The following is a 57,671-nucleotide window of genomic DNA, read 5'->3' as shown; positions in this document are numbered from 1 at the left end:
TGATACCGGCAGCAGCACCATTTCATTACTGAAAAACAAAGCGTTGCCGGTAGGTACGTTGTTGCTCGAACTGATTTACGTGGTTGAAGCACAAGCACCGAAGCAGTTGCAGCTTAACCGTTTCCTGCCCGCCACGCCGGTACGTCTGATGCTGGACAAAAACGGCACTAACCTGGCGGCTCAGGTTGAGTTCGAAAGCTTTAACCGTCAGCTGAGCGCAGTCAACCGTCATACCGGCAGCAAGCTGGTGAACGCGGTACAGCAGGAAGTCCACGCCATTTTGCAGCAGGGTGAAGCGCAGATCGAGAAAGCCGCCCGCGCGCTTATCGATGCCGCGCGTACCGAAGCAGACGAAAAACTGTCCGCTGAGCTGTCTCGTCTGGAAGCGTTGAAAGCGGTTAACCCGAACATTCGCGACGATGAGCTGGCAGCGATTGAAAGCAACCGTCAACAGGTGCTGGAAAGCCTGGATCAGGCGGGCTGGCGACTGGATGCACTGCGTCTGATCGTTGTGACGCATCAGTAAACGGAGCGCGATATGATCATGGAGACCTACAATCCGCCAACAGAACCCTGGCTGGTCATTCTGTATCAGGATGAGCACATCATGGTGGTCAACAAGCCGAGCGGCTTGTTGTCGGTCCCTGGACGCTTGGAAGAGCACAAAGACAGCGTGATGACGCGCGTTCAGCGCGATTATCCCTTAGCCGAATCCGTGCATCGTCTGGATATGGCCACCAGCGGCGTGATTGTAGTGGCTCTGAATAAAGCGGCCGAGCGTGAGTTAAAAAGGCAGTTCCGCGAGCGCGAGCCGAAAAAACAGTATATCGCGCGTATTTGGGGACACCCGGAGAAAGCAGAAGGTCTGGTTGATTTACCGCTGATATGCGACTGGCCGAATCGACCAAAGCAAAAGGTGTGTTTCGAAACCGGAAAAGCCGCACAAACCGAGTATGAAGTGCTGGATTACGCACCGGATAACACCGCGCGCATTCTGCTTAAACCAATCACCGGGCGTTCGCATCAGCTGCGGGTCCATATGCTGGCAATGGGCCATCCGATTTTGGGGGATCGCTTTTACGCGACGCCAGAGGCGCTGGCGATGGCACCGCGTCTCCAGCTTCATGCTGAAATGCTGACCATTACCCATCCGGCTTATGGTAACGCGATGACGTTTAACGTTCCCGCAGACTTTTAATATCCGCCCGGCATTGCCGGGCAGATACCTCACTACTTGAAGCCTTTCTGTTCTTTAATCAGTTCGTACGCTTTCTGGATGTCCTGCGCTTTCTGCTTCGCCATCTCCATCATTTCTGGTGGTAAACCTTTCGCCACCAGCTTATCCGGGTGATGCTCGCTCATCTGCTTACGGTAAGCACGTTTGATGGTGGTCGCATCGTCGGTCGGCTTCACGCCGAGGACGTTACAGGCATCTTCAAGCGTTGGTCCACGCTGCGTCTGTTGCCATCCACCGCCCGCCGACTGCTGCTGATAACCGCCGCCAAACTGCGCCCCGCCCTGCATCATGCGCAGGAACTGGTCAAACTGCATCCGTGAAATACCCAGCTCTTCTGCAATCACATAGAGTACGTCACGTTCATTGGGATGCAGCGAACCATCGGCAAATGCAGCCTGGATTTGGATTTCCAGAAACATCTTAATTAAATCAAACCGTCCGAAACAAATGCTGCGGAACTGACGCATTTTTTCTCGCAGCGGATAGTTATCTGCCTTACCGATACGAAATGCATTTTGCGCCGCGACGCGAGAATCGCCGTGCAGGTTCATCCGATCCATAAAAACGCTGGCTATCTGAATGTCTGCTTCGGTAACCCGTCCCTTCGATTTGGTTAAATGCCCCATCACTTCAAAAGTGGTCGAGAAGAAAAGCGCCTGACGCTCACGCTGGTTGGCAAACCAGGCCATTTTGCGGCTGCGAGCTTTATCAAACATATGGCCGATAATGAGGCCCAATACGATGCCCCAAAATCCTGCGCCCATCACTAAAGCGAATGCGACGCCAATTATTTTACCCCAATACTGCATATACTCCCCGGATGGTCATGTTCCTGGTCCGACGCAACTCCATCATCTCAGTGGTCTAGCCACGGTCAATTGAAGGACATCGCCTATAATTTGCATTATCATACTCGTCATTCGATCGCGAGCCTAACACTCTGGCTCGCAAACGGGCAGGATTAACGCTGGCACTGCGCTGATGAGTAAGATAGTCTCTGACCGTTTGCCAGCGTAACGCCACTGATGATGGAACAATAAATACAACGTATGAAAAAACGTATCCCCACCCTCCTGGCCACAATGATTGGTGCAGCCCTGTATAGTCAACCAGGGCTGGCGGCCGATCTCGCCTCGCAATGTATGCTTGGCATCCCAAGTTTTGATCGCCCGTTGGTGCAGGGTGATACGAACAGCTTGCCTGTCACTATTACTGCCGACAATGCAAAGGGTAATTACCCTGATAATGCCACCTTTACGGGCAACGTCGACATTAACCAGGGCAATAGCCGCCTCCAGGCAGATGAAGTTCAACTTCACCAAAAGCAGCCCGACGGCGAAGCGGTGCCGGTTCGAACGGTGGATGCGCTTGGGAATGTGCACTATGACGACAATCAGGTCATCCTGAAAGGTCCGAAAGCCTGGTCAAACCTGAATACAAAAGATACCAACGTCTGGGAAGGTGATTACCAGATGGTGGGTCGTCAGGGTCGCGGTAAAGCGGATCTGATGAAACAGCGCGGTGAAAACCGTTATACCATTCTGGAAAACGGTACCTTTACGTCCTGCCTGCCGGGTTCAAATACCTGGAGCGTGGTGGGGAGTGAAGTCATCCATGACCGCGAAGAGCAGGTTGCGGAGATCTGGAATGCGCGCTTTAAACTTGGCCCGGTGCCGGTTTTCTATAGCCCTTATTTGCAGTTGCCGGTTGGCGATAAACGTCGTTCGGGCTTCCTGATCCCGAATGCCAAATACAGCACCACGAACTATTTTGAGTTCTACCTGCCGTATTACTGGAACATCGCGCCCAACATGGACGCCACGATTACGCCGCACTATATCCATAAGCGCGGCAATGTCATGTGGGAAAACGAATTCCGTTACCTGACTCAGGCGGGTACGGGCCTGATGGAACTGGATTATTTGCCGTCGGACAAAGTCTATCAGGACGAGCATCCCACCGAAGGCGATCGCCACCGCTGGTTGTTCTTCTGGCAACATGCCGGGGTGATGGATCAGGTATGGCGTTTTAACGTCAACTATACCAAGGTCAGCGATCCCAACTATTTCAATGACTTTGACTCCAAGTACGGTTCAAGTACCGACGGTTATGCCACGCAAATTTTCAGCGCCGGCTACGCGGTTGAAAACTTCAACGCGACGGTGTCTACCAAGCAATTCCAGGTCTTTAACACCCAAACGAACAGCACTTACGGCGCTGAACCACAGTTGGATGTTAACTGGTATCAGAATGACGTTGGCCCGTTTGACACCCGTGTATACGGCCAGGCCGTGCATTTTGTGAATACCAATTCCAATATGCCAGAAGCCACGCGTCTTCACCTTGAGCCTACGATCAATTTACCGTGGTCCAACAACTGGGCAAGCCTGGATACAGAAGCCAAGATGATGGCCACGCATTACCAGCAGAAAAATGTGGACTGGTATAACAACCGCTATGGCACCGATCTTGAAGACTCGGTCAACCGCGTTCTTCCGCAATTCAAGATGGACGGTAAGCTGGTCTTCGAACGTGAGATGAATTGGGCGGAAGGTTATACTCAGACGCTGGAGCCACGTATGCAGTATCTTTACGTGCCTTATCGCGATCAGAGTAAAATCCAGAACTACGACTCTTCGCTTCTGCAGTCAGACTATACCGGCCTGTTCCGCGATCGCACCTATGGCGGTCTCGACCGTATTGCTTCAGCAAACCAGGTGACCACTGGCGTGACAACGCGCGTTTATGATGATGCTGCCGTTGAACGTTTTAACGTTTCTGTTGGTCAAATCTATTACTTCACTGAATCTCGTACCGGTGATGACAATATTAACTGGGAGAAAGACAACAATACCGGGTCACTGGTATGGGCCGGTGATACTTACTGGCGCATGACCGATCGTTGGGGCCTGCGTGGTGGGCTGCAATACGATACGCGTCTGAATAACATTGCTACGAGCAGCACCTCTGTGGAATATCGTCGCGATGAAGACCGCCTGGTTCAGCTAACCTACCGCTATGCCAGCCCGGAATACATCCAGGCGACACTGCCCAACTATGCGACGGCCGAACAGTACAAAGATGGCATTTCACAAGTGGGCGGCGCTGCAAGCTGGCCTATTGCCGATCGTTGGTCGGTGGTCGGTGCGTATTACTTTGATACCAACACCAGTAAACCCGCAGACCAGATGGTTGGCTTGCAATATAACTCCTGCTGTTACGCGATTCGCGTTGGCTATGAGCGCAAGCTTAACGGTTGGGATACGGCAAACAGTCAAAGTAAATACGATAAGGTCATTGGCTTTAATATCGAATTACGCGGCCTGAGTTCCAACTACGGTCTGGGCACTCAACAGATGCTGCGTTCGAACATTCTGCCGTACCGTAGCTCCTTGTAATGTGCTTGATTTACCACGTAATCCGCTTTGCGGTTAATTGAAATGGAAAAAGTATGAAGAACTGGAAAACGCTGCTGCTCGGTTTCGCCATGGTTGCGAATACCAGCTTCGCCGCGCCACAGGTTGTTGATAAAGTCGCCGCCGTTGTGAACAACGGCGTAGTTCTTGAAAGCGACGTTGATGGTTTGATGCAGTCTGTGAAGCTCAACTCGGGCCAGGCAGGTCAGCAACTTCCGGATGACGCGACGTTGCGCCATCAGATCCTGGAGCGTCTGATCATGGATCAGATAGTCCTGCAAATGGGTCAGAAATTGGGTGTGAAGGTCACTGACGAGCAGCTCGATCAGGCGATCGCTAACATTGCAAAACAGAACAACATGACCGCCGATCAGATGCGCAGTCGTCTGGCCTACGATGGCATCAGCTACGCGACATACCGTAATCAGATTCGCAAAGAGATGCTGATTTCAGAAGTCCGAAACAATGAAGTCCGTCGTCGTGTCACGATCCTGCCACAGGAAGTGGATCAGTTAGCGAAGCAGGTTGGCAATCAGAACGATGCCAGCACCGAGCTGAACCTAAGCCACATCCTGGTTCCGCTGCCGGAAAACCCAACCTCCGATCAGGCTGCCGAAGCAGAAAGCCAGGCACGTTCTATCGTTGAGCAGGCGCGTAACGGCGGAGACTTTGGCAAACTGGCTATTACCTACTCTGCTGACCAGCAGGCCCTGAAAGGCGGCCAAATGGGTTGGGGTCGTATTCAGGAGCTGCCGTCCATCTTTGGTCAGGCACTGAGCACGGCGAAGAAAGGCGATATCGTCGGTCCTATCCGTTCAGGCGTGGGCTTCCACATTCTGAAAGTGAACGATTTGCGTGGGCAGAGCCAGAGTATCTCCGTTACGGAAGTACACGCTCGCCACATCCTGTTGAAACCGTCGCCAATTATGAGTGACGATCAGGCTCGCGTTAAGCTGGAGCAGATCGCTGCGGATATTAAGAGTGGTAAAATCTCGTTTGCAAACGCTGCGAAAGAGTACTCTCAGGATCCAGGCTCTGCAAACCAGGGTGGCGATCTCGGCTGGGCGGCTGCGGATATTTACGATCCTGCCTTCCGCGATGCATTGATGAAGCTGAATAAAGGCCAAACGAGCGCACCGGTGCACTCGACCTTTGGCTGGCACCTGATTGAACTGCTGGATACCCGCAACGTCGATAAAACCGACGCCGCGCAGAAAGACAAAGCTTACCGTATGCTGTTTAATCGTAAGTTCTCTGAAGAAGCGGCGACCTGGATGCAGGAACAACGCGCCAGCGCCTACGTGAAAGTTCTGAGCAACTAATGAAACAACATCGTGTTGTTATCACTCCCGGCGAACCCGCCGGGATTGGTCCAGACCTCGTCGTCCAACTCGCCCAGCGTGATTGGCCGGTGGAACTGGTTATCTGTGCTGATGCAACACTGTTACAAGACCGAGCGAAATTGCTCGGTCTTCCGTTAACGCTCCTGCCCTATCAGCCCGACCATCAACCCGTTCCGCAGCGAGAAGGGACGTTAACGCTTCTCCCTGTTTCGCTTCGTGCTCCGGTTATGCCAGGACAGCTATGTACTGAAAACGGACACTACGTGGTCGACACGCTGGCTCGCGCCTGCGATGGCTGTCTGAGCGGCGAATTCGCCGCGCTGATTACCGGTCCGGTGCACAAAGGTGTTATCAACGAGGCGGGCATTCCCTTTACCGGGCATACCGAGTTTTTCGAAGCTCGTTCTCACAGCGATAAAGTCGTGATGATGCTGGCAACGGAAGAGCTACGCGTCGCACTGGTCACTACCCATCTGCCGATCAAAGCGATCTCAGAAGCCATCACGCCGGAATTGCTGCGTGAAATCATCACCATTTTGCATCACGATCTACGCACAAAATTCGGCATTCCGTCGCCGCATGTCCTGGTGTGTGGTTTGAATCCGCACGCTGGTGAAGGCGGCCATATGGGCACCGAAGAGATCGACACCATTATCCCGGTGTTGAATGAAATGCGCGCCAAAGGGATGAACCTCAGCGGGCCGCTGCCTGCCGATACCCTTTTCCAGCCCAAATATCTTGAAAATGCAGACGCCGTGCTCGCGATGTACCACGATCAGGGTCTGCCCGTGCTAAAATACCAGGGCTTTGGCCGTGGCGTGAATATCACGCTGGGCTTACCTTTTATTCGAACGTCCGTTGACCATGGTACTGCACTTGATTTAGCAGGACAGGGTAAAGCGGATGTCGGCAGTTTTATTACGGCGCTTAATCTCGCCATCAAAATGATTGTTAATACTCAATGAATACTAGAGTCCATCAGGGCCACTTAGCCCGCAAACGCTTCGGGCAAAACTTCCTTAACGATCGATTCGTTATTGAAAGCATCGTTTCTGCCATCAACCCTCAGAAAGGCCAGGCGATGGTCGAAATCGGTCCCGGTCTTGCCGCGTTGACTGAGCCAGTAGGTGAACGTCTCGACGAAATGACCGTTATCGAACTGGACCGCGATCTTGCCGCGCGCCTGCAAACGCATCCGTTCCTCGGTCCTAAACTGACGATTTATCAGCAAGATGCCATGACCATGAATTTCGGCGAGCTGTCTGAAAAGCTCGGTCAACCGCTGCGCGTCTTTGGTAACCTGCCGTATAACATCTCCACGCCGCTGATGTTCCACCTGTTTAGCTATACTGATGCCATTGCGGACATGCACTTTATGCTGCAAAAAGAGGTGGTCAACCGTCTGGTTGCAGGGCCAAACAGTAAGGCGTATGGTCGACTAAGCGTGATGGCGCAATATTATTGCAACATCATTCCGGTGCTAGAAGTGCCGCCGACGGCCTTTACGCCAGCACCGAAAGTGGATTCTGCGGTTGTGCGTCTGGTTCCGCATGCCGTCATGCCGCATCCGGTCAAAGAGCTTAAAGTACTGAGCCGCATCACGACAGAAGCGTTTAATCAGCGTCGTAAAACGATTCGTAACAGCCTCGGTAATACCTTTACCGTCGACGTGTTAACGGAATTGGGCATCGACCCGGCCATGCGCGCAGAAAACATCTCTGTTGAGCAGTACTGTAAGTTAGCTAATTACATCAGCGATAATGCCCCGCCGAAGGAGAGCTAAGCCATGATTGATTCGCCCCGCGTATGTGTTCAGGTGCAAAGCGTCTATATCGAGTCTCAGTCCACACCGGACGAAGAACGTTTTGTTTTTGCTTACACCGTGATCGTTCGCAATCTGGGGCGGATGCCTGTGCAACTGCTTGGGCGTTATTGGCTTATCACTAACGGCAATGGCCGTGAAATCGAAGTTCAGGGTGAAGGTGTGGTGGGAGAACAACCCCACATCGATCCCGGCGAAGAGTTCCAGTACACCAGTGGTGCAGTTATCGAAACGCCGATGGGTACCATGCAGGGCCATTATGAAATGGTCGATGTAGACGGCAACACCTTCCGTGTTGCTATTCCTGTTTTCCGCCTGGCTGTTCCTACATTTATCCATTAAAACATGTCTACATATCTCATTGGCGATGTTCACGGTTGCTACGATGAACTGATCGCGCTGTTAAAGCAGGTGGATTTTACACCAGCACAAGACACCCTCTGGCTCACGGGCGATCTCGTCGCGCGTGGCCCTGGTTCACTGGAAGTCCTGCGCTTTGTAAAATCGATGGGCGACAGCGTACGCGTTGTGCTCGGTAATCACGATTTACATCTGTTGGCCGTTTTTGCCGGGATCAGTCGTAATAAACCGAAGGACCGTATCACCCCGCTGCTCGAAGCACCGGATGCCGACGAGCTTATCAATTGGCTGCGTCGACAACCGTTATTGCAAATCGACGAAGATAAAAAGCTGGTCATGGCGCACGCCGGGATCACGCCGCAGTGGGATCTGCAAACGGCAAAAGAGTGCGCCCGCGACGTAGAAGCGGTACTGGCAAGCGACTCCTATCCTTTCTTCCTCGATGCGATGTATGGCGATATGCCGAATAACTGGAGTCCAGAGCTCAGCGGTCTGGCGCGCCTACGATTCATCAGCAATGCCTTTACGCGGATGCGCTATTGCTTCCCGAATGGACAGCTCGATATGTATTGCAAGGACACACCGGAAAACGCCCCCTCGCCGCTGAAACCGTGGTTTGCCATTCCTGGTCCCGTCACGGATGAATACAGTGTGATATTTGGTCACTGGGCTTCGCTGGAGGGCAAAGGTACGCCTGAGAATATCTACGGACTGGACACAGGCTGCTGCTGGGGTGGTGATATGACCTGCCTGCGCTGGGAAGATAAAGCGTACTTTATTCAGCCTTCAAATCGGCAGCTGGATTTAGGGGAAGGTGAGGCGGTCGCCTCCTGACAGGTTTTTCCCTCTCCCGACCGGGAGAGGGAAGACAATCTTAACGGCGTTCTAAAACTTCGAAGCAGTAGCTGTGTGAGTTCTGCTCATCCGCGTCGTGGAATTCGCTGAACACAGATTCCCATTCGTCCGGATCGTAGTCCGGGAAATGCGTATCCCCTTCCACTTCCGCGTCAATGTGAGTCAAATACAGCTTCTGCGCTTTTGGCAGGAACTGCTCGTACACACGACCACCACCAATCACCATAATTTCTTCGGCGTCGCCGCAGGCTGCAATCGCGTCATCGACGGATTTTACCCACTCAACACGAGAGTCAGTACCAGGTTGGCTACTGATAACGATGTTCTTACGCCCAGGCAATGGACGACCAATTGACTCCCAGGTCAGGCGGCCCATTACGACTGGCTTGTTCAGCGTGGTTCGTTTAAACCACGCGAGATCGGCTGGCAGATTCCATGGCATGGCGTTTTCCATACCAATAACGCGATCTACCGCCAGCGCTGCAATCAGACTGATCATTGAATATTTCCCGGATGCAAAAAATTGCCGCCACTATACGTAAAGCTTAATCTTTCGTCGACTAGAGCCAGAGTAAAGAAACGGAAATTTTTCATTATTGCTGGCAACGCCACTTCACGAGATCGGTTTACTCTCCGGCTCATCCTGAGGATCGCCGGTATGCTTGCCCTCTTCCGTCCCCTGCCAGCCATGCCGCTGGGTCAACGTCAGATGATTACGGTCCTCGTTGATGATTTCCGTCAGCATCGCGCTGGTGCGCTTAACCACCGCCGCACGAGATGTCGCATCGTTTTCTGCCATCTCAACCATCTCTTCAACCATTTCCATATTAAAACGACGGAACAGATCGGCGCGCTCCCGCGCTTCATACGCACCCAGTCCTAAACCCTCTAGCGCCATGCGGCCTGTTTTGAGTGCACCTTCAAAGGTTTCACGTTCAGGGGCCTCAATGCCAACCTGACGCAGCTTGATGTAATGATCCACATCGCGCGCACGGGAGATAATTTTCAGGTTCGGGAAATGCGCTTTCGCCAGCTCCGCCAGTTGCAGACTCGTCAGCGGGTCATCGATGGCGTTAATTAACACTTCGGCTTTCGCTGCGCCCGCAGACTCCAGCAGATCGACGCGCGTGGCATCACCGTAAAAGACCTTCATACCAAATTTGCGAAGCGTTTCGATGTGGTCAGGATCGTGATCGAGAATCACCATCTTCACGCCGCTGGACAGCAGCAGACGCCCGGATATCTGACCAAAACGGCCAAACCCGGCGATGATGACACGCGGCTGCTCTTCGTCTATCTCATCGGCCTCCCGATCCTGTCCACTGTCCGATTGATCAAGACGCGTCAGCAGCACCAGTAAAATCGGCGTCGCCGCCATCGACAGCGCAACGGCAAGGGTCAGCGCTTTCGCCCATTCCGGATCGAGTACCTCTGCCATCTGCGCCGCACCAAATACCACAAACGCAAATTCACTGCCCTGCCCAAGTAGCACGGCAAACCAGCGGCGCTGTTTCTTCGGCACGTTCAATGGGCGAGCAATCAGCCACAGCATGCCCATTTTAATCACCAGGAAGCCAACCAGCAGAATAAGAATGCGCAGCGGATGCGTTACCAGTGTGCCAAAGTCGACGGACATCCCCACGCCGATGAAAAATAGCCCCAGCAGCAAGCCTTTGAACGGCTCAATATCGCTTTCGAGTGCGTGGCGGTATTCAGAGCTCGCCAGCAGAACGCCCGCCAGGAAGGCCCCCATCGCCATCGATAAACCGGCCTCCTCAAGCAGCAAGCCAAAGCCAAACACCAGGAATAGCGCCACGGCGCTGAACACCTCGCGCAGACCCGAACGGGCCACAAAGCGCAGCAGCGGACGCGTGACGTAACGGCCTAATAGAATCACCAGGGCCAGGGCGCCAGCCACTTTCAGCGCCGAGAGCGCAAACGCGCCCAGCGTTGTTGACGAACCGCTTGCCGCGAGCAGCGGGATCATTGCCACCAGCGGGATGGCCGCGATATCCTGGAATAACAGCACCGAAAAAGTGCTGCGCCCCATTTGGGAAACCGTCAGGTTACGCTCGTTCATCGCCTGCATCGCAATTGCCGTTGAAGAAAGCGCCAGCGTCATGCCAATCAGCTCCGCGACCTTCCAGTCCATGCCAAGCAATATGCAGAACCCACCCAGCAACGCGCCACAGGCGACCATCTGCAGCGCACCTCCGCCAAATACCGAAGCACGTAGTTTCCAGAGCCGCTGCGGATCGAGTTCCAGACCGATTACAAACAGCATCAGCACCACACCGATTTCAGCGAAATGCAGGATCGACTCGGCGTCGGTCACCAGACGCAGTCCCCACGGACCGATAATGCAGCCAGCGATTAAATAGCCGAGCACCGAGCCCAGCCCGAGACGCACGGCAACGGGCACGATCAACGCCGCCGCACCCAGATAAATCAGTGTCTGTATCAGCGTATGGCTATCCATGATGCATCTCCTGCCAGTCGAGTAAGCGTTGTTTATAGTGACGCGCCTGAGCCTGTAGCGTTTCGTCATCGCACACAAAGGTACAGTGAACAGCGAAAGGAGGGAGCCAATTTAAACCGCAATAGAGTGCGGTTGCCTGAAGCGGCTGAGCCAGCATGTCAAAACCTGGATGGGAGCCGATATCGAAATGACTTTCACCGCCACCGGTAGTGACGGCCCACAGCAGGCTTTTGCCCTTTAGCGCATGGCCGTTATGACCATACGCCCAACCGTGAGAGAAGACTTTATCGATCCACAGCTTGAGCAGCGGTGGCGTGCTGTACCACTGCATAGGATGTTGCCAGACAATCAGATCGGCACGCGATATCGCCTCCTGTTCGGCGGCGATATCAATATTGAAGTCTGGATAGAGTTCGTAAAGAGAGCGTATCTCTACACCGTCGAGTGTCCTTGCCTGATCAAGCATCCGCTTATTCGCGTGCGAATGACGCGGATAAGGGTGCGCATAAATTATCAGAATCATTGTCTAGCCTGCTTTAACGCTTGTTGTAATCAGCAAGAGTGTAGACAGTTAATATAACCACTTACAATGATATCTATTATTTATGCCTGACCGGGTTGCTCGCGGGCAGCCACATCTGGCGCATTGACCACAAGGTCGCATTTTTTCGGCAGCAGGAAGGTCATGGTACCGGCGATAATCAGCGAACCCGCCAGCGCACATACCGCAACGTTCTGACCATAAAGATAGATCATCACCCCCACCAGGTACGGGCCGCAAAAACCGCCAAGGTTTCCCAGACCGTTAATGACGCCACGCGCGCTACCGGCAACTTCCGGAGAAGCAATGCGGCCAGGCATTGACCAGAACGGGCTGGTTGCTGATTTAAGGAAGAATCCGCACACCACCAGTGCGATATACGCCGCCACAACATGCTCGCGAAGTATCACGGAAGCGACCAACGCGGCGGCAAAGCTGTAGAGCGAAAACCGAACCCACAGACGACGCTTACCGCTTCGGTCACTGAACAGTGAAATGACATAAATCCCCGCCAGCGTTGCCACGAAAGGCAGCACCGCCAGAAAACCAACGCTCACCATACTGCCGCCCGTCAGCCCCTTGAGGATCGTCGGTAGCCACAGGGTGTAGCCATAATCTCCGGTCTGGTAGAAAAAGTTGAGGATCACCAGTTTCATTAGCGCAGGGTTGCGGAAAACATCTTTTACTGGTGCCTTGCTAACCGGCGCTTCCGCCAGCTTTGCCGCCCGCTCTGCTGCCAGCGTCGTGACTAAATAGTCGCGTTCGCTGTCCGGCAACCAGCGCGCCTCCTCCGGACGGTCGCTTATCATGTACCACCACACGGCCAGCACCACCAGCGACAACAGCCCTTCGATGATAAACAGCCACCGCCAGTCAAAGGCAGAGATGATCGCGCCGGAAATCGGTGCGGTGAGCATTCCACCCAACGGCGCAAACATCATCACGAAGGCATTGGCTCGCCCCACTTCTTTCTCCGGGAACCAGTTGCTGACCATCGTCAACACAACCGGCAACATGCCGCCTTCCGAAACACCCAGGATAAAGCGCAGAACTAATAACTGATATTGATGCGTCACAAAACCCGTCGCAATAGACACTATCGCCCAGGCCACCAGCGACCAGGCAATAAAACGTTTACCACTGCCGTTAACGGCAATGCGACCGCCGGGTATTTGCAGAAATAAATAACCAATAAAAAAGATACCGCTCGCCACGCCAGCCATTTGGCTGGTAATACCTAAATCCGCTTCCATCCCACCGGGTAAGGCAAAGCTAATATTGACCCGATCCATAAACGAAATAATACAGGCAATTAATACTGGCGCGATAATACGCAGCCAGCGGGTAGCAGGAATGTTATCGTTCATATTTCTCACTCTCTATGCAGAGGTTATTGTTGTCATTGAATGAAAACAGGTACAGAAATAAGAGTCAGGAATTAATCAATCGCGTTTGGTAAACGTACCCCAGCAAAATAAGCCGCCACGTTGGCAAATACCACGTCGCTCATTTTTTGACGCGTCTCGTGAGTCGCGCTGGCGACGTGCGGTTGAAGAACCACATTATCGAGAGCGATGAGTTGTGCCGGAACATTTGGCTCATCGGCAAAAACGTCCAGACCCGCCCCAGCGATAACACCTTTTTGTAACGCGTCGATCAGCGCCTCTTCATCGACCAACGATCCACGGGCAATGTTAATCAGCCATGCATGCCCTGGCATTACGTTAAACACCGAGGCATCGATAATCCCGCGATTGGCTTCGCCACCAGACGCCGCAATCACCAGGAAATCGCTTTCGTGCGCCAGCGTATGCAGGTCTGCGCACCACTGATAATCCAGACCCGTCACTTTTTTACGATCCGTGTAGAGCACCTCCATATCAAAGCCACGCGCACGACGTGCAATAGCCTGGCCAATATTTCCCATTCCCAGCAGACCAATACGTTTACCGCTGACCTGCGTTGCCAGCGGCAGGCCACCCGTCAGCCATTGCCCCTCACGCACAAAACGATCGCCCAGACACAGCTTGCGGGCCCCAGCCAGCAGCAGGCCCATCGCCAGGTCGGCAACATCGTTGGTCAGTACGCCAGAGGTAATGGTGACGGCTATCTGTCGGGTACGAACGAAATCGAGATCCACCGCATCGGTGCCTACGCCAAAAATAGCGATCAGCCCAACGTGGGGCAGTAGCTCCAGCACGTTGTTCTCTATGCCAACGTCGCCGCGCGTAACCGCAGCGGCAATGTGCTCTCCATGCTCACGCAAAAAACCGATCGGATCTTCTTGCTCGTAAAGGCGGTATACCGGAAATGCATCGGACAGTTGCGCTTGTAGGCTCTCGACAACGGGTGCCACTAACAGCACGGCGCGGGTCATTGCAGTATTCATCAGATCACCTGTTTGAAGTTGGGTTAAAAACGGTTGTCACTATCAAACGGGTTTTTTGTAGGGCTTTTTGCGATCTGCATCACGCTGAATCGTGTTAAGAATGGCTGTTACACCGTCCGTGATCGGTAAGACAAATTAGAGGGTTTCCCCCATTGAGAGGCGATAATGAAGATCGACTTTTTCTATGGTTGGCAGCCCTTTGATTTTCTTAATCAGGATTTCTGTCGCCACTTTCCCCATTTCAAAGCGCGGAGTGAGCACGCTCGCCAGCCGAGGGGAAATAATCTGTCCTATCTCCAGTCCGTGAAAACCGGCGATGGCTAAGGTTTCGGGAACGCGAACGCCTGAAGCCAGACATTCCTGTAATACGCCCACCGCCAGGTCGTCGTTAGTACACAGAATCGCGTCCATGCTGGCATACATCTGGCGCGCCAGCGTCATCATCCCGGTTCCAATAGAGACCGACGAGACCTTATTGGGTGCGATTCGTCCGACCGCCAGGCCCGCGCGTTCCATCGCCTGACAATAACCGGCATAGCGCTGCTCGTCGCGAACGTCAGACATCGAACCGAAGTAAATAACATGCTGTTTTCCGCTCGCCAGCAGCATGTTGGTCATATCAAAACCGGCCTTAACGTTATCGAACCCCACATTGATCCGCCCTGGGTTTTCCGACAATCCCATCACTTCAGCAACCGGGATTTTGGCGGCATTAAGATATTTATCCGCCCGGAGCGTATGCACAGATTCCGTCAACAATAGACCTTTGACGTTAAATGCCAGCACCGCTGCAATCTGCTCTTCTTCGCGCTGTCGGTCATAGTCATAATTCACGACCAGCGTTTGATAGCCGTGTGCGGCCGTCACCGACTCGATTCCGGCCAGCAGATCGGCAAAGATTTGGTTATGAAAAGAAGGGATAAGCACGCCAATACGTGGAACCACCACGCTGCTCATCGCCGGATTATCCGGATCGGGCTCAAAACCCACTTCCGCAATGACACTGGCAATGCGTTCTGCCGTTTCGGGTTTCACTTTATCCGGGGTACGTAAATAACGGCTGACGGTCATTTTCGTTACGCCAGCGAGCTCAGCAATATCATTGAGCGTAATGCGTTGTGCTTTCATCTGTTGGCCCGTCAACTACATCCACTGCATCAGGCCATTATGCCTGCCGCCTGGTAAAAAGAGAATCGCTCCACCCCCGCGCTTCGCCGCTATTACACGGGAATTGCCACCCCCCGTCACGATTACCGTAACCCCTTTTTGTAACACGTTTTAGGGTGATCGCCATCACAGTTTGCCAGGACAAAAAACCGTGAGATAGAACACACGACGTTATTTATATTCAGCCGTTAATCAGGATATCAAGATGAAAGATCTTTTTAGCTTACAGGGCAAGCGCATTTTAATTACCGGTGCAGGGCAAGGAATAGGCTTTATTATGGCCAAGGGCCTGGCACAATATGGCGCAGAAATTATTATCAATGATATTTCTGACACTCGCGCTAATGATGCCGTCATGAAATTACGCGATGAAGGTGCCATTGCACATCCCGCGGTATTTAATGTGACCGATGCTGATTCTGTTGAAAATGCCATTGCCACCATTGAAAGCGAAATAGGCTCGATTGATGTGCTCTTTAATAATGCGGGCATCCAGCGCCGTCATCCTTTCACTGAATTTCCGGTTCAAGAGTGGAATGACGTTATTGCCGTTAACCAGACCGCGGTATTTCTTGTTTCTCAGGCCGTCGCTAAGCGAATGATGGCCCGCCAGCAGGGTAAAATCGTCAATATCTGTTCAATGCAAAGCGAACTGGGACGCGACACGATAACACCTTACGCCGCCGCTAAGGGGGCCGTGAAAATGCTCACCCGAGGCATGTGCGTTGAGCTGGCGCGTTACAATATTCAGATTAACGGCATTGCGCCTGGCTACTTCAAAACCGCCATGACCCAGACGCTGGTTGACGATCAAGCCTTCACCGACTGGCTGTGCAAACGTACGCCCGCCGCTCGCTGGGGAGACCCGCAGGAACTGGTCGGCGCGGCGGTGTTTCTGTCATCAAAAGCGTCCGATTTTGTTAACGGGCATTTGCTGTTCGTTGACGGCGGCATGCTGGTTGCGGTCTGAGTAAGGAGCTCGCTATGGCAGGGCAATGCATTATTTTGATGGGCGTCTCTGGCACCGGGAAAACCACCGTCGGGCAGGCGCTCGCTCAGGCGCTTGGTGCCAAATTTATTGACGGTGACGATCTTCATCCCAGGCAAAATATCGTCAAAATGGCGGCAAGCCAACCGCTGGAAGATCATGACCGCGCGCCGTGGCTGGAACGGCTCGCCGATGTCATATTTAGCCTGGAGCAAAAAAACGAGTCCGGCGTGCTGGTGTGCTCGGCGCTCAAAAAACGCTATCGCGACAGGCTACGCGAAGGCAGCAGCAGTCTGCGCTTTCTTTGGCTCACCGGTGATTACGCCTGCATTCTGGAACGGATGCAGCAGCGCAAGGGCCATTTTATGCCTGAATCCTTGCTGCGCAGCCAGTTTGCCGCGCTGGAAGCCCCCGATGAAAGTGAACCTGACATTCTCGCCGTCGACATCGCGCCAGACGTGCCGCATATCGTCGCGCAATCCCTAACCTTACTTAAAGACCAGCCCTCCAGGAGGATACCGGCATGATTATCGATACCTTAGCCGCTGCGGCCAACCATCCCTTTTACCCGCCCGTGATCCGCAAGGCGTTGCAGGCAGTTATCGCACAGGATCCGCACGTGCTTCCGGCGGGTAAATATACCGTCGAGGGTGACAATATTTTCTTCACGGTTGTTGAAGGCGAGACACGGCCTCTTGCCGAGCAGCGCCCGGAATACCATCGTCAGTATATTGATATTCATATCGTGCTTGCGGGGGAAGAGATGGTAGGTGCGGGAAACAAGGGACTTAACATTTCTGAGGATGGCCCGTTCAACGAGGCTCACGACATTGGTTTTTGCGAATACATCAGCAGCGAAACGCTGATTCATCTGCATCCGGAAGAGCTGACGGTACTTTTCCCCGGCGAATTGCATCGCCCGATGGGGTCACTCGGTGCCGGAGCACCTCTGCGTAAAATTATCGTCAAAATTGACCACGCGTTACTCTAACTTGCGCTTGCCGGCCCCACCCTCGGCGGGGCCACGCAACAGCTTATTAGTTGTCCAGTTCACCCATCGACTTCACCTGATCGCGATTGATCTGCTCAGTCTTACCGGTTTCGGCATTTTTATAGGAGACCAGGCCGGTATCGTCATCCACCTGCGGTTTACCATCGGTCACAATGGTTTTGCCATCGGAGGTTTTCACGGCCTGATTAGACGAACAACCGGTTACGGTCATCAACGCTGCGGCAGCAAAAATTGAGGTCATCAGAAGTTTATTTCGCATGGTGTTCTCCCTGCTTATCAGTTGAATTTCATTATCTACCTAACCATTTTAGGCTAACTGACTGAGAAGAGATGGAAAACCAGAACACTCTGAAGAAGAGGGAAATGCCCGGCAGCAAGGCTGCCGCCGGGTGATAGGGCTTATTTGCTGATTTGTGCGTGCATTTCCTGAACGGAAATCACTTTCTCAGTGGCATCCGCGTTCAACGCCATGGCGGTTGCGAAACCGCCGTTCAGGGTGGTGTCGTAGTGCACTTTGTACTGCAACGCACTGCGGCGAATCAGCTTGGAATCTTCAATCGCCTGACGTCCTTCGGTGGTGTTGATGATGTAGGTGTATTCGCCATTCTTGATACGGTCCTGAATGTGCGGACGACCTTCATGCACCTTGTTGACCAGACGTGGGTTAATACCCGCTTCACCCAGGACAATCGCGGTACCGTGGGTGGCATCCAGCTCAAAGCCTTGCTTCAACAGCTTCGCCGCCAGGTCCACGACGCGTTCTTTGTCGCCTTCGCGAACGGAGAGCAGCGCGCGGCCCTGTTTTCTCATGGTGGAGCTACTGCCCAACTGTGCTTTGGCGAAAGCTTCTGCGAAGGTACGACCTACGCCCATCACTTCACCGGTAGAGCGCATTTCTGGCCCTAACAGTGGGTCAACGCCCGGGAACTTGTTGAACGGCAGCACCACTTCTTTGACCGAGTAGTACGGCGGGATGATTTCTTTGGTCACGCCCTGCTGTGCCAGCGTCTGACCCGCCATCACGCGCGCCGCCACTTTTGCCAGCGGTACGCCGGTAGCTTTAGAGACGAACGGTACGGTACGCGCCGCACGTGGGTTAACTTCAATCAGGTAAACTTCGTTGTCTTTCACCGCGAACTGGACGTTCATCAGGCCGCGCACCTGCAGCTCGAAGGCCAGTTTCTGCACCTGCTGGCGCATCACGTCCTGGATTTCCTGGCTCAGGGTATAAGCAGGCAGTGAACATGCTGAGTCACCGGAGTGAACGCCCGCCTGCTCAATGTGTTCCATGATGCCGCCAATCAGCACCGTTTCACCGTCGCAGATGGCATCCACGTCCACTTCAACCGCATCGTCGAGGAAGCGGTCAAGCAGCACTGGCGCATCGTTTGAGACGCTGACGGCGGTCTGGAAGTAACGACGCAGGTCAGCTTCGTCGTAGACGATTTCCATCGCACGGCCACCCAGCACGTAGGACGGGCGCACCACCAGCGGGTAGCCAATCTCTTTTGCCTTCTCAACGGCCATTTCAATTGCGGTAACGGTGGCGTTGGCGGGCTGTTTCAGCTTCAGACGGTCAACTGCCTTCTGGAAACGTTCGCGGTCTTCTGCACGGTCAATCGCATCAGGGCTAGTGCCGATAACCGGAACGCCAGCGACTTCCAGAGCGCGAGCCAGCTTCAGCGGGGTTTGTCCGCCGTACTGTACGATAACGCCTTTTGGCTTCTCGATGCGCACGATTTCCAGTACGTCTTCCAGGGTCACCGGCTCGAAGTACAGGCGGTCAGAGGTGTCGTAATCGGTCGATACGGTTTCTGGGTTACAGTTGACCATGATGGTCTCGTAACCGTCTTCGCGCAGCGCCAGCGAGGCGTGTACGCAGCAGTAGTCAAATTCGATGCCCTGGCCGATACGGTTTGGACCGCCGCCGAGTACCATAATTTTATCGCGATCCGTGGAAGGATTCGCTTCGCACTCATCTTCGTACGTGGAGTACATGTACGCCGTGTCGGTGGAGAACTCTGCCGCACAGGTATCCACGCGCTTGTAAACCGGGTGCAGGTTGTACTGGTCGCGCAGCTTGCGAATTTCAGATTCACGCACGCCAGCAAGCGTCGCCAGACGCGCATCAGCAAAGCCTTTACGCTTGAGCATACGCAGGAAGTCAGCATCAAGGCCGGTAATGCCCATCTCCGCAACCTGCTCTTCCAGACGAACCAGCTCTTCAATCTGCACCAGGAACCAGCGGTCGATGTTGGTCAGGTTGAAGACGCCGTCGACGGACAGGCCCGCGCGGAACGCATCGGCGATATACCAGATACGCTCGGCACCGGCGTCTTTCAGCTCGCGGCGGATTTTGGTCAGCGCTTCCGGGTCGTCCAGGCTTACTTTCGGGTCGAAGCCCATTGCGCCCACTTCGAGGCCGCGCAGTGCTTTTTGCAGGGATTCCTGCTGCGTGCGGCCAATCGCCATGACTTCGCCGACGGACTTCATCTGCGTGGTCAGACGGTCGTTTGCACCCGCAAATTTCTCGAAGTTGAAGCGAGGAATTTTGGTTACAACGTAGTCGATGGATGGCTCAAAGGAAGCCGGGGTACGTCCACCAGTGATGTCGTTCATCAGCTCATCGAGGGTGTAACCCACCGCCAGTTTCGCCGCCACTTTCGCAATCGGGAAGCCAGTTGCTTTTGACGCCAGCGCCGAAGAGCGTGATACGCGCGGGTTCATTTCGATAACAATCAGGCGACCGTTTTTCGGGTTCACCGAGAACTGCACGTTAGAACCGCCGGTTTCGACGCCGATTTCACGCAGTACCGCCATCGAGGCGTTACGCATGATTTGGTATTCTTTATCGGTCAGAGTCTGCGCAGGTGCCACGGTGATGGAATCGCCGGTATGAATGCCCATTGCATCGAAGTTTTCAATCGAGCAGACGATGATGCAGTTGTCGTTTTTATCACGCACCACCTCCATCTCGTACTCTTTCCAGCCAATCAGCGACTCATCAATCAGCAGCTCTTTGGTTGGGGAAAGATCCAGACCGCGCTCGCAAATCTCTTCAAACTCTTCACGGTTATACGCGATACCGCCACCGGTGCCGCCCATGGTGAAGCTAGGTCGGATGATGCACGGATAACCCACGTCAGCGGCAACCGCCAGCGCTTCTTCCATGGTGTGTGCAATGCCTGAACGCGCGGTGTCGAGGCCGATTTTCTTCATTGCCACGTCGAAACGGCGGCGGTCTTCAGCTTTATCAATCGCATCGGCGGTCGCACCAATCATGGTCACGCCAAATTCGGCCAGCACGCCATGACGTTCCAGCTCCAGCGCGCAGTTCAGCGCGGTCTGGCCGCCCATCGTCGGCAGCACGGCATCCGGGCGCTCTTTTTCGATGATTTTGCGTACCACTTCCCAGTGAATCGGCTCGATGTAGGTCGCATCGGCCATTTCAGGGTCGGTCATGATGGTTGCCGGGTTGGAGTTCACCAGGATAACGCGGTAACCCTCTTCACGCAGGGCTTTACACGCCTGTGCACCGGAGTAGTCGAATTCGCAGGCCTGGCCGATCACGATCGGGCCAGCGCCAAGGATCAGGATGCTTTTTATGTCTGTACGTTTTGGCATGTTCTTCTTAGCTCCTGATTATTTAGCGGTCTGACGGTATTGCTCGATAAGTTCGATAAAGTGATCGAACAGCGGCGCGGCATCGTGTGGGCCTGGGCTCGCTTCAGGGTGTCCCTGGAAGCTGAACGCCGGTTTGTCGGTGCGATGAATCCCTTGCAGGGTATGGTCGAACAACGACTTATGCGTGACGCGCAGGTTGGCAGGCATCGACGCCTCATCCACCGCAAAACCGTGGTTCTGTGCGGTAATCATCACCGTGCTGTTGTCGATATCTTTTACCGGGTGGTTGCCGCCGTGGTGGCCGAACTTCATCTTCACGGTTTTCGCACCGCTCGCCAGTGCCAGCAGCTGATGGCCGAGGCAGATGCCAAAGACCGGGATATCAGTTTCAAGGAACGTTTTGATCGCCGCGATGGCGTAATCACAAGGCGCCGGGTCACCAGGACCATTTGACAGGAAGATCCCATCCGGATTCATCTTCAGGACGTCGTCTGCCGGAGTTTGCGCCGGGACAACCGTCAGACGGCAGCCGCGATCCACCAGCATACGCAAAATGTTGCGCTTAGCGCCGTAGTCGTAAGCCACCACGTGGAACGGAAGCTCTTCTTCTTTCTTCGCTTCTGGCAGTTCGCCTGCCAGCGTCCAGCTACCTTGCGTCCAGCTGTAAGCTTCTGCGGTACTCACTTCTTTCGCCAAATCCATGCCGTTGAGGCCCGGGAACGCTTTGGCTTTTTCCTGCGCCAGCGCCGCATCCAGGTTATCCCCTGCGATGATGCAGCCGTTCTGAGCGCCTTTTTCGCGCAGAATTCGCGTCAGCTTACGGGTATCGATATCGGCAATCGCCACGATGTTATGGCGCTTCAGGTAGGAAGAGAGGTCTTCGGTATTGCGGTAGTTGCTGGCAATCAGCGGCAGGTCGCGAATAATCAGACCTTGTGCATGTACCTGAGAGGACTCTTCATCGGCGGGGTTGGTGCCGACATTACCGATATGGGGATAAGTAAGGGTGACGATTTGGCGGGAATAGGAAGGATCAGTGAGGATTTCTTGATAACCGGTCATTGAAGTATTGAAAACGACTTCCCCAACCGCCGAACCTGTTGCCCCTATGGCCCGACCGATAAACTGGGTTCCGTCTTCCAGAACCAATAGCGCTGACTTAATCAAAACACCCTCCAGAGAATATTCACTCACTTTATCTGCATATTAATTCACAACGGCGTCATGAATCAATGCAAATTTGCTGCCAGTGGATTTTCGGCAAACGGCGGCATTCTCGGGATTTAGAGAGGGAAAGTCAACTCAAAATGGGTATTTTACGTATTCTTTTACGCGACTGGGGAAGTTAAGCGTGTTTAAGCGACATAAAGATCAACAAAATCACACAGGAAAACGTTTGTTTACGCAGTTAAATAGTTTTCTAGAGTATGGGACGTAAAAAACCAGACCAAATGGTCAAAATTCACATCAACGCAACACAAAAAACAATGAATAATAGCATAAATAGCGCTTACAGAGATAAATAGACTTGAAATACAAAAAATAAAAGGGCAGTAAATTACTGCCCTCTGTAATCAAGTAGTTATGATTACGACAACCACATCACGAAGGGTAACAACATTTATAAATTGTTTAAATCAAGGACATCTTTCATATCAAAAAGACCATTATCTTTACTTTTTAGCCACAGTGCGGAGCGTACTGCACCGTTTGCAAACGTCATTCGGCTGGATGCTTTATGCGTGATTTCCACTCTTTCGCCTATATCGGCGAAGATAGCGGTATGTTCGCCGACAATATCGCCCGCGCGAACCGTAGCAAAACCAATTGTGCCCGGCACGCGTTCGCCAGTGTGGCCTTCGCGCGCATAGACCGCACAGTCTTTTAAATCTTTATCCAGTGCATAAGCAATCGCTTCGCCCATCGCCAGGGCAGTACCGGAGGGTGCATCAACTTTGTAACGGTGATGCGCTTCGATAATCTCAATATCGGTATAGTCGCCCATCACTTTCGCCGCTTTCTCCAGCAGCTTGAGCATGACATTGACACCCACGCTGAAATTCGCGGCAAAGACGATGGCAATGTCTTTGCTGGCGTCTTTAATCGCCTGCTTGCCCACATCATCAAAACCGGTAGTACCGATCACCATGCCTTTACCGTGCTGATGACAAAAAGCCAGATGATTGAGCGTTCCTTCCGGGCGGGTAAAATCGATGAACACGTCAAAATCATCTTTCACCGCGTCCAGACTGCTTTGCACCATGACGCCCGTCTTTCCTGCGCCTGCCAGTTCACCTGCATCGGTGCCTAAAAGCGTAGAGCCTTCACGCTCCAGCGCTGCACCCAGCGCCACGCCGTCCATTTGCATCGCGGCCTGAATTAACTGTCGGCCCATACGACCCCCCGCGCCTGCTATCGCGACACGGACCTGTGCATCATGCATAGTTATTCTCTTACGTTAAAAGTATGTAAATCGTTTTCAGATTAACCAGCCTTTGCGAAGGCTGCCAACTGAAAACGCCGATAATTAGAATTTAATGTTAAACAGGGAGTGATATCAGTTACAGACATGATCGTCAGCGAAAACCGCAGGATTCTCGCACCACCAGCGCAGGCGGCAGGATTATCCGTTTGGCAGGCTCATCATTGCCCTGTATCCGGCTAAAAAGCAGCTCCCCCGCTTTGCGGCCAATCTCTTTTGCCGCCACCGACACCGTAGTCAATGCTGGCTGTACCAGCGCCGCTTCGGTGATGTCATCGAACCCTACCAGCGCAAAATCACGCCCCGGCTCACGGCCCAGCTTGCGTAAAGTCTGCATCACGCCCAGCGCCACAATATCCTGATAGCAAATGGCCGCCTCAATCTGCGGATTATCGCGTATCAATGCTTCCGCCACGCGCGCGCCGTCACTCTGGCTGGCCTGCGAGGTAACGATCCAGGCCGGATTTGGCGTCACGCCGTATTCCAGCAGCTTGCTGGTGAACCCGCCAATACGCTGCGCCCGCGAGCCTGAATTCTGGCTACCGCCGATAAACGCAATGTGCCGATGACCCATTCTGAGCAGATGCTCGGTCGCCATCTGAGTACCTAAGAAGTTGTCCGTCCCGACAAAATCAAAATCCGGATCGTTTAGCGGGCGCACGACCATAATCGCCGGAATGTTGCGCCGCTTCAGGCCATCGAAAAATGCCTGCGGTGTTTCGCGGGCAGCACACAGCACCATACCACCGACGTTGTTGCGCATGAGCGAATCGACAAATTTTTGCTGCCGTTCCGCTGATTCTTCGCTGTTCGCCAGAAAGAGCAGCAGGTCGTGGCGCTCCATTTCATGACTCAGCCCCGCCGTCATTTCGCCGTAAAAGGGGTTAGTAATATCATGTAACAGCAGCCCGACCTGATTACTGCTGCGATTACGTAAGTTGGCCGCCGTCTGGTTATAAACATAGCCTGACTCATCCAGCGCCTTGAGCACCCTTTCGCGCGTACTTTGCGAAATGCGCCCCTTGTTACACAGCACCATCGATACGGTCGCCGTTGAAACTCCGGCGCGTTTTGCGACATCTGCCAGCGTGATTCCCGTCATATTGACTCCTTAGACTTCACTACAGATTAATCGAATAACCTATTTTTTGCATTTTTCCCTGTGAGTCTCTTCACATTACGGCCACCGATCGGGATTCCATTGGCATTTATGGCGGGTTAATCGCGTTAACCACTCTTTTCAAATGCGGTTAATCGAATAACCTTAAACCACGATTACGGAGGAATAAATGACAACCTACGACAGATTTCCCACGGTGACGGTGAAGGGTTATGACGACAGCGCATGGCAAGGCTGGGAGGCCATTGCCAAAACCGTTAACGCCAAAACCCAACAGCAAAAACGTACCGTACTGGTGATTGATTGCTATCCCGGCGTCCGCCTTTCTGAACTTGAAGACAGCCTGCTGCCGCGCTTAAGCCCGGCGCTGACGATTAACGCGGAACGAGCGCGACAGGATGAGCACGCGCTTCATGACATGCTGGCGCGCAATCTCACCGACGATCGTGTCTTTGGCGTGCTCTCCTGCCACCAGCTTGATGAATTTATCGACTCGTCTCGCCTGGCGGCGCTGCAAGAGCAGGTCAGGCAGTGTTCCAGCGGATTAGTGATTATCTATGGTCCTGGCGCCGCGCTTGTCCATCCGGGCGACGTGTTGGTGTACGCCGACCTTCCCCGCTGGGAGATCCAGCAGCGTATGCGCAGCGGTGAGCTGGATAACTGGGGGGCACAAAATCAGAGCGAAGACATGCTTCGTCGTTACAAACGCGCGTTCTTTATTGAATGGCGCGTCTTTGACCGCCACAAAACGCCGCTTCTCAAACGCGCCGATTTTGTTCTGGACACCACCCGCGCACAGAATCCCGCCATGGTGAGCGGCGAGGCATTACGTGCCGGACTGGCTCAAACTGCCACTCAGCCTTTTCGCGTCGTGCCGTTTTTCGATCCCGGCGTGTGGGGCGGCCAGTGGATGAAACAGCAATTCGATCTCGATCCCTCTGCGCCCAATTACGCATGGTGTTTTGACTGCGTGCCCGAGGAGAACAGCCTGTTACTGCGTGTTGGCGCGGTGCGGATCGAGATCCCCTCTCAGGATCTGGTCTTGCTTCAACCTCGCGCCCTGCTGGGCGAGAAAGTTCACGCCCGCTTCGGCGCGGAGTTCCCGATCCGTTTTGACTTCCTCGACACCATCGGCGGGCAGAACCTGAGTTTCCAGGTTCATCCGGTCACGGAATACATTCAGCAGCAGTTCGGGATGCATTACACCCAGGATGAGAGCTACTACATTCTGGAAGCCGAACCGGGTGCCATGGTTTATCTGGGAACAAAAACCGGCATCGATCCGCACGCCATGATGGACGATCTCAGGCGCGCAGGGCGCGGTGAAAAATCGTTTGATGATGCCCGCTTCGTGAATCAGATCCCGGCAAATAAGCACGACCACTTTCTGATCCCGGCAGGCACCGTGCATTGTTCCGGCGCGGGGACGATGGTGCTGGAGATCAGCGCCACGCCGTATATCTTCACCTTCAAACTGTGGGACTGGGATCGTCTGGGGATGGACGGTTTGCCACGTCCGGTGCATCTGGATCATGGCGAAAAGGTGATCGACTGGCAGCGCGATACGCAGTGGGTACATCAACATCTGGTGAATCAATTTGAACCTATCGCCGAAGGAAATCACTGGCGCGAAGAACGCACCGGTCTGCACGAACGTGAATTTATCGAAACGCGCCGCCACTGGTTTAGCGAACCCGTCGTGCATCACACCGGCGGCGGCGTGAACGTGCTGAATCTGGTGGAGGGCGACCGGGCGATAGTCGACAGCCCAACCGGCGCATTCGAGCCGTTTACCGTCCATTACGCCGAAACGTTCATCATCCCGGCTGACGTAGGTGAATATCGCATCTCACCTTCTGACAACGCCTCCGATCGGCCACTAGCCACCATCAAAGCCTGGGTAAGGAGCTAACAATGATTCATTTTATTGTCGCGACCCACGGCCCGCTTGCAGACGCGTTGCTGGCAAGCGGTCGAATGGTGTATGGCGACCTTCCTTGCGTGCAGGCCGTTTGTCTTACCGAACAGGCAGGAATAGAGGGTTTTCGCCGTGACTTTGCCGCCACGCTTCAAGCTGCCAGTGCAAACGCCGACGGCGTGCTGGTGTTGTGTGATATGCAAAGCGGCACGCCGTGGAACGTGGCCTGCGAAGTGGCGTTTAACCCGCACACGCAGCCCCCGGTCGCCGTCGTGGCGGGGGTTAACTTCCCGATGTTACTGCAAACCGACGACATCATGATGACACACGATGTTCACCATGCCGCCGCGCAGATTATCGAACTCACTCTGCCGACGCTTATTCAGGCGAAACCGGCAGATTCTGCACAGACAGACGATTTTTAAGGAGCCGCATATGAGTATTTCTTTTGTACGCATTGATGACCGCGTGATCCACGGGCAGCTCATCACACGCTGGGCCAAAGAGCTGCCCTGTGACGGTATCGTCGCCATTGACGATGCCGTCGCGGCCGACCCGCTGCTTTCATCGGTCATGAAAGGGGCCGTCTCCGATACCAAAGTGTGGCTGTTCGATACGGCCACCGCCATCGAGAAATTGCCAAAAGTGATAGCCAGCGAGAAGCGCTATTTTGTGATTGGCAAATCACCGCTCACGCTTCAACGCATAGAGCAGGCAGGGATTAGCCTGAAAAACAGCAATGGCAAAATCAACGTGGGGCCGATGAGTGCCCGCGCTGATACCACCACCATCGGCCCTAATCAATCGGTCACTGCCGAAGAAGCGGCGGCCTTTGAGTGGCTCACTGCTCAGGGACACTCGATTGAATTTCGCCTGGTTCCCGATGCCAGTTTTTATCGCTGGCAGGACGCCAGACAAAAGCTGAAATAAGGAACACATCATGATTATTGAAGCCTCATTAATTGGCCTGCTTTGCTATCTTGGCGCGCTCAGCAGCCCGTGGCTGTTAGGGCTGACCGGCGGCTGGTATCTCATCTCCCGACCGCTTGTTTCAGGGATGCTGGTTGGCCTGATTCTGGGTGACGTCAAAACCGGGATCATGATTGGCGTGGCGGTGCAGGCAGTTTATATCGCTATGGTCACGCCGGGCGGCTCGATGCCTGCCGATCTCAACTTTGTTGCCTACCCCGCGATTGCGTTGGGGATTTTGTCCGGCAAAGGACCAGAGGTCGCCGTCGCGCTGGCAGCGACCATCGGTATCGCCGGTACTATTCTCTTTAACGCGATGATGGTACTGAACTCATTCTGGAACCATCGGGCCGACATTGCCCTTGAGCGCGGCGACGAGCGCGGAATTTACCTCAACAGCGCCATCTGGCCGCAGGCGATGAATTTTGTTCTGCGCTTTGTGCCGACCTTTATCGCCGTCTTCTTTGGCGCACAGTACATCAGCGGCTTTATGGACAGCCTGCCCCACATCGTGCTCTCCACCATGAATGTGCTGGGTGGCATTTTGCCAGCCGTGGGTATCGCCATCCTGCTTAAGCAGATCATCAAAAGCTACTCCATGCTCATCTACTTCCTGGTGGGTTTCGTCTGCATCGTTTTCCTGAAGCTGAACATGGTGGCGCTGGTGATCGTTGGCGCACTGCTGGCGTTAATTCATTACAACTACAAACCGGAACCGCCGCAGGCTGCGGCCTCAAGGCCGTTACCCATTGATGAGGATGAATTCTGATGGAAGACCGTAAACTCACCCGCAAAGATCTGCGCCGCTGCTGGCGGGCATGGATGATGCACAACCTGTCTTCGATGAGCTTTGAACGCCTGGAATCTTTCGGCTTTTGCCTGAGCATGCTGCCGGTGGCAAAAAAGCTCTATCCCGATGCCGTTCAACGAACTGAAATGCTGCGCCGTCACGCCTCGTTCTACAACACCGAGCCGCAGATTGGCGCGATTGTTAACGGCATGGCGCTGGGTCTGGAGGAGAAAAAAGCCAACGGCGAACCGATCGATGGAGAAACCATTAACACCCTGAAGGTGGGTCTGATGGGGCCGATCGCTGGGATCGGTGATTCCATGATCCCAGGTATGCTGATCCCGATCCTGCTCAGCATCGGGATGGCGCTGGCGGCAGGTGGGAATATTCTCGGCCCGCTATTTTACACCGTCGCCTGGCTGGCCATTATCATTCCAGGCTCCTGGTTCCTGTTTCTTAAGGGCTACCAGATGGGGTCGGGATCGGTGGAAATGCTGGTCAGCAGCAAATCCACACGGCTGCGAGAAGCGCTTTCGCTGCTGGGCGTGTTCGTCATGGGCGGCGTCGCGGCAAGCTACGTGAAGCTGGGCACCGGCCTGGAGTTCATCACCCAGGACGGCGTTAACATTCACGTGCAGCAGATGCTGGACGGTATATTCCCGCAGCTGCTTCCGCTTATTGTGGTGCTGGGGACCTGGTATCTGATGGCAAAACGTGGCGTGTCGCCGGTCAAAGCCATGGTATTACTGCTGATACTGGCGGCACTTGGCGTGGCATCGGGTTCCTTTGCTGGATAAGACAACCGGGGCGATGCCCCGGTCTCTTTACGGATGGAAGTTATCCCACAGTTCTGGCGTTTTATCCGGGCGAGATATGAACTGGAATCGCGCAGGATCGTCGATAAACTGCTGATAAATGGGCGCGTCGGTAAGGCCAAACTCACGATAACAACGTGGCGTAATCATCTGTAACCGCCCTGGCATATAGTGATGATTTTGCTGCCAGATAATATTGTTCCCCTGTATAAGCGGATACCAGGCCAATCCCTTACGTGCGCGAACCGCGTCATACTCAAAGCCATATTCCCGGTCACACCATGCGCCAAACGTAAGCGGTTCGTCGGGAGAGGCAGAGATCGTCGCATGTCCCCAACCCGGCGGCACAAGCACTTTTTCTCCCGGCCCCGCGAGCACCGCAAAACAACGCCCCGGATCGTCCTCAACGTATTCCTGCATATAGATAATCGCTTTACCCTGCCAGATTTCGTACAGCTCGGGTGGCGACCATCCGCTGTGCTGACTGATACGGTGAATATGTCCCTGGCTGCGCACCGGTTCTTCACCGAGCGTTCCCGCCGCGTAGGTGACTACGCCAAAGAGCAGCATTCGTTTTTCAAGCTCCTGCCTGTCGGCCAGACGCGCCACATCCATTGCAATGGCGTATACCTGCTCTGGTCCCTCACACTCCGGATTGCGCAGCGACGGGCGAATCTGATCCAGCGTGCGGATCTCCGGCATCGGACCGGTAACGTCGTCCCCATAGCTAAAACCCAGCGGCCGATGCGTGATGGTCATATCCAGCCCATAGTTAGCCATGGTCAACCTCCCATCCCTGCGGATTTTTTTCAGAGGTAAATACCCGAAGCGCAAAACCCCCGGCTAACGCCGCGTAGTCATGCCCGGCCACGCTCGGCCATACCGCCAATGCGGAGAGCGTTTCGTCTGCGGTGTTAATCAAGCGATGCGCGGTAAAGGGAGGAATAATATGTACCGAGCCGGGCGTCACGCGCTCAAGGCGCGCGTCCCCGGACTCTGTCTGGAGCAGAAGCAAGCCGCACCCGCGCAGGCCAAAATAGACCTCGCCCTGTTCGCGGCGCTGATGAAAGTGACCCCGGGTCATAAAGAACTCGTCGCCAATTTTCCCGGCGTGAAGGTGGGTGACGCCAACGTACAGCGCCCCCTCGCCCGACGGGGAGTCGAACATTTCAACGTCATAGACGCTCTGTTGTGGATCGCAGCCCAGCCAGGCGTCGTTATCGCTAAAAACAGCGTGCAGATCGGCGACACGTGTCGTCTTGCGGATAAGCGGACCGTTGGCAAATACGCCGCTGGCCCACGCCACCTGAGGTGGCAGGATAATGTCAGGATTCATGTTTATCTCCGGCCCGAGGAGAACAACATGACAAGCTTATCAGATTAAACGATTAACCTCGCGCCAGGCCTCCAGGTTTGCCGGGTTAATCACAGTTCAGCGAGCGTATTATTCGACGGTATAATTGACCACCAGCTGCCCTTTTTTCATCTTAAGCCCGGTGATCGTCATCGGCCCGATTTGCCCCAGTTGCTGAACATGGGTGCCGCCGCACAGATAGGCAGGGAGAAAGCCAAACCGGACCTGACGTCTCCCCTCTTCAATCTCGGTATGGCAAAGTAAATTCTGCGTTTTCCAGCCTTCAATAAGGGTAGTCAGCGCGCTGGCATCAGGGATGGCTGCCTGCTGTGCCCCCGCGACAAAAGTTATCCGCCCCTCACCCGGCCAGTGATGGGCTTTCACCGGCTCCCAACCAACGTGCTCACCGGCATAGCCAATCAAATGCCCGGCGCTGTGCCAGCGGGAATGAACATCCCTCGCGGCTTTATCCACCTGCATATCCACTTCGCCCGGGGTAAGCGGTCGCGCCAGGACATGCACAACATGCTCCCCGCGCTGGCTGACCCCTTCCACCGCAATCCCCGCGATCCAGCCTTTATCCGCAGGCTGACCGCCGCCCTGGGGGTGGAAAAGCGTTTTATCCAGCTCAATGGCGTAGCGTCCATCAGGCTCCTCGGTGCAACGAATCACCTGCGCGTGACCTTCCGTCGCTTCACTTGTGTAATAAAGACGTTCTGTCATGGTTGTTCTCCTCTGTTGCCTGACAGTATATTCATTAGTTCAACGTCGATAATCGACCGCTCAAACAATGCACTTTTGCCTGGTATGCACAAATGAAACCTGTACTCCTTCCCGATCTGGCGACCTTTGTCGCTATCGTAGAGCACGGTAGTTTTTCGACAGCTGCCCGTATCGGCGGGGCAACGCCCTCGGCAATGAGCCGCTGCGTCTCGCGTCTCGAGCAGGAGATGGGCTGCAAATTACTGCATCGCACCACGCGAAAGCTGGCGCTCACCGAAACCGGTAAATCGGTTTATGAACATGCCCTGGATATGCTGGAGGCGGCTAAACAGGCGATGGATTCCGGCAGTAGCGTACAAACCGTTGCGCAGGGAAAGCTCACGCTGAGCGTCCCGAAAGCCGTTGGACGATTTGTGATTCATCCGCTGATCCCGGAGTTTCTCGACCGTCATCCGCAGATCGACGTCTGCCTGCGCCTGGAAGATCGCTATATGGATCTGATCGATGATGGCGTCGATCTGGCGCTGCGGATCACCAATACGCCCTCTCCCGGTCTGTATGGCAAGCCGCTGATCCCGGTGACCCATGTTGTTTGCGCGACGCCGGACTACCTTCGTCGCTCGGGCACGCCGCAGCATCCGCACGATCTCCGCGCTCACAGCTGTATTTCACTCGGGGAGACACCTGCCGATTCGCGCTGGAAATTTGCTTTGCAGGGGAAAACGGAAACTATACAAACACATGGACGCTATGCCGCTAACCATACGGGCGTGCGGCTGGACGCGGTAAAACGCCACCTGGGAATTGGCAGTTTGCCGCTGTTTACGGCGCGTGAAGCGCTGGAGAGTGGGGAGATAGTCCAGGTGCTGTCGGAGTGGGAATTTATCAGCAGCTACTCGGGCGATCTCTGGCTGCTGTGGACGCGTAACAAACATATGCCAGCCAGAATGCGAGCGATGATTAACTACCTGAACGAAAAAATGCCAGTCATTAAGTGACTGGCATCGGTAACCCTTACTCGACTTCGCGCGCGTCGATGCGTAGCTCTTTCGGTACTTCGAAGACAATGTTCTCTTCGCGACCTTCGAGCGGTACGGCAGCTCCGCCACCCAACTCCTGAAGACGGGAAATGACATTCTGCACCAGAATGTCAGGCGCAGAAGCACCCGCAGTGACGCCAACGCAAGCCGCATGTTTCACCCATGCTTCCTGGATATCGGTCGCGTCATCGATCAGGTACGCATTTTTCCCCATCCGCTGAGCCAGTTCAGCCAGACGGTTGGAGTTAGACGAGTTTTTCGAGCCCACAACCAGCACCACATCAGCCTGTTCGGCCAGCGCGCGCACCGCTTCCTGACGGTTGGTGGTGGCATAGCAAATGTCATCTTTACGCGGACCAACGATTTTCGGGAAACGCTGGCGTAAAGCGTCAATCACATCAGACGTATCATCAACGGAGAGCGTGGTCTGGGTCATAAACGACAGCTTGGCGTCGTTTTTCACGTTGAGCGTCAGTACATCTTCCGGCGACTCAACCAGATACATGCCCCCTTCCGGGTTGCTGTACTGGCCCATCGTGCCTTCCACTTCTGGATGCCCGGCATGACCAATCAGAATCGACTCTTCACCACGACGGCTGGCGCGGGCGACTTCCATATGCACTTTGGTCACCAGCGGACAGGTGGCATCGAATACGGTCAGGTCACGACTTTTGGCTTCATTACGGACAGCCTGAGAAACGCCATGCGCAGAGAAGATCAGGATAGCACCGTCGGGCACTTCGCTAATCTGCTCAATAAAAATCGCGCCGCGCTCGCGCAGGCTATCGACCACGTAGCGGTTGTGAACCACTTCGTGACGCACATAAATAGGCGCGCCGTAAATTTCCAGCGCGTTTTCAACAATGCTGATAGCGCGGTCTACTCCGGCACAAAAACCGCGCGGGTTAGCCAACAGGATCTGCATTCTTTTCCTCCAGTGCCGGGTCAATCTCCAGCACTTCGACATCAAAATGGACGGTGCGCCCGGCAAGCGGATGGTTAAAGTCAACGGTAATAGAATCGCCGTTGATTTCACGTATCACGCCAGGTATTTCGCTGCCATCCATTGCGGTAAAGAGCATAATCGCGCCGATTTCCGGTTCGCCTGCATCCATAAATTCACGACGAGAGAAATACTGGATCAGATCCGGTGTCGTCACGCCAAATGCAGCATCTGGCTCCAGCGAGAAGGCTTTTTTCTCGCCTTCTTTCAGACCTAAAAGCTGTTGCTCAAGCCCTTCAGACAGTGAGGTATCGCCCAGGCGAAACAGTGCGGGTTTGCCGTTATTACGGGTAGATTCAGCGGTGGAACCATCGTCAAGTTTCAGCGTGAAGTGAACCAGTACCGCACTATTACTCTGTATGGATTTAGACATGCCCATTGCTCGCTTGTTTTGCCCGGCAGCGCTTCGCTTACCGGGCGATTTGTATTACGCCTGCTCTTTCGCGGCGGGCTTCGGCAAGAAACCTTCCAGCACAATCATCGCGGCACCAATGCAAATAGCACTGTCGGCCAGGTTGAAGGTGGCGAAGTGCCAGTCACCGACGTAAAAGTCGATCATATCCACCACAAAGCCGTGCCACAGACGATCGAACAAGTTACCCAGCGCGCCACCAATAATCAGCGCGTAGGCGATGTTGTTCAGCTTCTGGCTTGCCTTGGCGCGATACATCATCACGGTCAGCACCAGACAGATGCCCAGCGCGATACCGGCAAAGAACCAGCGCTGCCAGCCACCGCTATCGGCAAGGAAGCTAAACGCTGCGCCATAGTTACGCGCATAATGCAGGTTAAGGGACGGGAACAGCGGTACCGTATCCCCCAGAGCAAAGTTCTGGAGGATCAGGAATTTGCTGCCCAAATCAATAACCAGCACGACAACGACCAGCCACAGCCAGCGCAGTCCTGTTGAAGAGAGCGATTTAGTCATCAGGCAAACTTACGTTTTTCGCCATCACCGGCGATGTTAGTAACACAGCGACCGCAGATTTCTGCGTGTTCCGCCACTTGACCAACGTCGGTCGTGTAATGCCAGCAGCGCGGGCATTTGTCACCGTCCGCTTTCACTAACGCCACTTTCAGCCCTTTGAGCAGTTCGCTCTGCTGAGCGTCCGCGGAGGCTTGAGTATAATCAGCAACGCTGGCACCGGAGGTCAACAGGACAAATCGCAATTCGTCACCCAGCGCGGTCAGCTTAGCCGCCAGCTCGGGTTCTGCGTACAGGGTCACTGCCGCTTCCAGAGAGCCGCCCACTTTCTTGTCCGCACGCGCCTGTTCGATAACCTTGTTCACTTCGCCACGTACTTTCAGCAGCTCGTCCCAGAAGGTATCGTTCATGGCTTCCGTATCTGCCAGACCAAACAAGCCCTGGTACCACTCACCCGTGAACACGTATTTCTCGCGATCGCCAGGCAGATAGGCCCAGATTTCATCTGCGGTGAAGGACATGATTGGTGCCATCCAGCGAACCAGCGCTTCTGCGATGTGGAACAGTGCAGTCTGGCAGCTACGACGCGCAACACTGTCGGATTTCGCGGTGTACTGACGATCTTTGATGATGTCGAGATAGAACGAGCCCATTTCGATGGAGCAGAAGCGCATCAGGCGCTGCACCACTTCGTGGAAATCATAAGATTCGTAGGCCTTCAGGATATCTTCCTGTGCCGCTTGCGCGCAGCCAACTGCCCAACGATCCAGCACCACCATCTCTTCCGGTTTCACCATGTCTTTAACCGGATCGAAACCGTTCAGGTTAGCGAGCAGGAAGCGCGCGGTGTTACGGATACGACGATAGCTGTCGGCAGCACGTTTGAGGATCTCATCCGACACGGCCATTTCACCGGTATAGTCCGTTGACGCCACCCACAGACGCAGAATATCCGCGCCGAGTTTGTTCATCACATCCTGCGGAGAAACGGTGTTACCGATGGATTTGGACATTTTGCGGCCCTGACCATCTACGGTAAAGCCGTGGGTCAGTACCTGACGGTAAGGCGCTTTGCCCTTCATCGCGGTAGAGATCATCAGAGATGACATGAACCAGCCACGGTGTTGGTCAGAACCTTCCAGATACATATCGGCGGCGTGACCGGAGAATTCAGGACGCACGTCAACGACGGAAGAGTGAGTGGAACCCGAGTCAAACCAGACGTCGAGGGTGTCAGGCACTTTCTCGTAGTTGTCTGCATCAGCGCCCAGGATGTCGCGGGAATCCAGATCCCACCACGCCTGAATGCCATCGGCTTCAACGCGTTTCGCGACTTCTTCCATCAGTTCCAGCGTGTTCGGATGCAGTTCCTGCGTCTCTTTATGGACGAACAGGGACATCGGCACGCCCCAGGTACGCTGACGGGAGATACACCAGTCAGGACGGTTAGCCACCATCGATTCAATACGCGCCTGACCCCAGTCTGGGATCCATTGCACGCCTTTGATCTCTTTCAAAGACTGCGCGCGCAGGCCTTTCTGATCCATGCTGATGAACCACTGCGGGGTCGCACGGAAGATGATTGGCGATTTATGACGCCAGCAGCACGGATAGCTGTGCTGCATCTTTTCAACATGCAACATTGCACCGCTGGTACGCAGCATATCGACAATGATGTCGTTAGCTTTGAAGACGTTAATACCGTCCAGCGCCGGATAGGTGCCAGGCAGGTAAGAACCATCCGGGCCTACCGGGTTCGCGATTTCCAGACCGTATTTCAGGCTGATATTGTAATCGTCCGGGCCATGGCCACCGGCGGTATGAACCGCACCGGTACCGGCTTCCAGCGTCACGTGATCGCCCAAAATGGCCGGCACGTCGAAATCCAGGAACGGGTGCTTAAAGCGCATCAGTTCCAGCTCGGCACCGTTCACGGTACCCAGCACGGTGTAATTATCAATGTGCGCGCGTTTCAGCACGCTCTCTACCAGATCTTTCGCCAGAATCACGGCCTGACCATCAATCTGCACCAGCGCGTAATCGAAATCAGCGGAAAGCGAGATCGCACGGTTCGCAGGCAGCGTCCACGGCGTGGTGGTCCAGATAACCAGCGAGACAGGGCCCGTGGCGGAGGACACGCCAAATTTAGCGAGCACGGCCTGCGGATCGACGGCGTGGAAGGCCACGTCGATAGATGGAGAGGTTTTGTCGTAATACTCGACTTCCGCTTCTGCCAGAGCAGAACGGCAGTCGACGCACCAGTGCACAGGTTTAGCGCCTTTGTGCAGGTGTCCGTTACCGATGATCTTGCCCAGTGCGCGGATGATGTTGGCTTCGGTTTTGAAGTCCATGGTCAGATATGGACGTGACCAGTCGCCCAGCACGCCCAGACGGATAAAGTCTTTACGCTGGCCATCAACCTGCTCTGCGGCATATTCACGACATTTAGCGCGGAACTCGGCCGCCGTGAATTTCTCACCTGGCTTACCGTATTCCTGCTCGACTTTCAGTTCGATCGGCAGACCGTGGCAGTCCCAGCCTGGAATATAAGGCGAGTCAAAACCGGTGAGTCCCTTGGACTTCACGATAATGTCTTTCAGAATCTTGTTTACTGAGTGACCAATATGAATGCTGCCATTCGCATAAGGAGGGCCATCATGCAGAATGAAGGTTTTTTTACCTTTCTTAGCGGCACGAATGATGCCGTACAGGTCATCATCGGTCCAACGCGCCAGCATTCCCGGTTCACGCTTGGCGAGATCGCCGCGCATCGGGAACCCTGTTTCCGGCAAATTCAGGGTCGATTTAAAGTCACTCATCAGATTCTCGGTTCCGTATTTAAAACTCATTCAGGCGTTAAGCCGGGTTCGATAGCCCCAAAAATTCGCGGGCCGTTAACTCATCGCGCGCAATTTGTGCTTTCAGCTCATCAAGCGAAGCAAATCGCTGCTCGTTACGTATCTTTTTACGCAGGATAACATCTATATGGCGACCATAGAGGTCCATTACAACATCCAGCAGATGGACTTCTAGCTGCTGACGCACGCCGGCCACCGTTGGGCGCGTGCCAATGTTGGCAACGCCGGGCAACAGTTTGTCGCCAAGCCCACTGACTTCTACCGCATACACCCCTTTAACCGGGGATACCTGACGGCGCAGCGGAACGTTCGCCGTCGGGAAACCAATCGTGCGACCGAGTTCGTCGCCATGCACTACGCGGCCTGAAATAGAGAAAGGATGCCCTAACAGGTTTTCCGCCACATCCAGCCGATCGTCGGCCAACGCCAGACGAACGGCGGTGCTGCTGACGCGCACGCCGCCTTCGCAGAAGGTCATGGTGCTGGTCACGTCAAAACCGTATTCCAGACCTGCCTTCTGTAATAACAAGAAATCACCCTGACGACTAGCGCCAAAGCGGAAATCATCACCCACGGCGAGGAACTGCACGCCCAGGCGTTTGACCAGTAGGTCACCAACGAAAGCTTGCGCCGTTAACGCAGCGAAACGTTGGTCAAAACGTATGCAGAGCACATAGTCAACGCCACACTCCGCCAGATAGCGAAGTTTATCGCGCAGACGAGTTAAGCGAGCTGGCGCTTTGTCACCGGCAAACAGTTCCAGCGGTTGCGGCTCGAAAATCATGACCACAACCGGCAGTCCACGGGCCTGGCCTTCTTTACGCAATCCCTGTAACAGCGCCTGATGACCACGATGTACGCCGTCGAAATTACCAATAGTCAGCACGCACCCATGCGGGGCGTGGCTGAGATTATGTATGCCGCGTATCAGCTTCATGACAGGCTCAAGACAGTGAAAATCGCCAAAGTATACCTTGTACAGCGGTTAACGTTAACTGGCGATTGTTCCCTCAATTCAGAAAGCCGTAATGATTTCATGAAGCTTATCTTTAAGAGCAAAAAAAACTGCCAGAGAACTGCGTTTTTTCTACTGAAAGGCTGTATTCACGAGAGACAAGCTGGTAGAATCCTGCGCCATCACTACGTAACGTAGCGTCGCCTTATTAACGGCGCTTATTTGCACAAATCCATTGACAAAAGAAGGTATAGAGGGCATATTCCTCGGCCTTTGAATTGTCCACATAGATCATATTTGGGAGTTGGACTTGGCTAATATCAAATCAGCTAAGAAGCGTGCCATTCAGTCTGAAAAGGCTCGTAAGCACAACGCAAGCCGTCGCTCTATGATGCGTACTTTCATCAAGAAAGTATACGCAGCAATCGAAGCTGGCGACAAAGCTGCAGCGCAGAACGCATTTAACGAAATGCAACCACTTGTGGATCGTCAGGCTGCTAAAGGTCTGATCCACAAAAACAAAGCGGCGCGTCATAAAGCAAACTTGACCGCGCAGATCAGCAAAATGGCTTAATCGCCACTTGTTGTTGCTTGTTTAAAGAACCCGCTTAATGCGGGTTTTTTTATTGGCTTAACGTGACGCTGGTGGGGTAAACAACACCGAATAGTCACGGTTACAGATACGCTGCACCGCCGGATGTTGAATCATTCTTTCGGCAAATATCGCATGGTACTCTTCCATCACGTTATCCACCCGCCCAATCTCCGTGACCTTATCGTCGATGTAAAGATCGTGCGCGTACAGCGTCGGTGCAACAAAGATAGCGTTATGCGCCTCACCAAAGGCTTTCATCAACGCGGCATCATCAAACTCTCCCAGGATTTCCACCTTCAACCCCTGCGTGTTAAACCAGTTCAGCAGCTTGCGGCCCAGCATTGAACGACGCCCAGGGATTAACAACCGTCGCTCCTCAAGACAGGCAGGAAACGGTTTTTCTGGCGGAGGATTGATACACCAGAAGCTGACGCCACACTCGCCGATCTTCACCGAGAACAGACCTTCCTGCTGCGTAGAGTCAATGGGGCAGTCGGAGATAATCATATCCAGCTTGTGCTGGCTAAGCTGCTCCAGCAGCATCTCGTGAGTCGATTCAAAACAGCGCAGGTGGATTTGTTCATCCTCCACCACGGCGGCATCTAGCACACCGCTCACCAGTCGTTTCGAGAGTGCATCCGCAATGCCCACATCGAAAAGCAAATTCGACTCTTTGCGGTAATTCACAATATCGAGCATTTCCTGGCTGAGTGTGAACATCTTATCGGCATAACGAAAGACCAGCTCACCGAGCTCGGTAGGCTCAATGCCTCGACCTTTACGTTTGAATAATTTCCCCTGCAGACGCTCTTCCAGCGCCTTTATTTGACCGGTAATGGTTTGGGGTGTCAGATACAGCGCTTCCGCTGCCCCCACCACGGAACCTTCTTTATAGACATGCCAGAAGTAGTACAGATGATTGTAATTAATATGTGACATCGTGTTTTCACTCCCTGATAGCGTGTTCGGGAGAGAGCCTCTGCTCTCCCCCTGTAACCGTTATGCCGATTGCACCTGCCCCGACAGTTTCACTTTTAATAATGAGTAGCCGACAAATGCCGCCAGTAGCGAGCCCATCAGGATGCCGAGCTTAGCCCACACGATAAGCTGCGGATCGAGTCCCGCGAACGCCAGCGTCGAGATGAAAATCGACATCGTAAAGCCAATCCCACACAGCACACCCACCGCCATGATTTGCCGGAAGGTTGTTCCGTGCGGCAATGAGGCGAGCTTGAGCTTGAGCGCCAGCCAGCAGAACAGGCTGATACCTAACGGCTTACCGATAAACAGGCCAGCAATAATGCCCAGCGGCAGCATCGAGGTCAGCCCGGCAAAGGTGACGCCTTGCAGCGATACGCCCGCATTGGCAAAAGCAAACAGTGGCAGGATCATAAAGGCGACCCAGGGATGCAGCACATGTTCTAACTGCTTGGCCGGTGATTTACCGTCCTGTTCCTTAAGCGGCACGAAGAAGCCAATAATGACCCCCGCAAGCGTCGCATGGACCCCAGATTTCAGCACCGCAGTCCACAGCACCATACCCACCAAAACGTAAATTCCGATTCTGCGCACGTTAAAGACGTTTAGCAGCGCCAGTGCAACAATCGCCCCAGCGGCCACGCTCAGAGACAGAATGGACAGATCGCTGGTATAGAACAGCGCGATAATAACGATGGCGCCAAGGTCATCAATAATCGCCAGCGCCATCAGGAAGATCTTGAGCGCAATCGGCACGCGGTTGCCCAACAGAGCCAGTACGCCCAGCGCAAAAGCGATATCCGTCGCTGCCGGTATAGCCCAGCCCTGGCGCGCAATAGGATCCTGATAGTTAAACGCCAGGTAGATCAGCGCAGGCACCACCATTCCGCCAATGGCGGCGATAACCGGAAAAGCGGCCCGTTGACGGCTGGCAAGTGAACCGAGAACCAGTTCACGCTTCACTTCCAGCCCTACCAGCAGGAAAAAGACCGCCATCAGGGCGTCGTTGATCCACAGCAGCATGTTCTTGTTAATTTCCAGCACGCCAACGCGTAGCTCGACGGGCGTGTCCAGAAAAGCGTGATACAGGCCCTGAGTGGCCCCCAGGTTCGCCAGCACCATCGCAAACGCGGCGGCCAGTATTAAAATGATGCCGCCAGATGCTTCATTGCTGAAGAAACGGTGTAGAAGTTTCACTTTAGTCGTTCCTCTTTACGACATTAGCTCGGTAAAACCATAATACCAAGGCTAACAGCTCGAAAAAAACAGTTTAATGTTGATGATAAACTCGTTATTCCCGAGCTATATCGACAAAAAACAAAAAGCCCGGAATCGCTTCCGGGCTTTGAAAAAATGACAGCAGCTAAAGATTAGCGGGTCAAATCATCGAAGAATTTTTTCACGCCATCGAAGAAGCTTTTGGAGCGCGGGCTGTTTTTCTCACCCGTTGGACCGCCAAAACTTTCCTGCAACTCTTTCAACAGCTGTTTCTGTTTGTCGTTCAGGCTAACCGGCGTTTCGACCACTACGCGGCAAAGCAGGTCACCCTGCGCACCACCACGTACTGATTTAACACCCCTGCCACGCATGCGGAACAGCTTACCGGTCTGCGTTTCGCCTGGGACTTTCAGATTCACACGACCGTCTAAGGTCGGGACTTCGATTTCGCCACCCAGTGCTGCCATCGCAAAGTTGATCGGTACTTCACAGTACAGGTTATTACCTTCACGCTCGAAAATAGCGTGCTGTTTAACCTGAACCTGTACGTACAGATCGCCTGACTGCGCGCCCTGCTCGCCTGCTTCGCCTTCACCGGCCAGACGAATGCGGTCACCGGTATCCACGCCTGCCGGGATCTTAACGGACAGGGTTTTGGTCTTCTCAAGGCGACCATGACCGTGACATTTGTTGCACGGATCTTTAATCAGCGTACCGCGACCATGACAGTGCGGACAGGCCTGCTGTACTGCGAAGAAGCCCTGGCGAATCTGAACCTGGCCGGAACCGTGACAGGTTGGACAAGTCTGCGGCTTGGTACCCACTTTCGCGCCGCTGCCGTGGCAAATATCACACTCTTCCAGCGTTGGAATGCGGATCTCTTTGGTCACGCCACGAACGGCTTCTTCCAGCGTCAGCTCCATGTTGTAACGCAAATCTGCGCCACGGGATGCACGCTGACGTCCACGGCCACCGCCGAAGATATCGCCGAAAACATCGCCAAAGATATCGCCAAAATCAGCACCGCCGCCGCCAAAGCCGCCGCCACCGTATCCACCGCCGCCCATGCCACCTTGTTCAAACGCAGCATGACCGTACTGATCGTATGCCGCGCGCTTCTGGTCGTCGGTCAGGATCTCGTAGGCTTCTTTGATCTCTTTAAATTTGGCTTCGGCCTCTTTATCACCCTGGTTACGGTCCGGGTGAAATTTCATGGCCAGGCGCTTGTACGCCTTTTTGATTTCACGCTCTTCCGCGGTTTTCGGAACGCCTAAAATCTCGTAATAGTCTTGCTTTGCCATTGTTTTTTTCAGCCCCTTAACATGCGAGCACGGGCGGAGAGGAAACCTCTTCGCCCGTGCCGATTAATTACCCTGCATCAGGGCGATTACTTTTTGTCTTTAACTTCTTCGAACTCAGCATCGACAACGTCGTCGTCTTTCGCGTTGTTCTGAGAAGCGTCAGCGCCTGCCGCACCAGCTTGCTGCTGTGCGTGCTGCTGCTGAGCGATTTCCATCAGCTTCTGGGACGCCTGTGCCAGCTCCTGCATCTTCGCTTCGATATCCGCTTTGTCTTCCCCTTTCAGAGAAGTTTCCAGCGCGCTCAGAGCAGCTTCGATAGCGGTTTTGTCATCAGCTGGCAGCTGTTCGCCTGCTTCTTCAACCTGCTTACGCGTGCTGTGCAGCAGATGATCACCCTGGTTACGGGTCTGAACCAGTTCTTCGAACTTACGGTCAGACTCTGCGTTAGCTTCCGCTTCACGCACCATTTTCTGGATCTCTTCTTCGTTCAGACCAGAAGAAGCCTTGATGGTGATCTTCTGCTCTTTACCGCTGTTTTTGTCTTTTGCAGAAACGTGCAGGATACCATCAGCATCGATGTCAAAGGTGACTTCGATCTGCGGCATGCCGCGCGGTGCTGGGCTGATACCGTCGAGGTTAAACTGGCCCAGATCTTTGTTATCCGCAGCACGTTTACGCTCACCCTGCAGCACATGGATGGTTACCGCAGACTGGTTGTCTTCAGCGGTAGAGAACACCTGGCTGTGCTTAGTCGGGATCGTGGTGTTTTTGCTGATAAGCGCAGTCATCACGCCGCCCATGGTTTCGATACCCAGCGACAGCGGGGTAACGTCCAGCAGCAGTACGTCTTTCACTTCACCCGTCAATACACCACCCTGAACAGCAGCGCCGATAGCAACCGCTTCGTCCGGGTTAACGTCTTTACGTGGCTCTTTACCAAAGAACTCAGCCACTTTCTTCTGAACCATTGGCATACGAGTCTGACCACCAACCAGGATAACGTCCTGGATGTCAGACACGGACAGACCCGCGTCCTGCAGTGCAACTTTCAGTGGCTCGATAGAACGGTTCACCAGGTCTTCGACCAGGCTTTCCAGTTTCGCACGCGTCACTTTAATGTTCATGTGTTTAGGACCAGACGCATCTGCAGTGATGTACGGCAGGTTGACGTCGGTCTGCTGAGCAGAAGACAGTTCAATCTTCGCTTTCTCAGCGGCTTCTTTCAGGCGCTGCATAGCCAGCGGATCGTTACGCAGGTCAATGCCCTGATCTTTCTTAAATTCGTCTACGAGGTAGTTGATCATACGGCTATCGAAGTCTTCACCACCCAGGTGGGTATCACCGTTGGTAGCCAGAACTTCAAAGGTTTTTTCGCCGTCAACTTCATCGATTTCGATAATAGAGATATCGAAAGTACCACCACCGAGGTCGTAAACCGCGATAGTACGGTTACCGACTTCTTTATCCAAACCGTAAGCCAGTGCAGCAGCGGTTGGTTCGTTGATGATACGTTTGACTTCCAGACCAGCAATACGGCCCGCGTCTTTGGTTGCCTGACGCTGAGCATCGTTGAAGTATGCCGGTACAGTGATAACCGCTTCAGTTACCGGTTCGCCCAGGTAATCTTCAGCCGTTTTTTTCATTTTCTTCAGCACTTCAGCAGAAATCTGCGGCGGTGCCATTTTCTGACCTTTCACATCAATCCATGCATCACCGTTATCAGCACCGATGATTTTGTACGGCATGATGGCTTCATCACGCTGTACTTCTTCGTCCTGGAAGCGGCGACCAATCAGGCGTTTAATCGCAAACAGGGTGTTTTGCGGGTTAGTCACTGCCTGACGTTTAGCCGGCTGGCCAACCAGAGTTTCACCGTCCTGGGTATATGCAATAACAGAAGGCGTGGTGCGATCGCCCTCGGCGTTCTCCAGCACACGTGCAGTTGTGCCATCCATAATCGCTACACAAGAGTTGGTAGTACCCAGGTCGATACCAATAATTTTACCCATCTAAACGTCTCCACTAAAAATTTGTTCATCATGTGGTTGTGAAACTGTAATAAGGGCAGAACGTGCTTTTTCAACTGCCCCGATTTGATTTTTTTCAGCTTCACTCACTGCGGTTGACTACAAGATGGGGTCGTAACGCCATCCATCAAGGGGCAAGGATAAAAAAATTTTTAATTTCACCCTGTTCAGATCATAGACGCCGAGTGTTGCGCCCATTATGATGCCGCGCCCCGCCTGGGAGAGTTGGCGCGGGTTTAACTATTTCACCATTTAATGATGATTTCTTTGAGGACTTATGGGCAACACTAAGTTGGCTAATCCGGCTCCGCTGGGACTGATGGGTTTTGGCATGACGACCATTCTGCTGAACCTGCACAACATCGGGCTTTTCCCGATGGATAGCATTATCCTGGCGATGGGCATTTTTTACGGCGGTATCGCGCAAATCTTCGCGGGCCTGCTGGAATATAAAAAAGGCAATACCTTCGGCTTAACGGCATTTACCTCTTACGGTTCATTCTGGCTGACGCTGGTCGCCATTCTGATTATGCCGAAGATGGGCCTGGCAGACGCAGCAAACGCCCACTTCCTGGGCGTTTACCTGGGTCTGTGGGGCGTCTTCACGCTGTTCATGTTCTTTGGCACCCTGGCGGGTAACCGCGCGTTGCAGTTCGTGTTCCTGAGTCTGACAGTGCTGTTTGCGCTGCTGGCAATCGGTCACCTGGCAGATAACGAAAGCATTGTTCACGTGGCGGGCTGGATTGGCCTGGTCTGTGGTGCAAGCGCTATCTATTTGGCAATGGGCGAAGTACTGAACGAGCAGTTTGGTCGTACCGTACTGCCGATTGGCGAAAAACACTCATCAATCGCCTGATTTACCCTTCATTTATCGGCGACTGCGCCATCAGTTGATGGCGCTCACCGCGCAGCCAAATCCCCAGACCCAGCCCCATCAACGACAACGCCAGCACATACCACGCGGGTGCCATAGGCGACACGCCCATCAGCAGCGTCACCGCTATTGGGGTTAATCCGCCAAAGATGGCATAGGACACGTTGTAAGAGAACGAGATCCCGGTGAAACGCACTTCCGGCGGAAACGCACGCACCATGACGTAGGGCACCGCACCGACCACTCCCACGCACAGGCCTACCACGCCGTAGAGCAGGAACAACTGTTCAGGATGCGCGCCTGCCAGGTGATAAAATGCCCAGCTTGAACCTGCCAGCAGCAGGCTGCCGACGATAAAGGTCAGGCTTGAACCAAAGCGATCGGCCGCCAGACCGGCAATCAAGCAGCCAAAACACAGCATGATAGTGGCGATGCTGTTTGCCTGGAGCGTCACCGCAGGAGCAAATCCATACTGTTTTTGCAGCCAAACGGGCGACATCAGAATCACCACCACAATCCCGGCGGACAGCAGCCAGGTGAGCAGCATAGAAACGACGACGGCTTTCTGGTGACGTACCACTACTGATTTAACCGGAAGCTCTTGCGCCAGAGCCTTGCGCTGCTGCATCTCCAGGAAAATCGGCGTTTCCTGCAACCAGCGGCGCAAATACATAGCCACCAGACCAAACGCCCCGCCCAGCAGGAATGGAATACGCCAGCCCCACTCGTGTACCGCCTGAGTGGTCATGCTGGTATTGATAAGCGTTGCGACCACCGACCCCAGCAGAATGCCTACGGTCAAACCAGCGGTTAATGTTCCGCACGCAATCCCAATGCGACGAGCTGGCACGTGTTCAGCCACGAATACCCATGCGCCAGGCACTTCGCCACCAATCGCAGCCCCTTGCAAAATGCGCATCAGCAGCAGCAATACAGGTGCCAGAATACCCATCGAGGCGTAGGTCGGCAGCAGGCCAATCGCCAGCGTTGGCACCGCCATCAACAGGATACTTAGGGTGAACATCTTCTTGCGCCCGACCAGATCGCCGAAGTGCGCCATAATAATCCCGCCCAACGGACGTGCCAGATAACCCGCAGCAAAAATGCCGAAGGTTTGAACCTGACGTAGCCATTCCGGGATATCCGCCGGGAAGAAGAGTTCCCCCACGACGGCAGCAAAGAAGACAAATATAATGAAGTCGTAAAACTCCAGCGCGCCGCCGAGGGCCGCGAGCGTCAGCGTTTTGTAATCCTGACGATTCAGAGGTCGGGTGTGATGTGACATAGCAGACCTTTTAATAGCGTAGTTATAATTTTACAGTGATCGTAAAGAAAAAATTACTATACCGTAAATTATTGACCACGCTATTGGCGCTATATCTTATGTCACAAAAGCATCAACTTCAGGATATTGTCTCGCGCCGTGCGCTTTTAGGGCGAAATGCTGCTACCACTTGTGGATCGGTTTCTACGTAAGGGCCATCCAGCAACTGTATACAATACGGTACACTTGCAAAAATCCCCGCCACCAGCACCTTTCCGTCGTCTGCTTTCACGCCTTCCAGCGTCTCTTTGATCGACTTTGGCTGACCCGGCAAATTCAGGATTAATGCTTGTTTACGGATAACGCCCACCTGCCGGGAGAGGATCGCCGTAGGCACAAAGTGCAAACTGATCTGACGCATTTGCTCGCCAAAGCCAGGCATCTCACGATCCGCTATCGCCAGGGTTGCATCCGGGGTGACGTCGCGACGCGCCGGGCCGGTGCCGCCTGTCGTTAGCACCAGATGGCAACTCATCTCATCAACCAGATCGCACAGCGTTTGTTCAATAATCGGCTGTTCATCCGGGATTAAACGCGTCTGGATTTCAAAAGGCGTCGTCAACGCCGTCGCCAGCCACGCTTCCAGAGCCGGGATGCCTTTATCTTCGTAAACACCGCTTGAGGCGCGGTCAGAAATCGACACTAAGCCGATGCGTAACGTGTTCATATTCATTTCCATTCAAACAATACTGATTAATGGGAATGATACACGCAGAGGGGGAATTCAGACAGGGTGCGAAAGAAGTAGCGTGACCGGAGGCCCGGTCACGCAGAATGATTACAGCAGATCGCCGATCATTTTTTCCAATTTTTCCTGGTCAACAGCAAACTTACGGATACCATCCGCCAGTTTGTCTACTGCCATTGGATCCTGGTTGTGCTGCCACAGGAACTGAGATTCGGTGATGCGTTCTGGACGCGCTTTCACTTCACCGGTGTAGCTCAGTTTACGCTCCAGCGCGCCTTCGCTCTCTGCCAGTTCTTTCAGCAGTGCAGGTGCGATGGTCAGACGGTCACAGCCAGCCAGCTCGATGATCTCGCCAACGTTACGGAAGCTTGCGCCCATCACCACGGTTTCATAGCCGTGCTGTTTGTAGTATTCGTAGATTTCAGTCACGGACACTACGCCTGGATCTTCTGCTGGTGCGTACTCTTTCTTGTCAGTGTTGGCTTTGTACCAGTCGAGAATACGGCCCACAAACGGAGAAATCAGGAACACGCCAGCTTCTGCACATGCACGCGCCTGCGCGAAGGAGAACAGCAGAGTCAGGTTACAGTTGATACCTTCTTTTTCCAGCTGTTCAGCGGCACGAATGCCCTGCCAGGTGGACGCCAGCTTGATCAGAATACGATCGTTGCTGATACCCGCATCGTTGTACAGTTTGATCAGGTGTTTGGCTTTCGCGATTGACGCTTCGGTGTCGTAGGACAGGCGCGCGTCAACTTCGGTAGAAATACGACCCGGAACCAGCTTCAGGATTTCCAGACCGATATTCACGGCCAGCTTGTCAGCGGCGTCCACAATCTGCTGTGCACGATCGTTGCTCTGCGCTTTCGCCCAGGTGACAGCTTCGTCGATCAGTTTGCGGTACTCAGGGATTTGTGCAGCGTTCAGGATCAAAGAAGGGTTAGTGGTGGCATCCTGCGGCTGGTACAACTTCATTGCCGCAATATCTCCGGTGTCAGCTACGACAGTGGTGAACTGACGAAGGGAGGTTAATTTATCCGTCATGATAGTCTTTCTCTTTTTACGTGCCCTGGATAATTCACGCCACCGACAGCATGCCAGCAACGGAAAAATGACAGGTTTACTTGTTAGGGGGATGTAACCGGTCTGCCTTGATGATAACACGACGGAATAGCAGCGCAACCGCAGACAGTGCGCTTAGCGATAGTATGATAAACTGCGAATATTAACAGCCTGCTAAGTACCATTCTGTCCATTCAATGGTAGCGCTTACAAATTCACTTCGGCATCAACAAGAGGGACGTTAATGCCTGATTTCTTGTCATTTATCAATGAAGTCCTCTGGGGCTCGGTGATGATTTACCTGCTGCTTGGCGCAGGTATTTGGTTCACGGTGCGCAGTGGCTGTATTCAGTTTCGCTATATTCGCCAGTTTGGCAAAAGTCTGAAAAACAGCGTCACCCCTCAACCCGGCGGATTAACCTCTTTTCAGGCGTTATGCACTAGCCTTGCCGCGCGTGTCGGCAGCGGAAATCTGGCGGGCGTCGCCTTAGCGATTAGTGCAGGCGGCCCAGGCGCAGTGTTCTGGATGTGGGTGATCGCCATTATCGGCATGGCAACGTCGTTTGCCGAATGCTCTCTGGCGCAGTTGTATAAAGAGCGTGATAAAAATGGGCAATTCCGCGGAGGCCCGGCCTGGTACATGTCGCGCGGCCTCGGTATGCGCTGGATGGGCGTCCTGTTCTCTCTGTTTTTGCTTGTCGCTTACGGCCTTATTTTCAATACCGTGCAGGCGAACTCGGTTTCCCATGCCCTGCGTTATGCCTTCAACTTCCCTGAATGGCTAACGGGCACCATTCTGTCAGTCCTGATGCTTTTGGTCATCGTGACAGGTATCAAAGGCGTGGCAAAACTGATGCAGTGGCTGGTTCCTGTGATGGCGCTGCTATGGGTCGCCGCGAGCCTGGTCGTCACCCTCATGCATATTGGTCAAGTGCCGGACGTTATTGCTGCTATTTTCAAGGCCGCCTTTGGTTGGCGAGAAGCGGCGGCAGGTGCGTTAGGCTACACCGTCAGCCAGGCACTGACGGCTGGGTTTCAACGCGGAATGTTTTCTAACGAAGCGGGGATGGGCTCGACCCCTAACGCGGCGGCAGCGGCGGCCTCCTGGCCTCCCCACCCTGCGGCTCAAGGTATCGTGCAGATGATTGGCGTTTTCACCGACACCATCATCATCTGTTCCGCCAGCGCAATGATCGTGCTGCTGGCAGGCCCTATTCCTCATGCAGGCACCACCGCGGGAATACAGCTCGTACAGCAGGCGTTGGTGAATCTGGGCGGCAGTTGGGGCGCGGGATTTGTCTCGCTGGTTGTGCTGCTCTTCTCCTTTAGCTCTATCGTGGCAAACTATATCTATGCCGAAAACAACCTGATATTTCTGCGCCTGGACTCTCGCAAAACGCTGTGGATGCTGCGCGTGGGGATCGCCATCACCGTATTGACGGGCTCAATGATGAGCCTGCCGCTGGTCTGGCAGTTGGCGGATATCATGATGGCGTTGATGGCGATCACGAACCTGACGGCCATCCTGCTGCTGTCGCCAGTCGTGACGCTTATCGCCCGCGATTATTTGCGCCAGCGAAAACTCGGCGTGCGGCCGGTATTTGACGCCACTCGCTACCCGGAAATAGCGTCTCAACTCGCGCCCGGTACCTGGGATGATTTGCCGCGTCAATAACAGCCATCGATCAACTCAGACCGATTTTTTGCTAAAGTCGCACTAAATTTCCTGCAAGGACTGGATATGCTGATTCTGATTTCACCTGCAAAAACGCTCGATTACCAGAGCCCGCTCGCCACAGAGCGCTATACCCAGCCCGAACTGCTGGATCATTCGCAACAGCTGATTCGCGAGGCGCGCAAGCTTTCCGCGCCGCAGATTGGCAAGCTGATGAGCATTAGCGACAAGCTCGCGGACCTCAACGCCACCCGCTTCCACGACTGGCATCCGGATTTCACGCCGAACAATGCTCGCCAGGCGATCCTCGCCTTTAAAGGTGATGTTTATACTGGCCTGCAAGCCGAAGAATTTAGCGAAGCCGATTTCGATTTTGCCCAGCAGCATTTGCGCATGCTTTCCGGTTTATACGGTGTACTGCGCCCGCTGGATCTGATGCAGCCGTATCGCCTTGAGATGGGCATTCGTCTTGAGAACGCTAAAGGTAAAGACCTTTATCATTTCTGGGGCGATACCATCACCAACAAGCTGAACGACGCGCTGAAAGCCCAGGGAGATAATATCGTCATCAACCTGGCTTCCGATGAATACTACAAATCCGTGAAGCCGAAAAAGCTCAATGGGGAGATAATCAAACCTGTCTTTTTAGATGAGAAGAACGGCAAGTTCAAAGTGATCAGCTTCTACGCTAAAAAGGCGCGCGGACTGATGAGCCGCTACATCATCGAAAACCGCCTGACCAGGCCCGAACAGCTAACCGCCTTTAACAGCGATGGCTATTTCTTTGACGGTGAAGCATCTGAGAAAGGCGAATTAGTGTTTAAGCGTCACGAGCAATAATGTGGCTTCCCCGCCGTCCGGCGGGGAAGGATTAATGATGTTTTTTCCAGTCCGGTCCTGGACCCCGATCGTCGTGACGATCTTTGTGGTGATCATCGGGACGTCCGCGATGCTCATCATGCTGATGCCAGCGGTTGTCGCGCCATTCGTAATGCGATTTCCACCAGTCATTGTCGCGCCAGCGGCCACCGTCCCAATGCTGACCCCGATCGTCCCTGTCGCCAATCTGCAATTTTACCGCCGGAATCAAGGTGATTTCTGCCGCCTGAACCACAGCGGGAGCCACCAGCATCAGTGAAAGTGCAAGCAGAGCAGGTTTCAATTTAGACATCGGTTACTCCTTCTTATTCTTGCCCAACATGGGCCGATAGAAAGAGAGTACGGGAGAGAGGTTCGGGTTGTTATTCTCTGCAATCCTAATCTGTAAGTGACCGCATTTATTGGGAATTCTTCCTTTTTTCCTACTCTTTTTCTCCTTAATTTCTCCATAAAAAAGCCGGGTGGCGGCTTCGCCTTACCCGGCTTATGTTCAGAGCCCTTGTAGGCCCGGTAAGCGTAGCGCCACCGGGCAAAAGGTCACTAACGCGTCATCATCAGCTTACGCAGCGCGGCAAAGTCTGCTGGCAAGGTGTGCGAAAGCAACGGCAGATCGGCGCGGTCCGCCAGCTCTTTTGGCAGCGGCAGCGATACACCCAGAATCTCATCCACGCTTTCTTTAAACTTAGCCGGGTGCGCAGTGCCGAGGAACAGGCCGTACTCACCTGGATTCAGTTGGTCACGCAGCGCACGATAGGCAATCGCTGCGTGCGGCTCAGAGGTATACCCCACCGCTTTCAGCTCACGCATTGTCTCTTTGGTGGTTTCATCCGTGACGGCGGCATAGCCAAGATCGCCCAAACGCCAAATCTTACGACGGAACAGTTCTTCCACGCGCGGCCAGTTGTTCGGCTGTGACACATCCATCGCATTAGACAGCGTCGCCTTGGTCTGATTCGGTGCCCAGATGCCCTCTTTCAGGAAACGTGGAACCGTATCGTTAGCGTTGGTCGCGGCGATAAAGCGCTTCACCGGCAGGCCGAGGGATTTCGCCAGCAGGCCTGCGGTCAGATCGCCGAAGTTACCGCTTGGCACCGAGATCACCAATTGATTACGGGCTTCCTGCGGCAGTTGAGCAACCGCTTCGAAGTAGTAACAAATCTGCGCCAGCAGGCGACTGATGTTGATCGAGTTCGCGGAGTTTAAGCCCAGCGCCACTTTCAACTCTTCGTCGTCGAAGGCCTGTTTGACCAGCGCCTGGCAGGCATCGAAATCACCATCAATGGCGACCGTTTCAATGTTACCCCCGAGGGTACAGAACAGTTTTTCCTGCAACGGGCTGATTTTACCCTGCGGATAGAGGATAACCACGCGCACGTTTTTCAGGCCGTAGAACGCATGCGCTACTGCTGCGCCGGTATCTCCGGACGTCGCGGTCAGAATGGTCACTGGCTTGTCGCCGCTGATGTGGGTCAGCATCTGCGCCATAAAGCGGCCGCCAAAGTCCTTGAACGCCAGCGTCGGGCCATGGAACAACTCCAGGCAGCCAATGTCTGGCTCAACCGATTTCACCGGTGCCGGGAAGGCAAACGCCGCGCGGACGCGCGCTTCCAGCAGCTCTTGCGAGATTTCATCGCCAATAAAGGCAGAGACGATTTTAGCGCTGCGGGTGACAAAATCCTGTTTCAGCATTTCATCAATTTCAGTCAGGCTGAATTCTGGCAGGTCATGCGGGAAGAACAGCCCCTGATTTTTGCCCAGCCCTTGCGTCACGGCCTGCGCGAAGCTGACCTGCTCATTATGATCTTTAAGATTGTAGAGTTTCATCAATTATCCCAGTACTCGTGCGCCGGCCGTGTCCAGACGGCAAATATGAACAAAGCCTTCCTGATTTTGCAGGTAGTGTTTAGTTAACCAGTCGGCCACGCGCTGCGCGGTTTCAGGCTTGTCGCATAATGCGAACAGCGTTGGGCCGGAGCCAGAAATACCACAAGCCTGTGCGCCGATATCCATCGATGCCTGACGCGCTTCGTTAAAGCCCGGTAGCAGCTTGGTGCGATAAGGTTCGGCAATCACGTCTTTCATCAGCTTGGCCGCGAGCGCAGGCTGGCGGGTATAGCAGGCGTGAATAAAGCCCGCCAGATGACGACCGTGTGCAATACAATCCTGACGACGATACTGCGCCGGCAGGATCGCGCGCGCTTCGGCGGTTGACACTTTAATACCCGGATACGCCAGCACCCACAGCCACTCATCAAAGCCCGGCACCTGCTGGCTGATGATGCCGTTCTCTTCGATCATCAGCTGCATTCCACCTAGGAAGCACGGTGCGACGTTATCATAATGAACGCTGCCAGAAATGCGTCCTTCCAGCTCACCCATCAGAGACAGCAGGCGGGTATTATTCAGCGGCTTGCCACAATGTTCGTTCATCGCGACCAGCCCGGCGACGACTGAACACGCACTTGAGCCAAGACCCGAGCCAATCGGCATGCTTTTTTCAAGCGTCATCGCAACCGGGACGGTTCGGCCAATCTCCTGACAAAAGCGTTCCCAGCATTGATAAACAATATTTTCACGCGGTTCCGTCGGCAGCTTGCTGGCAAAACGCCCCACATTGACGAGACTAAAACTGTCAGCGGCTTCAACCGTGACTGTATCGCCCAACGGCGAACCATCTACCGGCGCAACCGCCGCACCCAGCACATCAAATCCGACGCTCATATTGGCGCTGGAAGCTGGGGCATAAACTTTCACCATGTTAAACTCCTAACTTCCATGACAGGGTACGCAGCAAATCGGCAAAGACGCCCGCTGCCGTAACATCGTTCCCTGCGCCGTAACCACGAAGCACCAACGGCAACGGCTGATAATAATGACTGTAAAAAGCCAGCGCATTTTCGCCGTTTTTCACTTTGAAAAGTGGATCGTTGCCGTCAACTTCAGCAATTTTTACGCGACAAACACCGTCATCTTCAATATTGCCAACATAGCGCAATACTTTGCCTTCATCACGGGCTTTCGCCACGCGGGCCGCAAAGTCATCGTCCAGCTGTGGTAAGCGCGCCATAAACGTCAACACGTCACCGCTATCGTCAAACCCAACGGGCAACACAGGCTCAATCACAATATCCGAGAGCTCAAGCTCGCGACCGGTTTCACGGGCAAGGATCAGCAGCTTGCGCGCCACGTCCATGCCAGAAAGATCGTCGCGTGGATCCGGTTCGGTGTAGCCTAACTCACGCGCAGCGTGAGTGGCCTCTGACAAACTCATGCCTTCATCCAGCTTGCCGAAAATAAATGACAGCGAGCCAGACAGAATTCCGGAAAAACGCTGCAGTTCATCACCAGCATTCAGCAGGTTTTGCAGGTTTTCGATAACCGGCAGACCCGCACCAACGTTAGTGTCGTACAGGAATTTGCGGCGTGATTTACTGGCCGCAGTGCGCATCTGGTGGTAGTAATCCATTGATGAGGTATTGGCCTTTTTGTTTGGCGTCACCACATGGAACCCTTCGCGCAGGAAATCAGCGTATTGATCCGCCACGGCCTGATGAGAAGTACAGTCGACAATGACGGGATTCAGCAGGTGATACTCTTTTACCAGACGAATCAGGCGACCCAGATTAAATGGCTCTTTGGCCTGCGCCAGCTCTGTTTGCCAGTTTTCAAGATCCAGACCATGCACGTTAGTCAGCAGTGCTTTCGAGTTTGCTACGCCGCAGACGCGCAGATCGATATGCTTTTTCTTCAGCCACGCCTGCTGGCGTTTCAGCTGTTCCAGCAGGGCACCGCCGACGCCGCCGACGCCGATCAGGAAGACTTCGATAACCTGGTCGGTATTAAAGAGCATCTGATGCGTGACGCGTACGCCAGTGGTCGCATCGTCGTTGTTGACCACCACGGAGATTGAGCGTTCTGAGGAACCTTGAGCGATAGCAACAATGTTGATGTTGGCGCGCGCCAGAGCCGCGAAGAATTTGGCAGAAATTCCGCGCAGGGTACGCATACCGTCACCCACCACCGAAATGACGGCAAGGCGTTCCTGAATAGCCAGCGGTTCCAGCAGTTCTTCTTTCAGCTCAAGGTAGAACTCTTCTTCCAGCGCACGACGTGAACGTAAGCAATCAGCCTGCGCCACGCAGAAACTGATGCTGTATTCAGAGGAGGACTGCGTGATCAGCGCCACGGAAATACCGTTGCGCGACATTGCCGCAAAAACACGCGCCGCCATGCCGACCATGCCTTTCATTCCCGGGCCAGACACGCTAAACATCGCCATATTATTCAGATTGGAAATGCCCTTAACCGGCAGCTCATCTTCATCATGGCTGGCACCAATCAGCGTGCCTGGTGCCTGCGGGTTCCCGGTATTTTTAATCAGGCATGGGATTTGGAACTGAGCAATCGGGGAGATAGTACGCGGGTGTAGCACTTTGGCGCCGAAATAAGAAAGCTCCATCGCTTCCTGATAAGACATCGACTTCAGCAGCCTGGCATCCGGCACCTGGCGCGGGTCGCAGGTATAAACACCATCGACATCGGTCCAGATTTCACAACAGTCAGCACGCAGACAGGCAGCCAGCACGGCGGCAGAATAATCAGAGCCATTACGCCCCAAAACCACCAGTTCACCCTTTTCGTTACCTGCCGTGAAGCCTGCCATCAAAATCATGTGATCGGATGGGATCTTGCTTGCCACGATGCGGCGAGTCGATTCCGCAATATCAACGGTTGATTCAAGATAATGCCCCACCGCCAGCAGCTTTTCGACCGGATCGATAACCGTCACGCTGTGACCACGCGATTCCAGCAGACCGGCCATAATGGCAATCGAGAGCTTTTCGCCACGGCAGATCAACGCAGCATTGATGCTATCCGGGCACTGGCCGAGTAGGCTAATCCCGTGCAGGACGTGTTTGATTTGAGCAAACTCTTGCTCGACGAAGGCCTTTAGCTGCGTGAGCGGGAAACCTGGCTGGATATCCGCCAGGCCCTGAAGCAGCTCGGCAAAAATACGTTCGGCATCGCTGAGGTTCGGGAGCGCATCCTGACCACCGATGGTTTTCTCAATCATTGCCACCAGATGGTTAGTGATCTTTGCAGGGGCAGAGAGCACGGTTGCTACCTGCCCCTGCCTGGCATTGCTTTCCAGGATATCGGCAACACGCAGAAAACGTTCTGCATTTGCCACTGATGTACCGCCGAACTTCAAGACTCGCATGGTATTACCTCATGATCTTTAGCCGAAAAAAAAGCCCGCACTGTTTAGGTGCGGGCTTTTTTCTGTTTTTCCTGTTACGCGTCAGCCCGCATCGTTACCTGTGGTAATGATGATGGTTGTTGTAATGGTGGTGGTGCTAACGCGATTCATGGATGTTGTGTACTCTGTCGTTGTTATCTGTCTGTCCTGTGTCTACAGGGTTAAGGTATCCGGTATCTTAAGTCAATAAATTTCTAATTTGATCACAATTTACGCCACTTCCCTGACCCGCTGCTTGCAGTTTATTTTTATCCAGATACCACCAGCTGCAACCCTTATGAACAGACCGTTTAACCATATTAAAATCAAATGTCAGTTTTTTACTCTGCCAGTTTTTTTTCAATATCATGCAGTAATCGGTGCAACATGGCAGTATCACGTTGCTCAAGCCGACCCAAACGCTGATGCAACCAGTCGGCCATTTTCAGATCGTCGGCGACCTCAAGACGTAACATCAGGGCGTCGATACGCGCACGCAGCGCACGCAGTTGGCCTTCATTCGATGCGACAGCTTCCGGCGCGGTAATTTGCATTAGGGATGCTAATTGATAGCAATACACCATCACCGCCTGCCCTAAATTGAGTGAAGGGTAATCGGCGACCATGGGTACGCCCGTCAACACATCGGCCAATTCTAATTCTTCGTTGGTCAGGCCCGAATCCTCACGCCCAAATACCAGTGCTGCTTTCGAAACCCATTGGCTTTTCTCCGTTAACATCGGAACCAGTTCAGCAGGCGTGGCGTAATAATGGAACTTCGCCCGGCTGCGCGCGGTGGTCGCCACCGTGAACGAAATATCGTGAAGCGCGTCGGCAAGCGTCTCGTAAGTGCTTATGTTATCGATAATTTCACCCGAGCCATGCGCTACCCGACGCGTCGCGGGTTCAAGGTGCGCATCGCTGGCGACGATACGTAAATCGGTAAAACCCATGGTCTTCATTGCTCGGGCGGCAGCGCCGATGTTTTCTGCTCTTGCTGGCGAAACCAGCACTATCGACAAGTGCATGTATGCTCTCTTATTAATCAGTTAGCGGGTAAAAATGTGATCCACTTCAACATATTACGCAGCGCGAATTTACAAAATTGCAACACAAATCACCGAAATAGCGTTTCTTCATCAATCAAAAGCGCTAAACTGTTTTGTGTCTGAACTATTGACAATAATGTTAACAGATAATGCTTATCCCCATGTTTAATAATGATATTACCCTTACATATAGCTTTTTCGAATTGGATTCGCTTTGTTTATTAATCAATACCCGCAACTAGTTGGTTTATTGAAAATTTGTGACAAAGGCTCGCATTCCGATACGAGGATTTCATCAAACTGTTAACGTGCTACAATTGAACTTGATATATGTCAACGAAGCGTAGTTTTATTGGGTGTCCGGTGTCACTTAGCCTGTTATGTTGCTGTTAAAATGGTTAGGATGACAGCCGTTTTTGACACTGTCGGGTCCAGAGGGAAACTACCCACGACCAAGCTAATGATGTTGTTGACGTTGATGGAAAGTGCATCAAGAACGCAATTACGTACTTTAGTCACGTTACGCCGGGCATGTTAATTTGCGACATGCATCAGGCAGGTCAGGGACTTTTGTACT

55 protein-coding genes and 1 other annotated feature (1 of these 56 cut by a window edge) are annotated in these 57,671 nt (G+C 53.8%); of the genes, 21 read left to right on the top strand and 34 right to left on the bottom strand.

Annotated elements, in window-relative coordinates; genetic code table 11:
* Both rapA and rluA read left to right on the top strand, forming a co-directional pair.
* Positions 1–526, top strand: the 3' portion of a protein-coding gene (gene rapA, locus AC6EMZ_RS13890) for an RNA polymerase-associated protein RapA (protein WP_498403107.1). It extends 2,381 nt beyond the left edge of the window; the window shows 526 of its 2,907 coding nt (coding positions 2,382–2,907); its start codon lies beyond the left edge, outside the window; it ends in the stop codon at positions 524–526.
* Positions 527–538: 12 nt separating this feature from the next.
* The gene (gene rluA, locus AC6EMZ_RS13885) at positions 539–1,198 is read left to right on the top strand and encodes a bifunctional tRNA pseudouridine(32) synthase/23S rRNA pseudouridine(746) synthase RluA (RefSeq protein ID WP_498403106.1); all 660 of its coding nucleotides are present in this window, start codon (positions 539–541) and stop codon (positions 1,196–1,198) included.
* Positions 1,199–1,230: 32 nt separating this feature from the next.
* On the opposite strand, the gene djlA is transcribed toward rluA, so the two are convergent.
* The gene (djlA, locus tag AC6EMZ_RS13880) at positions 1,231–2,046 is read right to left on the bottom strand and encodes a co-chaperone DjlA (RefSeq protein ID WP_498403105.1); all 816 of its coding nucleotides are present in this window, start codon (positions 2,044–2,046) and stop codon (positions 1,231–1,233) included.
* Positions 2,047–2,286: 240 nt separating this feature from the next.
* On the opposite strand from djlA, the gene lptD reads away from it, so the two are divergent.
* The 6 genes from lptD to apaH are packed head-to-tail and all read left to right on the top strand — an operon-like array spanning position 2,287 to position 9,012.
* On the top strand, positions 2,287–4,635 hold the full coding sequence (gene lptD / locus AC6EMZ_RS13875; protein ID WP_498403104.1) for an LPS assembly protein LptD: 2,349 nt from the start codon (positions 2,287–2,289) through the stop codon (positions 4,633–4,635).
* A gap of 53 nt (positions 4,636–4,688) precedes the next feature.
* The gene (gene surA / locus AC6EMZ_RS13870) at positions 4,689–5,975 is read left to right on the top strand and encodes a peptidylprolyl isomerase SurA (RefSeq protein ID WP_498403102.1); all 1,287 of its coding nucleotides are present in this window, start codon (positions 4,689–4,691) and stop codon (positions 5,973–5,975) included.
* A complete protein-coding gene (pdxA, locus tag AC6EMZ_RS13865) occupies positions 5,975–6,961 on the top strand; it encodes a 4-hydroxythreonine-4-phosphate dehydrogenase PdxA (RefSeq protein WP_498403101.1) in 987 nt (328 codons plus the stop codon). The genes surA and pdxA overlap by 1 nt, the downstream gene beginning before the upstream one ends.
* Entirely contained in the window at positions 6,958–7,779 is an 822-nt protein-coding gene (gene rsmA / locus AC6EMZ_RS13860; RefSeq protein WP_498403100.1) for a 16S rRNA (adenine(1518)-N(6)/adenine(1519)-N(6))-dimethyltransferase RsmA, read from the top strand. The genes pdxA and rsmA overlap by 4 nt, the downstream gene beginning before the upstream one ends.
* Before the next feature lie 3 nt (positions 7,780–7,782).
* Positions 7,783–8,160, top strand: a complete 378-nt coding sequence (gene apaG, locus AC6EMZ_RS13855; protein WP_498403099.1) for a Co2+/Mg2+ efflux facilitator ApaG/CorD — start codon at positions 7,783–7,785, stop codon at positions 8,158–8,160.
* Positions 8,161–8,163: 3 nt separating this feature from the next.
* Positions 8,164–9,012 (top strand): bis(5'-nucleosyl)-tetraphosphatase (symmetrical) ApaH, encoded by an 849-nt coding sequence (gene apaH, locus AC6EMZ_RS13850; protein WP_498403098.1) that lies wholly within the window; start codon positions 8,164–8,166, stop codon positions 9,010–9,012.
* A gap of 40 nt (positions 9,013–9,052) precedes the next feature.
* Here the strand turns inward: apaH and folA are convergent, their stop codons facing one another.
* From folA to AC6EMZ_RS13820, 6 genes are all read right to left on the bottom strand, one after another.
* Positions 9,053–9,532 carry a type 3 dihydrofolate reductase gene (gene folA, locus AC6EMZ_RS13845; protein WP_498403097.1) on the bottom strand — a complete coding sequence of 160 codons (480 nt, stop codon included), beginning with the start codon at positions 9,530–9,532 and terminating at the stop codon, positions 9,053–9,055.
* 114 nt (positions 9,533–9,646) lie between these two features.
* Positions 9,647–11,512: a glutathione-regulated potassium-efflux system protein KefC gene (kefC, locus tag AC6EMZ_RS13840; protein ID WP_498403096.1), complete on the bottom strand. Its 1,866-nt coding sequence runs from the start codon at positions 11,510–11,512 to the stop codon at positions 9,647–9,649.
* A complete protein-coding gene (gene kefF / locus AC6EMZ_RS13835) occupies positions 11,505–12,035 on the bottom strand; it encodes a glutathione-regulated potassium-efflux system oxidoreductase KefF (protein ID WP_498403095.1) in 531 nt (176 codons plus the stop codon). The genes kefC and kefF overlap by 8 nt, the downstream gene beginning before the upstream one ends.
* Before the next feature lie 80 nt (positions 12,036–12,115).
* Positions 12,116–13,420: an MFS transporter gene (locus AC6EMZ_RS13830; RefSeq protein ID WP_498403093.1), complete on the bottom strand. Its 1,305-nt coding sequence runs from the start codon at positions 13,418–13,420 to the stop codon at positions 12,116–12,118.
* A 71-nt stretch (positions 13,421–13,491) separates the two neighbouring features.
* Positions 13,492–14,442: a 2-hydroxyacid dehydrogenase gene (locus AC6EMZ_RS13825; RefSeq protein WP_498403092.1), complete on the bottom strand. Its 951-nt coding sequence runs from the start codon at positions 14,440–14,442 to the stop codon at positions 13,492–13,494.
* 135 nt (positions 14,443–14,577) lie between these two features.
* Complete coding sequence (locus AC6EMZ_RS13820) at positions 14,578–15,570, bottom strand: LacI family DNA-binding transcriptional regulator (RefSeq protein ID WP_498403090.1); 993 nt, start codon at positions 15,568–15,570, stop codon at positions 14,578–14,580.
* A 244-nt stretch (positions 15,571–15,814) separates the two neighbouring features.
* Here AC6EMZ_RS13820 and idnO point away from each other — a divergent pair, with 244 nt between their 5' ends.
* The 3 genes from idnO to AC6EMZ_RS13805 are packed head-to-tail and all read left to right on the top strand — an operon-like array spanning position 15,815 to position 17,588.
* The gene (idnO, locus tag AC6EMZ_RS13815) at positions 15,815–16,579 is read left to right on the top strand and encodes a gluconate 5-dehydrogenase (protein ID WP_498403089.1); all 765 of its coding nucleotides are present in this window, start codon (positions 15,815–15,817) and stop codon (positions 16,577–16,579) included.
* 14 nt (positions 16,580–16,593) lie between these two features.
* Positions 16,594–17,124, top strand: coding sequence for a gluconokinase (locus AC6EMZ_RS13810; RefSeq protein ID WP_498403088.1), 531 nt, complete (start codon positions 16,594–16,596; stop codon positions 17,122–17,124).
* Positions 17,121–17,588: a NanQ anomerase/TabA/YiaL family protein gene (locus AC6EMZ_RS13805; RefSeq protein WP_498403087.1), complete on the top strand. Its 468-nt coding sequence runs from the start codon at positions 17,121–17,123 to the stop codon at positions 17,586–17,588. The genes AC6EMZ_RS13810 and AC6EMZ_RS13805 overlap by 4 nt, the downstream gene beginning before the upstream one ends.
* Positions 17,589–17,634: 46 nt before the next feature.
* Here the strand turns inward: AC6EMZ_RS13805 and AC6EMZ_RS13800 are convergent, their stop codons facing one another.
* The 5 genes from AC6EMZ_RS13800 to AC6EMZ_RS13780 form a co-directional block, all read right to left on the bottom strand.
* Positions 17,635–17,868, bottom strand: a complete 234-nt coding sequence (locus tag AC6EMZ_RS13800) for a YgdI/YgdR family lipoprotein (RefSeq protein WP_498403086.1) — start codon at positions 17,866–17,868, stop codon at positions 17,635–17,637.
* A 140-nt stretch (positions 17,869–18,008) separates the two neighbouring features.
* Positions 18,009–21,233 (bottom strand): carbamoyl-phosphate synthase large subunit, encoded by a 3,225-nt coding sequence (gene carB / locus AC6EMZ_RS13795; protein ID WP_498403085.1) that lies wholly within the window; start codon positions 21,231–21,233, stop codon positions 18,009–18,011.
* Between the two features lie 18 nt (positions 21,234–21,251).
* On the bottom strand, positions 21,252–22,400 hold the full coding sequence (carA, locus tag AC6EMZ_RS13790) for a glutamine-hydrolyzing carbamoyl-phosphate synthase small subunit (RefSeq protein WP_498403084.1): 1,149 nt from the start codon (positions 22,398–22,400) through the stop codon (positions 21,252–21,254).
* Between the two features lie 454 nt (positions 22,401–22,854).
* Positions 22,855–23,676: a 4-hydroxy-tetrahydrodipicolinate reductase gene (gene dapB / locus AC6EMZ_RS13785; RefSeq protein WP_498403083.1), complete on the bottom strand. Its 822-nt coding sequence runs from the start codon at positions 23,674–23,676 to the stop codon at positions 22,855–22,857.
* 133 nt (positions 23,677–23,809) lie between these two features.
* Positions 23,810–24,817 (bottom strand): LacI family DNA-binding transcriptional regulator, encoded by a 1,008-nt coding sequence (locus AC6EMZ_RS13780; protein ID WP_498403082.1) that lies wholly within the window; start codon positions 24,815–24,817, stop codon positions 23,810–23,812.
* 187 nt (positions 24,818–25,004) lie between these two features.
* On the opposite strand from AC6EMZ_RS13780, the gene AC6EMZ_RS13775 reads away from it, so the two are divergent.
* From AC6EMZ_RS13775 to AC6EMZ_RS13755, 5 genes are read left to right on the top strand one after another with little or no spacing between them, the layout of a single operon-like run.
* Complete coding sequence (locus tag AC6EMZ_RS13775) at positions 25,005–26,747, top strand: class I mannose-6-phosphate isomerase (protein ID WP_498403081.1); 1,743 nt, start codon at positions 25,005–25,007, stop codon at positions 26,745–26,747.
* Positions 26,748–26,749: 2 nt separating this feature from the next.
* The gene (locus AC6EMZ_RS13770; RefSeq protein ID WP_498403080.1) at positions 26,750–27,178 is read left to right on the top strand and encodes a PTS sugar transporter subunit IIA; all 429 of its coding nucleotides are present in this window, start codon (positions 26,750–26,752) and stop codon (positions 27,176–27,178) included.
* 10 nt (positions 27,179–27,188) lie between these two features.
* Positions 27,189–27,683 (top strand): PTS sugar transporter subunit IIB, encoded by a 495-nt coding sequence (locus tag AC6EMZ_RS13765; RefSeq protein WP_498403079.1) that lies wholly within the window; start codon positions 27,189–27,191, stop codon positions 27,681–27,683.
* Positions 27,684–27,693: 10 nt separating this feature from the next.
* Entirely contained in the window at positions 27,694–28,491 is a 798-nt protein-coding gene (locus AC6EMZ_RS13760) for a PTS mannose/fructose/sorbose/N-acetylgalactosamine transporter subunit IIC (protein ID WP_498403078.1), read from the top strand.
* Positions 28,491–29,309 (top strand): PTS system mannose/fructose/sorbose family transporter subunit IID, encoded by an 819-nt coding sequence (locus AC6EMZ_RS13755; RefSeq protein WP_498403076.1) that lies wholly within the window; start codon positions 28,491–28,493, stop codon positions 29,307–29,309. The genes AC6EMZ_RS13760 and AC6EMZ_RS13755 overlap by 1 nt, the downstream gene beginning before the upstream one ends.
* A 27-nt stretch (positions 29,310–29,336) precedes the next feature.
* Here AC6EMZ_RS13755 and AC6EMZ_RS13750 read toward each other — a convergent pair whose 3' ends face one another.
* From AC6EMZ_RS13750 to AC6EMZ_RS13740, 3 genes are all read right to left on the bottom strand, one after another.
* A complete protein-coding gene (locus AC6EMZ_RS13750) occupies positions 29,337–30,107 on the bottom strand; it encodes a glucose-6-phosphate isomerase family protein (RefSeq protein ID WP_498403075.1) in 771 nt (256 codons plus the stop codon).
* Complete coding sequence (locus AC6EMZ_RS13745) at positions 30,100–30,663, bottom strand: glucose-6-phosphate isomerase family protein (protein WP_498403074.1); 564 nt, start codon at positions 30,661–30,663, stop codon at positions 30,100–30,102. Before AC6EMZ_RS13745 ends, AC6EMZ_RS13750 begins: the two co-directional genes overlap by 8 nt.
* A 108-nt stretch (positions 30,664–30,771) precedes the next feature.
* On the bottom strand, positions 30,772–31,404 hold the full coding sequence (locus AC6EMZ_RS13740; protein WP_498403073.1) for an alanyl-tRNA editing protein: 633 nt from the start codon (positions 31,402–31,404) through the stop codon (positions 30,772–30,774).
* 92 nt (positions 31,405–31,496) lie between these two features.
* Between AC6EMZ_RS13740 and AC6EMZ_RS13735 the strand changes: the two genes are divergently transcribed.
* Positions 31,497–32,402, top strand: a complete 906-nt coding sequence (locus AC6EMZ_RS13735) for a LysR family transcriptional regulator (protein ID WP_498403071.1) — start codon at positions 31,497–31,499, stop codon at positions 32,400–32,402.
* 16 nt (positions 32,403–32,418) lie between these two features.
* Here the strand turns inward: AC6EMZ_RS13735 and ispH are convergent, their stop codons facing one another.
* Genes ispH through ribF form a run of 5 tightly spaced genes read right to left on the bottom strand, consistent with a single transcriptional unit; the run spans position 32,419 to position 38,167 of the window.
* Positions 32,419–33,369 carry a 4-hydroxy-3-methylbut-2-enyl diphosphate reductase gene (ispH, locus tag AC6EMZ_RS13730; RefSeq protein WP_498403070.1) on the bottom strand — a complete coding sequence of 317 codons (951 nt, stop codon included), beginning with the start codon at positions 33,367–33,369 and terminating at the stop codon, positions 32,419–32,421.
* Positions 33,350–33,820: an FKBP-type peptidyl-prolyl cis-trans isomerase gene (fkpB, locus tag AC6EMZ_RS13725; protein ID WP_498403069.1), complete on the bottom strand. Its 471-nt coding sequence runs from the start codon at positions 33,818–33,820 to the stop codon at positions 33,350–33,352. The genes ispH and fkpB overlap by 20 nt, the downstream gene beginning before the upstream one ends.
* Positions 33,821–33,874: 54 nt before the next feature.
* Positions 33,875–34,375, bottom strand: a complete 501-nt coding sequence (gene lspA / locus AC6EMZ_RS13720; RefSeq protein ID WP_498403068.1) for a signal peptidase II — start codon at positions 34,373–34,375, stop codon at positions 33,875–33,877.
* The gene (gene ileS, locus AC6EMZ_RS13715) at positions 34,375–37,191 is read right to left on the bottom strand and encodes an isoleucine--tRNA ligase (protein ID WP_498403067.1); all 2,817 of its coding nucleotides are present in this window, start codon (positions 37,189–37,191) and stop codon (positions 34,375–34,377) included. The genes lspA and ileS overlap by 1 nt, the downstream gene beginning before the upstream one ends.
* Before the next feature lie 37 nt (positions 37,192–37,228).
* On the bottom strand, positions 37,229–38,167 hold the full coding sequence (ribF, locus tag AC6EMZ_RS13710; protein ID WP_498403066.1) for a bifunctional riboflavin kinase/FAD synthetase: 939 nt from the start codon (positions 38,165–38,167) through the stop codon (positions 37,229–37,231).
* A gap of 328 nt (positions 38,168–38,495) precedes the next feature.
* Here ribF and rpsT point away from each other — a divergent pair, with 328 nt between their 5' ends.
* Positions 38,496–38,759 carry a 30S ribosomal protein S20 gene (gene rpsT / locus AC6EMZ_RS13705; protein ID WP_498403065.1) on the top strand — a complete coding sequence of 88 codons (264 nt, stop codon included), beginning with the start codon at positions 38,496–38,498 and terminating at the stop codon, positions 38,757–38,759.
* A gap of 57 nt (positions 38,760–38,816) precedes the next feature.
* On the opposite strand, the gene nhaR is transcribed toward rpsT, so the two are convergent.
* The 4 genes from nhaR to dnaK form a co-directional block, all read right to left on the bottom strand.
* Positions 38,817–39,719 carry a transcriptional activator NhaR gene (nhaR, locus tag AC6EMZ_RS13700; RefSeq protein WP_498403064.1) on the bottom strand — a complete coding sequence of 301 codons (903 nt, stop codon included), beginning with the start codon at positions 39,717–39,719 and terminating at the stop codon, positions 38,817–38,819.
* 60 nt (positions 39,720–39,779) lie between these two features.
* The gene (nhaA, locus tag AC6EMZ_RS13695; RefSeq protein WP_498403063.1) at positions 39,780–40,955 is read right to left on the bottom strand and encodes a Na+/H+ antiporter NhaA; all 1,176 of its coding nucleotides are present in this window, start codon (positions 40,953–40,955) and stop codon (positions 39,780–39,782) included.
* A 173-nt stretch (positions 40,956–41,128) separates the two neighbouring features.
* Complete coding sequence (gene dnaJ, locus AC6EMZ_RS13690) at positions 41,129–42,277, bottom strand: molecular chaperone DnaJ (RefSeq protein ID WP_498403061.1); 1,149 nt, start codon at positions 42,275–42,277, stop codon at positions 41,129–41,131.
* Positions 42,278–42,363: 86 nt separating this feature from the next.
* Positions 42,364–44,286 carry a molecular chaperone DnaK gene (gene dnaK / locus AC6EMZ_RS13685; protein WP_498403059.1) on the bottom strand — a complete coding sequence of 641 codons (1,923 nt, stop codon included), beginning with the start codon at positions 44,284–44,286 and terminating at the stop codon, positions 42,364–42,366.
* A 295-nt stretch (positions 44,287–44,581) separates the two neighbouring features.
* On the opposite strand from dnaK, the gene satP reads away from it, so the two are divergent.
* Positions 44,582–45,160 (top strand): acetate uptake transporter, encoded by a 579-nt coding sequence (gene satP, locus AC6EMZ_RS13680; RefSeq protein ID WP_498403058.1) that lies wholly within the window; start codon positions 44,582–44,584, stop codon positions 45,158–45,160.
* Position 45,161: 1 nt separating this feature from the next.
* On the opposite strand, the gene AC6EMZ_RS13675 is transcribed toward satP, so the two are convergent.
* The 3 genes from AC6EMZ_RS13675 to tal all read right to left on the bottom strand — a co-directional run bounded on the left by AC6EMZ_RS13675 (position 45,162) and on the right by tal (position 48,234).
* Entirely contained in the window at positions 45,162–46,463 is a 1,302-nt protein-coding gene (locus AC6EMZ_RS13675) for an MFS transporter (protein WP_498403056.1), read from the bottom strand.
* Between the two features lie 118 nt (positions 46,464–46,581).
* Entirely contained in the window at positions 46,582–47,169 is a 588-nt protein-coding gene (gene mog, locus AC6EMZ_RS13670; RefSeq protein ID WP_498403055.1) for a molybdopterin adenylyltransferase, read from the bottom strand.
* 111 nt (positions 47,170–47,280) lie between these two features.
* Complete coding sequence (gene tal / locus AC6EMZ_RS13665) at positions 47,281–48,234, bottom strand: transaldolase (protein WP_498403054.1); 954 nt, start codon at positions 48,232–48,234, stop codon at positions 47,281–47,283.
* 262 nt (positions 48,235–48,496) lie between these two features.
* On the opposite strand from tal, the gene AC6EMZ_RS13660 reads away from it, so the two are divergent.
* Both AC6EMZ_RS13660 and yaaA read left to right on the top strand, forming a co-directional pair.
* Complete coding sequence (locus AC6EMZ_RS13660; protein ID WP_498403053.1) at positions 48,497–49,927, top strand: alanine/glycine:cation symporter family protein; 1,431 nt, start codon at positions 48,497–48,499, stop codon at positions 49,925–49,927.
* Positions 49,928–49,993: 66 nt separating this feature from the next.
* Positions 49,994–50,767 (top strand): peroxide stress protein YaaA, encoded by a 774-nt coding sequence (gene yaaA, locus AC6EMZ_RS13655; protein WP_498403052.1) that lies wholly within the window; start codon positions 49,994–49,996, stop codon positions 50,765–50,767.
* Positions 50,768–50,798: 31 nt separating this feature from the next.
* Here yaaA and AC6EMZ_RS13650 read toward each other — a convergent pair whose 3' ends face one another.
* The 7 genes from AC6EMZ_RS13650 to yjjY form a co-directional block, all read right to left on the bottom strand.
* Positions 50,799–51,098, bottom strand: a complete 300-nt coding sequence (locus AC6EMZ_RS13650) for a DUF2502 domain-containing protein (RefSeq protein ID WP_498403051.1) — start codon at positions 51,096–51,098, stop codon at positions 50,799–50,801.
* Between the two features lie 248 nt (positions 51,099–51,346).
* Complete coding sequence (gene thrC / locus AC6EMZ_RS13645; RefSeq protein ID WP_498403050.1) at positions 51,347–52,630, bottom strand: threonine synthase; 1,284 nt, start codon at positions 52,628–52,630, stop codon at positions 51,347–51,349.
* 3 nt (positions 52,631–52,633) lie between these two features.
* Positions 52,634–53,563 (bottom strand): homoserine kinase, encoded by a 930-nt coding sequence (gene thrB, locus AC6EMZ_RS13640; RefSeq protein WP_498403049.1) that lies wholly within the window; start codon positions 53,561–53,563, stop codon positions 52,634–52,636.
* 1 nt (position 53,564) lies between these two features.
* Positions 53,565–56,027, bottom strand: coding sequence for a bifunctional aspartate kinase/homoserine dehydrogenase I (thrA, locus tag AC6EMZ_RS13635; protein WP_498403048.1), 2,463 nt, complete (start codon positions 56,025–56,027; stop codon positions 53,565–53,567).
* A gap of 24 nt (positions 56,028–56,051) precedes the next feature.
* Positions 56,052–56,170, bottom strand: a sequence feature (Thr leader region).
* A complete protein-coding gene (gene thrL / locus AC6EMZ_RS13630; RefSeq protein ID WP_107704209.1) occupies positions 56,109–56,177 on the bottom strand; it encodes a thr operon leader peptide in 69 nt (22 codons plus the stop codon). It overlaps the preceding feature by 62 nt.
* 209 nt (positions 56,178–56,386) lie before the next feature.
* Positions 56,387–57,073 (bottom strand): tRNA/rRNA methyltransferase, encoded by a 687-nt coding sequence (locus AC6EMZ_RS13625; RefSeq protein WP_498403047.1) that lies wholly within the window; start codon positions 57,071–57,073, stop codon positions 56,387–56,389.
* 399 nt (positions 57,074–57,472) lie between these two features.
* The gene (gene yjjY, locus AC6EMZ_RS13620) at positions 57,473–57,613 is read right to left on the bottom strand and encodes a YjjY family protein (RefSeq protein ID WP_042998021.1); all 141 of its coding nucleotides are present in this window, start codon (positions 57,611–57,613) and stop codon (positions 57,473–57,475) included.
* Between the last annotated feature and the right edge of the window lie 58 nt (positions 57,614–57,671).

The organism is Enterobacter sp. SCRI0065 (assembly GCF_059766475.1).
Note: the sequence above shows the minus strand (reverse complement) of the source record. Positions and strands in the feature narration are given on the sequence as shown.

Coding starts and splice junctions, on each gene's coding strand:
- rluA (WP_498403106.1), top strand. CDS start 539: ATGATCATGGAGACCTACAATCCGCCAACAGAACCCTGGCTGGTCATT.
- djlA (WP_498403105.1), bottom strand. CDS start 2,046: ATGCAGTATTGGGGTAAAATAATTGGCGTCGCATTCGCTTTAGTGATG.
- lptD (WP_498403104.1), top strand. CDS start 2,287: ATGAAAAAACGTATCCCCACCCTCCTGGCCACAATGATTGGTGCAGCC.
- surA (WP_498403102.1), top strand. CDS start 4,689: ATGAAGAACTGGAAAACGCTGCTGCTCGGTTTCGCCATGGTTGCGAAT.
- pdxA (WP_498403101.1), top strand. CDS start 5,975: ATGAAACAACATCGTGTTGTTATCACTCCCGGCGAACCCGCCGGGATT.
- rsmA (WP_498403100.1), top strand. CDS start 6,958: ATGAATACTAGAGTCCATCAGGGCCACTTAGCCCGCAAACGCTTCGGG.
- apaG (WP_498403099.1), top strand. CDS start 7,783: ATGATTGATTCGCCCCGCGTATGTGTTCAGGTGCAAAGCGTCTATATC.
- apaH (WP_498403098.1), top strand. CDS start 8,164: ATGTCTACATATCTCATTGGCGATGTTCACGGTTGCTACGATGAACTG.
- folA (WP_498403097.1), bottom strand. CDS start 9,532: ATGATCAGTCTGATTGCAGCGCTGGCGGTAGATCGCGTTATTGGTATG.
- kefC (WP_498403096.1), bottom strand. CDS start 11,512: ATGGATAGCCATACGCTGATACAGACACTGATTTATCTGGGTGCGGCG.
- kefF (WP_498403095.1), bottom strand. CDS start 12,035: ATGATTCTGATAATTTATGCGCACCCTTATCCGCGTCATTCGCACGCG.
- AC6EMZ_RS13830 (WP_498403093.1), bottom strand. CDS start 13,420: ATGAACGATAACATTCCTGCTACCCGCTGGCTGCGTATTATCGCGCCA.
- AC6EMZ_RS13825 (WP_498403092.1), bottom strand. CDS start 14,442: ATGAATACTGCAATGACCCGCGCCGTGCTGTTAGTGGCACCCGTTGTC.
- AC6EMZ_RS13820 (WP_498403090.1), bottom strand. CDS start 15,570: ATGAAAGCACAACGCATTACGCTCAATGATATTGCTGAGCTCGCTGGC.
- idnO (WP_498403089.1), top strand. CDS start 15,815: ATGAAAGATCTTTTTAGCTTACAGGGCAAGCGCATTTTAATTACCGGT.
- AC6EMZ_RS13810 (WP_498403088.1), top strand. CDS start 16,594: ATGGCAGGGCAATGCATTATTTTGATGGGCGTCTCTGGCACCGGGAAA.
- AC6EMZ_RS13805 (WP_498403087.1), top strand. CDS start 17,121: ATGATTATCGATACCTTAGCCGCTGCGGCCAACCATCCCTTTTACCCG.
- AC6EMZ_RS13800 (WP_498403086.1), bottom strand. CDS start 17,868: ATGCGAAATAAACTTCTGATGACCTCAATTTTTGCTGCCGCAGCGTTG.
- carB (WP_498403085.1), bottom strand. CDS start 21,233: ATGCCAAAACGTACAGACATAAAAAGCATCCTGATCCTTGGCGCTGGC.
- dapB (WP_498403083.1), bottom strand. CDS start 23,676: ATGCATGATGCACAGGTCCGTGTCGCGATAGCAGGCGCGGGGGGTCGT.
- AC6EMZ_RS13780 (WP_498403082.1), bottom strand. CDS start 24,817: ATGACGGGAATCACGCTGGCAGATGTCGCAAAACGCGCCGGAGTTTCA.
- AC6EMZ_RS13775 (WP_498403081.1), top strand. CDS start 25,005: ATGACAACCTACGACAGATTTCCCACGGTGACGGTGAAGGGTTATGAC.
- AC6EMZ_RS13770 (WP_498403080.1), top strand. CDS start 26,750: ATGATTCATTTTATTGTCGCGACCCACGGCCCGCTTGCAGACGCGTTG.
- AC6EMZ_RS13765 (WP_498403079.1), top strand. CDS start 27,189: ATGAGTATTTCTTTTGTACGCATTGATGACCGCGTGATCCACGGGCAG.
- AC6EMZ_RS13760 (WP_498403078.1), top strand. CDS start 27,694: ATGATTATTGAAGCCTCATTAATTGGCCTGCTTTGCTATCTTGGCGCG.
- AC6EMZ_RS13755 (WP_498403076.1), top strand. CDS start 28,491: ATGGAAGACCGTAAACTCACCCGCAAAGATCTGCGCCGCTGCTGGCGG.
- AC6EMZ_RS13750 (WP_498403075.1), bottom strand. CDS start 30,107: ATGGCTAACTATGGGCTGGATATGACCATCACGCATCGGCCGCTGGGT.
- AC6EMZ_RS13745 (WP_498403074.1), bottom strand. CDS start 30,663: ATGAATCCTGACATTATCCTGCCACCTCAGGTGGCGTGGGCCAGCGGC.
- AC6EMZ_RS13740 (WP_498403073.1), bottom strand. CDS start 31,404: ATGACAGAACGTCTTTATTACACAAGTGAAGCGACGGAAGGTCACGCG.
- AC6EMZ_RS13735 (WP_498403071.1), top strand. CDS start 31,497: ATGAAACCTGTACTCCTTCCCGATCTGGCGACCTTTGTCGCTATCGTA.
- ispH (WP_498403070.1), bottom strand. CDS start 33,369: ATGCAGATCCTGTTGGCTAACCCGCGCGGTTTTTGTGCCGGAGTAGAC.
- fkpB (WP_498403069.1), bottom strand. CDS start 33,820: ATGTCTAAATCCATACAGAGTAATAGTGCGGTACTGGTTCACTTCACG.
- lspA (WP_498403068.1), bottom strand. CDS start 34,375: ATGACTAAATCGCTCTCTTCAACAGGACTGCGCTGGCTGTGGCTGGTC.
- ileS (WP_498403067.1), bottom strand. CDS start 37,191: ATGAGTGACTTTAAATCGACCCTGAATTTGCCGGAAACAGGGTTCCCG.
- ribF (WP_498403066.1), bottom strand. CDS start 38,167: ATGAAGCTGATACGCGGCATACATAATCTCAGCCACGCCCCGCATGGG.
- nhaR (WP_498403064.1), bottom strand. CDS start 39,719: ATGTCACATATTAATTACAATCATCTGTACTACTTCTGGCATGTCTAT.
- dnaJ (WP_498403061.1), bottom strand. CDS start 42,277: ATGGCAAAGCAAGACTATTACGAGATTTTAGGCGTTCCGAAAACCGCG.
- dnaK (WP_498403059.1), bottom strand. CDS start 44,286: ATGGGTAAAATTATTGGTATCGACCTGGGTACTACCAACTCTTGTGTA.
- satP (WP_498403058.1), top strand. CDS start 44,582: ATGGGCAACACTAAGTTGGCTAATCCGGCTCCGCTGGGACTGATGGGT.
- AC6EMZ_RS13675 (WP_498403056.1), bottom strand. CDS start 46,463: ATGTCACATCACACCCGACCTCTGAATCGTCAGGATTACAAAACGCTG.
- mog (WP_498403055.1), bottom strand. CDS start 47,169: ATGAACACGTTACGCATCGGCTTAGTGTCGATTTCTGACCGCGCCTCA.
- tal (WP_498403054.1), bottom strand. CDS start 48,234: ATGACGGATAAATTAACCTCCCTTCGTCAGTTCACCACTGTCGTAGCT.
- AC6EMZ_RS13660 (WP_498403053.1), top strand. CDS start 48,497: ATGCCTGATTTCTTGTCATTTATCAATGAAGTCCTCTGGGGCTCGGTG.
- yaaA (WP_498403052.1), top strand. CDS start 49,994: ATGCTGATTCTGATTTCACCTGCAAAAACGCTCGATTACCAGAGCCCG.
- AC6EMZ_RS13650 (WP_498403051.1), bottom strand. CDS start 51,098: ATGTCTAAATTGAAACCTGCTCTGCTTGCACTTTCACTGATGCTGGTG.
- thrC (WP_498403050.1), bottom strand. CDS start 52,630: ATGAAACTCTACAATCTTAAAGATCATAATGAGCAGGTCAGCTTCGCG.
- thrB (WP_498403049.1), bottom strand. CDS start 53,563: ATGGTGAAAGTTTATGCCCCAGCTTCCAGCGCCAATATGAGCGTCGGA.
- thrA (WP_498403048.1), bottom strand. CDS start 56,027: ATGCGAGTCTTGAAGTTCGGCGGTACATCAGTGGCAAATGCAGAACGT.
- AC6EMZ_RS13625 (WP_498403047.1), bottom strand. CDS start 57,073: ATGCACTTGTCGATAGTGCTGGTTTCGCCAGCAAGAGCAGAAAACATC.